General features: G+C 63.8%; 55 protein-coding genes, 2 tRNA genes and 3 pseudogenes (1 of these 60 running past the window's edge). 31 read left to right on the top strand and 29 right to left on the bottom strand.

The genetic code is table 11. The features are described 5' to 3' along the window. The 10 genes and pseudogenes from prmA to XALGPE39_RS01470 all read left to right on the top strand — a co-directional run. A protein-coding gene (gene prmA / locus XALGPE39_RS01515) for a 50S ribosomal protein L11 methyltransferase (protein WP_045726698.1) crosses the window boundary here: on the top strand, positions 1–785 show its 3' portion. 136 nt of this gene lie to the left of the window's left edge; the window shows 785 of its 921 coding nt (coding positions 137–921); the start codon falls outside the window, past its left edge; the stop codon is at positions 783–785. A 474-nt stretch (positions 786–1259) separates the two neighbouring features. Then, entirely contained in the window at positions 1260–1814 is a 555-nt protein-coding gene (locus tag XALGPE39_RS01510; RefSeq protein ID WP_045728873.1) for a DUF3426 domain-containing protein, read from the top strand. A gap of 117 nt (positions 1815–1931) precedes the next feature. Further along, entirely contained in the window at positions 1932–2204 is a 273-nt protein-coding gene (fis, locus tag XALGPE39_RS01505) for a DNA-binding transcriptional regulator Fis (RefSeq protein WP_045726697.1), read from the top strand. 350 nt (positions 2205–2554) lie between these two features. Next, entirely contained in the window at positions 2555–3499 is a 945-nt protein-coding gene (locus tag XALGPE39_RS01500) for a hypothetical protein (RefSeq protein ID WP_045728872.1), read from the top strand. A gap of 274 nt (positions 3500–3773) precedes the next feature. Beyond that, positions 3774–5360, top strand: coding sequence for a bifunctional phosphoribosylaminoimidazolecarboxamide formyltransferase/IMP cyclohydrolase (gene purH, locus XALGPE39_RS01495; protein WP_045726696.1), 1587 nt, complete (start codon positions 3774–3776; stop codon positions 5358–5360). A 275-nt stretch (positions 5361–5635) separates the two neighbouring features. Next, positions 5636–6925: a phosphoribosylamine--glycine ligase gene (purD, locus tag XALGPE39_RS01490; RefSeq protein WP_045726695.1), complete on the top strand. Its 1290-nt coding sequence runs from the start codon at positions 5636–5638 to the stop codon at positions 6923–6925. A 516-nt stretch (positions 6926–7441) separates the two neighbouring features. Continuing rightward, positions 7442–9625, top strand: a pseudogene (yccS, locus tag XALGPE39_RS01485) (YccS family putative transporter); the annotation flags it as partial. Between the two features lie 169 nt (positions 9626–9794). Then, the gene (locus tag XALGPE39_RS01480; protein WP_045726694.1) at positions 9795–11717 is read left to right on the top strand and encodes an MFS transporter; all 1923 of its coding nucleotides are present in this window, start codon (positions 9795–9797) and stop codon (positions 11715–11717) included. Positions 11718–11910: 193 nt separating this feature from the next. Further along, a complete protein-coding gene (locus XALGPE39_RS01475; protein WP_235429851.1) occupies positions 11911–12138 on the top strand; it encodes a CD225/dispanin family protein in 228 nt (75 codons plus the stop codon). Positions 12139–12231: 93 nt separating this feature from the next. Further along, the gene (locus tag XALGPE39_RS01470) at positions 12232–12663 is read left to right on the top strand and encodes a DUF2752 domain-containing protein (protein ID WP_045726693.1); all 432 of its coding nucleotides are present in this window, start codon (positions 12232–12234) and stop codon (positions 12661–12663) included. Between the two features lie 12 nt (positions 12664–12675). Here the strand turns inward: XALGPE39_RS01470 and XALGPE39_RS01465 are convergent, their stop codons facing one another. The 5 genes from XALGPE39_RS01465 to XALGPE39_RS01445 are packed head-to-tail and all read right to left on the bottom strand — an operon-like array spanning position 12676 to position 16223. Next, positions 12676–13572: a membrane protein gene (locus XALGPE39_RS01465; protein ID WP_045726692.1), complete on the bottom strand. Its 897-nt coding sequence runs from the start codon at positions 13570–13572 to the stop codon at positions 12676–12678. 54 nt (positions 13573–13626) lie between these two features. Further along, positions 13627–14553, bottom strand: coding sequence for an NAD(+) diphosphatase (gene nudC / locus XALGPE39_RS01460; RefSeq protein ID WP_045726691.1), 927 nt, complete (start codon positions 14551–14553; stop codon positions 13627–13629). A 48-nt stretch (positions 14554–14601) separates the two neighbouring features. Next, entirely contained in the window at positions 14602–14988 is a 387-nt protein-coding gene (gene erpA, locus XALGPE39_RS01455; protein ID WP_045726690.1) for an iron-sulfur cluster insertion protein ErpA, read from the bottom strand. A gap of 31 nt (positions 14989–15019) precedes the next feature. Then, a complete protein-coding gene (locus tag XALGPE39_RS01450) occupies positions 15020–15478 on the bottom strand; it encodes a polymer-forming cytoskeletal protein (RefSeq protein WP_045726689.1) in 459 nt (152 codons plus the stop codon). Next, entirely contained in the window at positions 15450–16223 is a 774-nt protein-coding gene (locus tag XALGPE39_RS01445; RefSeq protein ID WP_045726688.1) for a DUF6776 family protein, read from the bottom strand. The genes XALGPE39_RS01450 and XALGPE39_RS01445 overlap by 29 nt, the downstream gene beginning before the upstream one ends. Positions 16224–16741: 518 nt before the next feature. On the opposite strand from XALGPE39_RS01445, the gene XALGPE39_RS01435 reads away from it, so the two are divergent. Together XALGPE39_RS01435 and XALGPE39_RS01430 are read left to right on the top strand one after the other, a co-directional pair. Next, complete coding sequence (locus tag XALGPE39_RS01435; RefSeq protein WP_045726686.1) at positions 16742–18652, top strand: EAL domain-containing response regulator; 1911 nt, start codon at positions 16742–16744, stop codon at positions 18650–18652. 3 nt (positions 18653–18655) lie between these two features. After that, the gene (locus tag XALGPE39_RS01430) at positions 18656–21163 is read left to right on the top strand and encodes a hybrid sensor histidine kinase/response regulator (protein WP_082061796.1); all 2508 of its coding nucleotides are present in this window, start codon (positions 18656–18658) and stop codon (positions 21161–21163) included. A gap of 169 nt (positions 21164–21332) precedes the next feature. Here the strand turns inward: XALGPE39_RS01430 and bfr are convergent, their stop codons facing one another. The 3 genes from bfr to XALGPE39_RS01415 all read right to left on the bottom strand — a co-directional run bounded on the left by bfr (position 21333) and on the right by XALGPE39_RS01415 (position 22804). Continuing rightward, positions 21333–21803: a bacterioferritin gene (gene bfr, locus XALGPE39_RS01425; protein ID WP_012914855.1), complete on the bottom strand. Its 471-nt coding sequence runs from the start codon at positions 21801–21803 to the stop codon at positions 21333–21335. A gap of 100 nt (positions 21804–21903) precedes the next feature. Beyond that, positions 21904–22113, bottom strand: a complete 210-nt coding sequence (locus tag XALGPE39_RS01420) for a (2Fe-2S)-binding protein (RefSeq protein ID WP_045726685.1) — start codon at positions 22111–22113, stop codon at positions 21904–21906. 79 nt (positions 22114–22192) lie between these two features. Then, positions 22193–22804, bottom strand: a complete 612-nt coding sequence (locus XALGPE39_RS01415) for an RNA pyrophosphohydrolase (RefSeq protein WP_045726684.1) — start codon at positions 22802–22804, stop codon at positions 22193–22195. Between the two features lie 120 nt (positions 22805–22924). Here XALGPE39_RS01415 and XALGPE39_RS01410 point away from each other — a divergent pair. Next, positions 22925–23001, top strand: a tRNA-Met gene (locus XALGPE39_RS01410). A gap of 41 nt (positions 23002–23042) precedes the next feature. Continuing rightward, a tRNA-Gln gene (locus XALGPE39_RS01405) sits at positions 23043–23117 on the top strand. Positions 23118–23511: 394 nt separating this feature from the next. On the opposite strand, the gene rpsI is transcribed toward XALGPE39_RS01405, so the two are convergent. Next, positions 23512–23904 carry a 30S ribosomal protein S9 gene (gene rpsI, locus XALGPE39_RS01400; RefSeq protein ID WP_012914852.1) on the bottom strand — a complete coding sequence of 131 codons (393 nt, stop codon included), beginning with the start codon at positions 23902–23904 and terminating at the stop codon, positions 23512–23514. Between the two features lie 3 nt (positions 23905–23907). Further along, positions 23908–24336 carry a 50S ribosomal protein L13 gene (gene rplM / locus XALGPE39_RS01395; protein ID WP_045726683.1) on the bottom strand — a complete coding sequence of 143 codons (429 nt, stop codon included), beginning with the start codon at positions 24334–24336 and terminating at the stop codon, positions 23908–23910. A gap of 214 nt (positions 24337–24550) precedes the next feature. Between rplM and coq7 the strand changes: the two genes are divergently transcribed. Then, positions 24551–25192, top strand: a complete 642-nt coding sequence (gene coq7 / locus XALGPE39_RS01390) for a 2-polyprenyl-3-methyl-6-methoxy-1,4-benzoquinone monooxygenase (protein WP_045726682.1) — start codon at positions 24551–24553, stop codon at positions 25190–25192. Between the two features lie 283 nt (positions 25193–25475). Next, positions 25476–25895 carry a hypothetical protein gene (locus XALGPE39_RS01385; RefSeq protein WP_235429726.1) on the top strand — a complete coding sequence of 140 codons (420 nt, stop codon included), beginning with the start codon at positions 25476–25478 and terminating at the stop codon, positions 25893–25895. 436 nt (positions 25896–26331) lie between these two features. Here XALGPE39_RS01385 and speD read toward each other — a convergent pair whose 3' ends face one another. After that, the gene (gene speD / locus XALGPE39_RS01380) at positions 26332–27126 is read right to left on the bottom strand and encodes an adenosylmethionine decarboxylase (RefSeq protein ID WP_045726680.1); all 795 of its coding nucleotides are present in this window, start codon (positions 27124–27126) and stop codon (positions 26332–26334) included. Positions 27127–27268: 142 nt separating this feature from the next. Between speD and crp the strand changes: the two genes are divergently transcribed. After that, complete coding sequence (gene crp, locus XALGPE39_RS01375; RefSeq protein WP_045726679.1) at positions 27269–27958, top strand: cAMP-activated global transcriptional regulator CRP; 690 nt, start codon at positions 27269–27271, stop codon at positions 27956–27958. A gap of 334 nt (positions 27959–28292) precedes the next feature. Continuing rightward, entirely contained in the window at positions 28293–29312 is a 1020-nt protein-coding gene (locus XALGPE39_RS01370) for a cellulase family glycosylhydrolase (RefSeq protein ID WP_082061795.1), read from the top strand. Between the two features lie 38 nt (positions 29313–29350). Here the strand turns inward: XALGPE39_RS01370 and XALGPE39_RS01365 are convergent, their stop codons facing one another. From XALGPE39_RS01365 to XALGPE39_RS01325, 9 genes are all read right to left on the bottom strand, one after another. Beyond that, on the bottom strand, positions 29351–30073 hold the full coding sequence (locus XALGPE39_RS01365) for a haloacid dehalogenase-like hydrolase (RefSeq protein ID WP_045726678.1): 723 nt from the start codon (positions 30071–30073) through the stop codon (positions 29351–29353). Then, complete coding sequence (gene trpC / locus XALGPE39_RS01360; RefSeq protein WP_045726677.1) at positions 30070–30864, bottom strand: indole-3-glycerol phosphate synthase TrpC; 795 nt, start codon at positions 30862–30864, stop codon at positions 30070–30072. The genes XALGPE39_RS01365 and trpC overlap by 4 nt, the downstream gene beginning before the upstream one ends. 171 nt (positions 30865–31035) lie before the next feature. Then, positions 31036–32079 carry an anthranilate phosphoribosyltransferase gene (gene trpD / locus XALGPE39_RS01355; RefSeq protein ID WP_045726676.1) on the bottom strand — a complete coding sequence of 348 codons (1044 nt, stop codon included), beginning with the start codon at positions 32077–32079 and terminating at the stop codon, positions 31036–31038. A 51-nt stretch (positions 32080–32130) separates the two neighbouring features. Further along, complete coding sequence (locus XALGPE39_RS01350; RefSeq protein WP_045726675.1) at positions 32131–32769, bottom strand: flavin reductase family protein; 639 nt, start codon at positions 32767–32769, stop codon at positions 32131–32133. Between the two features lie 50 nt (positions 32770–32819). Beyond that, entirely contained in the window at positions 32820–33398 is a 579-nt protein-coding gene (locus XALGPE39_RS01345; protein ID WP_045726674.1) for an aminodeoxychorismate/anthranilate synthase component II, read from the bottom strand. Between the two features lie 209 nt (positions 33399–33607). Beyond that, entirely contained in the window at positions 33608–35083 is a 1476-nt protein-coding gene (gene trpE, locus XALGPE39_RS01340) for an anthranilate synthase component I (RefSeq protein WP_045726673.1), read from the bottom strand. 567 nt (positions 35084–35650) lie between these two features. After that, entirely contained in the window at positions 35651–36133 is a 483-nt protein-coding gene (locus XALGPE39_RS01335) for a GNAT family N-acetyltransferase (RefSeq protein WP_045726672.1), read from the bottom strand. A gap of 1 nt (position 36134) precedes the next feature. Further along, on the bottom strand, positions 36135–36803 hold the full coding sequence (rpe, locus tag XALGPE39_RS01330) for a ribulose-phosphate 3-epimerase (protein ID WP_045726671.1): 669 nt from the start codon (positions 36801–36803) through the stop codon (positions 36135–36137). 9 nt (positions 36804–36812) lie between these two features. Further along, positions 36813–37151, bottom strand: a complete 339-nt coding sequence (locus tag XALGPE39_RS01325; RefSeq protein WP_045726670.1) for a DnaJ domain-containing protein — start codon at positions 37149–37151, stop codon at positions 36813–36815. 137 nt (positions 37152–37288) lie between these two features. On the opposite strand from XALGPE39_RS01325, the gene XALGPE39_RS01320 reads away from it, so the two are divergent. Continuing rightward, positions 37289–38215, top strand: a complete 927-nt coding sequence (locus XALGPE39_RS01320) for a phosphoribosylaminoimidazolesuccinocarboxamide synthase (protein ID WP_045726669.1) — start codon at positions 37289–37291, stop codon at positions 38213–38215. A gap of 332 nt (positions 38216–38547) precedes the next feature. Continuing rightward, entirely contained in the window at positions 38548–39030 is a 483-nt protein-coding gene (locus tag XALGPE39_RS01315) for an Mpo1-like protein (protein WP_045726668.1), read from the top strand. Here the strand turns inward: XALGPE39_RS01315 and XALGPE39_RS01310 are convergent. Continuing rightward, entirely contained in the window at positions 39024–39926 is a 903-nt protein-coding gene (locus XALGPE39_RS01310; protein WP_045728868.1) for an NAD-dependent epimerase/dehydratase family protein, read from the bottom strand. The two genes, XALGPE39_RS01315 and XALGPE39_RS01310, sit on opposite strands and share 7 nt — an antisense overlap. A gap of 215 nt (positions 39927–40141) precedes the next feature. Between XALGPE39_RS01310 and XALGPE39_RS01305 the strand changes: the two genes are divergently transcribed. From XALGPE39_RS01305 to XALGPE39_RS01270, 8 genes are all read left to right on the top strand, one after another. Continuing rightward, positions 40142–42970 (top strand): monovalent cation/H+ antiporter subunit A, encoded by a 2829-nt coding sequence (locus XALGPE39_RS01305; protein WP_045728867.1) that lies wholly within the window; start codon positions 40142–40144, stop codon positions 42968–42970. Continuing rightward, positions 42970–43329: a Na+/H+ antiporter subunit C gene (locus XALGPE39_RS01300; RefSeq protein WP_045726667.1), complete on the top strand. Its 360-nt coding sequence runs from the start codon at positions 42970–42972 to the stop codon at positions 43327–43329. Before XALGPE39_RS01305 ends, XALGPE39_RS01300 begins: the two co-directional genes overlap by 1 nt. Then, positions 43326–44888: a monovalent cation/H+ antiporter subunit D gene (locus tag XALGPE39_RS01295; RefSeq protein WP_045726666.1), complete on the top strand. Its 1563-nt coding sequence runs from the start codon at positions 43326–43328 to the stop codon at positions 44886–44888. The genes XALGPE39_RS01300 and XALGPE39_RS01295 overlap by 4 nt, the downstream gene beginning before the upstream one ends. Position 44889: 1 nt before the next feature. After that, positions 44890–45393 (top strand): Na+/H+ antiporter subunit E, encoded by a 504-nt coding sequence (locus XALGPE39_RS01290; protein WP_045726665.1) that lies wholly within the window; start codon positions 44890–44892, stop codon positions 45391–45393. Beyond that, entirely contained in the window at positions 45390–45674 is a 285-nt protein-coding gene (locus XALGPE39_RS01285; RefSeq protein WP_045726664.1) for a K+/H+ antiporter subunit F, read from the top strand. The genes XALGPE39_RS01290 and XALGPE39_RS01285 overlap by 4 nt, the downstream gene beginning before the upstream one ends. Further along, complete coding sequence (locus XALGPE39_RS01280) at positions 45671–46054, top strand: Na+/H+ antiporter subunit G (RefSeq protein WP_045726663.1); 384 nt, start codon at positions 45671–45673, stop codon at positions 46052–46054. Before XALGPE39_RS01285 ends, XALGPE39_RS01280 begins: the two co-directional genes overlap by 4 nt. Positions 46055–46393: 339 nt before the next feature. Continuing rightward, positions 46394–47488 carry a catalase family peroxidase gene (locus tag XALGPE39_RS01275; protein WP_045726662.1) on the top strand — a complete coding sequence of 365 codons (1095 nt, stop codon included), beginning with the start codon at positions 46394–46396 and terminating at the stop codon, positions 47486–47488. Continuing rightward, positions 47485–48060 (top strand): cytochrome b, encoded by a 576-nt coding sequence (locus XALGPE39_RS01270; protein WP_045726661.1) that lies wholly within the window; start codon positions 47485–47487, stop codon positions 48058–48060. The genes XALGPE39_RS01275 and XALGPE39_RS01270 overlap by 4 nt, the downstream gene beginning before the upstream one ends. A gap of 32 nt (positions 48061–48092) precedes the next feature. On the opposite strand, the gene XALGPE39_RS01265 is transcribed toward XALGPE39_RS01270, so the two are convergent. Continuing rightward, on the bottom strand, positions 48093–49814 hold the full coding sequence (locus XALGPE39_RS01265) for a GGDEF domain-containing protein (RefSeq protein ID WP_045728866.1): 1722 nt from the start codon (positions 49812–49814) through the stop codon (positions 48093–48095). Positions 49815–50538: 724 nt separating this feature from the next. On the opposite strand from XALGPE39_RS01265, the gene XALGPE39_RS01255 reads away from it, so the two are divergent. Further along, positions 50539–51681 (top strand): alpha/beta fold hydrolase, encoded by a 1143-nt coding sequence (locus XALGPE39_RS01255; RefSeq protein ID WP_045726660.1) that lies wholly within the window; start codon positions 50539–50541, stop codon positions 51679–51681. Between the two features lie 16 nt (positions 51682–51697). Here XALGPE39_RS01255 and rarD read toward each other — a convergent pair whose 3' ends face one another. Then, a complete protein-coding gene (rarD, locus tag XALGPE39_RS01250; RefSeq protein ID WP_045726659.1) occupies positions 51698–52609 on the bottom strand; it encodes an EamA family transporter RarD in 912 nt (303 codons plus the stop codon). 576 nt (positions 52610–53185) lie between these two features. Here rarD and XALGPE39_RS01245 point away from each other — a divergent pair. Beyond that, entirely contained in the window at positions 53186–53680 is a 495-nt protein-coding gene (locus XALGPE39_RS01245; protein WP_045726658.1) for a hypothetical protein, read from the top strand. A gap of 204 nt (positions 53681–53884) precedes the next feature. On the opposite strand, the pseudogene XALGPE39_RS16635 reads toward XALGPE39_RS01245, so the two are convergent. The 6 genes and pseudogenes from XALGPE39_RS16635 to XALGPE39_RS16330 form a co-directional block, all read right to left on the bottom strand. Beyond that, positions 53885–53983: pseudogene (locus tag XALGPE39_RS16635) on the bottom strand (peptidase); the annotation flags it as partial. Positions 53984–54094: 111 nt separating this feature from the next. After that, the gene (locus XALGPE39_RS01240) at positions 54095–55027 is read right to left on the bottom strand and encodes an MBL fold metallo-hydrolase (RefSeq protein WP_045726657.1); all 933 of its coding nucleotides are present in this window, start codon (positions 55025–55027) and stop codon (positions 54095–54097) included. A 157-nt stretch (positions 55028–55184) separates the two neighbouring features. After that, the gene (locus XALGPE39_RS01235; RefSeq protein WP_045726656.1) at positions 55185–56474 is read right to left on the bottom strand and encodes a tryptophan--tRNA ligase; all 1290 of its coding nucleotides are present in this window, start codon (positions 56472–56474) and stop codon (positions 55185–55187) included. A gap of 194 nt (positions 56475–56668) precedes the next feature. Then, the gene (locus tag XALGPE39_RS01230; RefSeq protein WP_045726655.1) at positions 56669–56809 is read right to left on the bottom strand and encodes an entericidin A/B family lipoprotein; all 141 of its coding nucleotides are present in this window, start codon (positions 56807–56809) and stop codon (positions 56669–56671) included. A gap of 102 nt (positions 56810–56911) precedes the next feature. Next, positions 56912–57064 carry an entericidin A/B family lipoprotein gene (locus XALGPE39_RS01225; protein ID WP_012914816.1) on the bottom strand — a complete coding sequence of 51 codons (153 nt, stop codon included), beginning with the start codon at positions 57062–57064 and terminating at the stop codon, positions 56912–56914. 147 nt (positions 57065–57211) lie between these two features. Then, positions 57212–57331, bottom strand: a pseudogene (locus tag XALGPE39_RS16330) (arginase); the annotation flags it as partial. 52 nt (positions 57332–57383) lie between these two features. Here XALGPE39_RS16330 and XALGPE39_RS16325 point away from each other — a divergent pair. Next, on the top strand, positions 57384–57533 hold the full coding sequence (locus tag XALGPE39_RS16325) for a hypothetical protein (protein ID WP_235429725.1): 150 nt from the start codon (positions 57384–57386) through the stop codon (positions 57531–57533). The last annotated feature ends 138 nt before the right edge of the window (positions 57534–57671 follow it).

Here is a 57671-nt window from a genome sequence, read left to right as displayed (position 1 = left end):
TGGAACCAGGCGTGGGCGAAACACCACTGTGGGGCACATTGGTTCTCAGTGCGCTATTCCCTGAGGAGCAGGACGCGTTGTTGTTGCTGGCCGCGCTGGATGCGTTCGACCCCGGGCTGGACTGGAGCCAGGCCACTTTCCGCAAAGTCGACGACCAGGACTGGGAACGCGCCTGGCTGGATCAGTTCCAGCCGATGCGCTTCGGCGCACGCACCTTCATCGTGCCGTGGAACCACGCGCTACCGGAGGAGGCCAGCGGCAGCGACGCCGCCGTAGTGCGTCTGGACCCCGGTCTGGCATTCGGTTCTGGCACCCACCCGACCACCGCGCTGTGCCTGCGCTGGCTGGACGCACTCGCCGCCGACGGCGCGTTGACCCAAGCGCGGGTGCTGGATTTCGGCTGCGGCTCGGGGATCCTGGCGCTGGCCGCGCTGAAGCTGGGCGCAGCGGCAGCCGTCGGCGTGGACAACGACCCACAAGCACTACTGGCGAGCCACGACAACGCCGAGCGCAACGCCGTCGGTGCGCGCCTGGCGGTGTATCTGCCGCATGACGAACCCACCGCGACCTATCCAGTGGTGGTCGCCAACATCCTCGCCTCGGCGCTGGACACGCTGGCACCGACCCTGGCCGCCCGCGTCGCCCCAGGCGGACGCATCGCGCTCTCTGGCATCCTGCACGGGCAGGAACAGGACCTGTTGCAGCGTTATGCCGCGTGGTTCGACCAATTGCGCACCGAGCAGGACGGCGACTGGATGCGCATCGACGGCGTGCGCCGCACCTGAATCCGGTGCCATCGCCTCCGAGATGGACGGAGTGGCCGACGATGACCCCATCGCGCGCACGGCACAACCGCCCCATCGTCGGCAGGTCACTCCAACCCGAGCGATGACATCAGCAGTACCGATAGCGCAACGCACCATCCGCGCTAGCCGGTAACCCGATGCCTCGTCTTGTTTGCAAATGAACGTGAGCAACCCACTACACTCGCCACCGCGCCAAGCGCGCGGTGGCAGTGTCTGGCGCAGCACAGCCTCTGCGCCCATGCTTGAATAGCGTCCTTGCCGTCGTCACGTTTGCGCATGCCCGATCCCACGCCACCACGTCCCAGCTTCGCGACTCTGTTACGTCAACCGGATCGGTCCCACACAGGTACCGATACCGCCGCCACGTCCGAGGCCGGCGCTATAGCGCACGTACCCGCACATGGCGCACCCACCCACCAGACCGAACCCGATACGGCCGACACCACAGCGGACATGCCGGAGGCAATCACCGACGCGGTGGCGCACACGCCAGAGACAGCACCCAGCGCCGCGCCGAATTTCCTGAAGCGACCGGTGTTGCGCTCCAGACCCTGGCAATGGATCGCCCTGCTCGGGTTGAGCGCCCTGCTGGCGCTACAGATCCTGATCGCCGACCGCCAACAACTCAGTGCGGACGCGCACTGGCGGCCATGGGTGAGCGGAATCTGCGACGTGCTGCATTGCAGTGTGCCGGCGTGGCGCGAGCCACGCGCATTCACCATGCTCAGCCGCGAGGTGCGGCCGCTGCCTGGCAAGGACGGCGTACTGCTGGTACGCGCCACATTTCGCAACGACGCACGCTGGGCGCAAGCATGGCCGCTATTGCAACTATCGCTGGCCGACGCCGATGGACGCACCATCGGCAGCCGTGTCTTGAAGCCGCAGGACTACCTGGGCAATCACCGTCCAGACAACGCGACACTTGCGCCGGGACAGAGCGCACAGATCACCTTCCAAGTACGCGAGTCGGCAGTAGACACCGCAGCATTCAGCTTTGACTTCCACTGAAACCGCACTAATTTCTACTTGTCGCCATGACAGCGGCGCGGGCCACGCGCTAGACTCCTCTCCCCACGCCGACCCTTCAGTCTCCCGGCGTGGTCGTCTTACCGGGATCCATCGAATTTGAACGCCGCCACCACACGTCCTGATTCCAGTCGCGGCGCACCGAAGCCACCGCTGCGCGAACACGTGGCACAGGCCGTGCGCCGCTACCTGCGCGACCTCGATGGTTGCGACGCAGACGACGTATACGAGATCGTACTGCGCGAGATGGAGATTCCATTGTTCGTGGAAGTACTCAACTACTGCGAAGGCAACCAGAGCCGCGCGGCGGCGCTGCTAGGCATTCATCGCGCCACGCTGCGAAAGAAACTGAAAGAATACGGGCTAGCCTGAAGGACAAGACGCACGCAACTGCGCTGCGAAGGCACGCCCTCCTCGCCCGATGCGATGCGCGCCATTGCCCCCAAACACCGCCATATCGGCTCCGGTGGCAATCGGTTTTGCCACCGCGTTATTAGGCAACGTCCGGGCAATTCATCAAGCCGATGAAGTCTCGATCGCAGGCATCTCGACGTGTTGTAAAGTCGATTCGTAGAGTGATAGTTTTTCGATTGGCCGACGGCCTGGATTGCCGCAAGCCAGCCACATCGTCTGGCCGGCCGCCATAAACGACGCAGCATCCATCGATTGGACAACACACACGCAGCGCCTGCGCTGTGTTCTTGACCATGCAATGCCTACAAATGAACAAGACCATGTTGCTTTGCCTATTGGCTCTTGCACTTCCTGCATCGGCGAAAAAAGCCAGAACTGCAGATGACTACATCTATCTTTCCACCGGAGATTTCGCCAAGGCCAAGCCGCTTTTAGCGCGCAACGACATCAAGGGCGCTCAGGTTCTTTATCCCTGGCGCATGCTGGAAAAGTCGAAGGGCGTCTACGATTTTACCGCGATCGAACATGACCTGGCCTATCTGCAATCGGCGCACAAACAGCTCTTCGTGCAACTGCAGGACCGCTTCTTCTCGGCCGACGCCCGCCGCATCCCCGAGTATCTACTGAAAGATCCCATCTACGGCGGAGGGCTAGCGAAGCAGGGCGATAGCACCAGCGGCGAAGGCTGGGTGGCCATGCAATGGAATCCCCATGTACGTGAACGCTATCAGGCGCTACTCAAGGCACTGGCCGAACGCTTCGACGGACGCATTCGCGGCATCAACTTGCCCGAATCGGCGATTGATCTGGACAAGCCCAAAGACTCCGCTGGAGGTTTTAGCTGCGACGGATACTTTCAAGCCACCCTGGAGAATGCCGCCTATGCGCGCGCGGTCTTCAAGCACAGCGCTGTCGTCCAATACATCAACTTCTGGCCCTGCGAATGGAACAACGACCATCGCTACATGCAGCGTGCTTTCGATTTCGCTGTAGCGCATCACATCGGCGTCGGCGGACCAGACGTGCTGCCCTACAAGAAAGCCCAGATGCATAACGCCTATCCATTCTTCCACACATACAAGGGAGGGCTGGATCTGGTCGCGATGGCCGTTCAAGAACCCGATCTCGACTATCGTGATCCGCGTACCGGTAAAGTCGTGGGCAAGGTTGAACAGTCGACTTTCGCGACGGACTACCTGGGAGCGGACATCATTTTTTGGTCCCTGTCCTCGCCGTGGCTTCAATCCCATTGATCCGTGACACCGACGGGCTCGACATCAATGGCCCGGCGCTGACCTCAGTTGCGGACGCAGGGGGTTTTCATGGCCCAGACAGACCCGGGAAACCCTGCGCAATGCAGGCCCGATGGCGTTGGCACCGGGACAAGATCCACTTCGCCAAGCGCAAACGGTCCTGGCAACGACCAATGATCGCGTAGATCCACACCCTGGCGCGGTGCCGAGGTCCATGCCGGCGACGGCGCAGCCTACAATATCGCTCCCTCGCTTCGATGTGTGCCTTACCCTCATGTCCTCCGATTTCCTGCCCGTGCGCCGGGCACTGCTGTCCGTTTCCGACAAGACCGGCTTGATCGATCTGGCCCATGCGCTGGCCGCACGCAAGGTGGAACTGCTGTCCACCGGCGGCACCGCCAAGGCGCTGCGCGAGGCCGGGCTGACGGTGCAGGACGTCTCCGAACTGACCGGCTTTCCAGAAATGATGGACGGACGGGTCAAGACCCTGCACCCACGGGTGCACGGTGGCCTGCTCGGCCGTGCCGGCACCGACGATGCGGTGATGGCCGAACATGGCATCGCGCCGATCGACCTGCTGGTGCTGAATCTGTATCCGTTCGAGCAAGTGACCGCCGATGCGGCCTGCACCCTGGATGTGGCGGTGGAGAACATCGACATCGGCGGCCCGGCGATGCTGCGCTCGGCGGCAAAGAACTTCGCCCGCGTGGCCGTGGCCACCGATCCAGCGCAATACGCCGACCTGTTGGCCGAGCTGGAAGCCCACGATGGCCAGTTGTCGGCCGCCAAGCGCTTCGCCCTGGCAGTGGCCGCGTTCAACCGCGTCGCCCAGTACGACGCGGCGATCAGCAATTATCTGTCAGCGGTGGTCGAACACACCGAGGCCGGCGTGTGCCGCAGCGCGTTCCCCGCGCAGAGCAACAGCAGCTTCGTCAAGGTGATGGACCTGCGCTACGGCGAGAACCCGCACCAGCAGGCCGCGTTCTATCGCGACCTGCACCCGGCCCCAGGCTCGCTGGCGACCTTCGCGCAATTGCAGGGCAAGGAACTGAGCTACAACAACATCGCCGACAGCGACGCGGCCTGGGAATGCGTGCGCCAGTTCGACGCGCCGGCCTGCGTCATCGTCAAGCACGCCAATCCGTGCGGGGTGGCGGTGGGCACGGGCTGCGGCGACACCTACGAACTGGCCTATGCGACCGATCCGACCAGCGCCTTCGGCGGCATCCTCGCCTTCAATCGCACGCTGGATGCGGCCACGGCCAAGGTCATCCTGGACCGCCAGTTCGTCGAGGTGCTGATCGCCCCGGACTACGAAGACGCCGCGCTGGAATACGCCAAGAAGAAGGCCAACGTGCGTGTGCTGCGCATCCCGCTGGCACCGGCCTCCCCTGGCTTCATCGACACCAAACGCATCGGCTCGGGCCTGCTGATGCAGACCGCCGACGACCGCGTGGTGACCCGCGATGCGCTCAAGGTCGTCACCCGACTGGCGCCGAGCCAGGCGCAGTTCGCCGACCTGCTGTTCGCGTGGAAAGTGGCCAAATATGTCAAATCCAACGCCATCGTCTACGCCAGGGATCACCGCACCATCGGCGTAGGCGCCGGGCAGATGAGCCGGGTGTATTCGGCACGCATCGCCGGCATCAAGGCCACCGATGCGGACCTGAGGGTGGAAGGCTCGGTGATGGCCTCCGATGCGTTCTTCCCGTTCCGCGATGGCATCGATGCCGCCGCCGCCGCCGGCATCAAGGCGGTGATCCAGCCCGGCGGTTCGATGCGCGACGCCGAGGTCATCGCCGCCGCCGACGAACACGGCATCGCCATGGTGTTCACCGGCGTGCGGCATTTCCGCCATTGAGGCGGACTGAGGCACGTGGATCCTGGCACGGTCGCTGCGGGTGGAATTTTGCAATGTCCGCCCGTTGATCGCGCATGGAAGCTGTTTCGTTTGTCATGGTCATCACTATTGCAGGAACTGACCATGACAACAAATCGCACGCTGCGTTGTACTGACCATCGTGGCAACCGTACTGAAACGACCGAGCAGATCCACAGACGCAAAATCTGGCTCGGCTTTATCAGATGGCGGCTCCGTTTGGCGTTCCCCCTGATTCGTATGGATAACTCGACCCCATGAAATTGCTCGTCATCGGCGCCGGCGGCCGCGAACACGCCTTGGCCTGGAAACTGGCCCAATCCTCCCGTGTCAGCGAAGTGCTGGTCGCGCCCGGTAACGCCGGCACCGCCAGCGAAGCCAAATGCCGCAACGTGGCAATCAAGGTCACCGACCTCGACGGGCTGCTGACCCTGGCGCAGACCGAAGGCGTGGCGCTGACCGTGGTCGGCCCGGAAGTGCCACTGGTGCTGGGCGTGGTGGACCGCTTCCGCGCCGCCGGCCTGCGCATCTTCGGCCCCACCGCCGCGGCCGCGCAGTTGGAAGGCAGCAAGGCCTATGCGAAAGACTTCCTGCACCGCCACGGCATCCCGACCGCGTTCTACGCCGTGCACACCGAGGTGGACGCCGCGCTGGCCTACGTGCACGAAAAAGGCGCGCCGATCGTGATCAAGGCCGACGGCCTGGCCGCCGGCAAGGGCGTGATCGTGGCCATGACCATGGCCGAGGCCGAGGCCGCCGTGCGCGACATGCTCTCCGGCAACGCCTTCGGCGACGCCGGTGCACGCGTGGTGATCGAGGAATTCCTCGACGGCGAGGAAGCCAGCTTCATCTCCATGGTCGATGGCGTCAGCGCATTGCCGATGGCCACCAGCCAGGACCACAAGCGCGTCGGCGACGGCGACACCGGCCCCAATACCGGCGGCATGGGCGCCTACTCGCCAGCGCCGGTGGTCACCGCCGAAGTGCATGCGCGGGTGATGCGCGAAGTGGTGGAACCGACCGTGCGCGGCATGCAGGCCGATGGCGTGCCGTTCACCGGCTTTCTCTACGCGGGCCTGATGATCGACGCCAACGGCGCGCCGAAGGTGATCGAATTCAACGTGCGCTTCGGCGACCCGGAAACGCAGCCGGTGATGCTGCGGCTGCAATCGGACCTGCTCGATCTGGTCGAAGCGGCACTGGATGAACGGCTGCATGCGACCCAAGCGCAGTGGGACCCACGCCCATCGCTCGGCGTGGTGCTGGCCGCCGCGCCGTATCCGGACACGCCGGTCACTGGCGAGCCGATCACCGGCCTGGAGACGGTGCCCGCCGACGCCAAAGTGTTCCATGCCGGCACCGCACTCGATGCGCAAGGGCGCGTGGTCAGCGCCGGCGGCCGCGTGCTGTGCGTGGCCGCGTTAGGCGATAGCGTGGCCGATGCGCAGCGCCGCGCCTATGCCGGCATGACCGGGATTCATTGGGCCAGTGCTTTCCACCGCCACGATATCGGCTGGCGCGCAATCGCGCGCGAACGCGACGCGTAGCGCGTGTAAGCACGGCATCCCCTCGCGACGGCATCATCGCTAACGCCCGTTGCGAGAGGATGTCGCTGTGCGCGCAAGCGGCAGCGGCTGGCTGTGCTGGAAAGCTGCAACAGGTGTGAATTGCGCATCCACGCATCCATCCGATGTCAGCAACCTGCCGTGTAGGCAGCTCAGAAAGTATGCGTGCATCTTTGATCTGAGTTGCGTTTGTTCACTGCCGTGTAGGCAGCTCAGAAAAGAATGGCGATCAAGACGAAGTAACCGGCGTAGTTAACTGCCGTGTAGGCAGCTCAGAAATGCGGAAGACGCAATCAAGGTCAGCGCCACACGTTCACTGCCGTGTAGGCAGCCCAAAAAGATCCGAGCCAGCGTCGTGATGTTGGGCAGGGCGTTCACTGCCGCACAAGCAGCTCAAAAAATCCGCCGCTGGATCGCCACACCAATGCCTCCCATTCTCTGACACACCCGGTGACGCTGATCGCGTCGCACCGACAACGGGTACGCTATCGTGTCGCCGTGTCCACGACCTCGCTCGAATCCCGTCTCAGCCGCCTCTGGGCCCACGAAAAGGCCAGCTACGGCCTGCGTGTGTTCATCGCACTGGCCGCGGCCATGGGCCTGTGCTGGCATCGCCAGCAGTTGGATGCGCTACCGGCGATCTTCCTCGGCACCATCGCCAGCGCCATCGCCGAAACCGACGACAATTGGCTGGGCCGGATCAAATCGGTGCTGCTGTCGCTTCTGTGCTTCGCCGCCGCTGCCGCCGCGGTGGTGGTGCTGTTCCCGTATCCGCTCGCGTTCGTGGCCGGCCTGGCGCTGTCCACCTTCGCCCTGACCCTGCTCGGCGCGCTCGGCGAACGCTATGCGTCCATCGCCCAGGGCACGGTGGCGCTGGCGATCTACACCATGATCGGCATCGACCATGTCAGCCAGAGCGGCCATCTGGACAGCAGCGCTTGGCACGGCGTGGCACTGTTGCTACTCGGCGCTGGTTGGTACGGCGTGCTGTCGGTGCTGTGGACGGTGCTGTTCGCCAACCGCCCGGTACGCGAAGGGCTGTCGCGGCTGTTCGTCGAACTTGGCCGCTACCTGCAACTCAAAGCCGCGCTGTTCGAGCCGATCCGGCAAAGCGACCTGCAGGCGCGGCGGCTGGCACTGGCCGAACAGAACGCACAAGTGGTGGCAGCGCTCAATGCGGCCAAGACCGCAATCATGAGCCGCTTCGGTCGTTCCGGCCGGCCCGGCGTGCAGTCCGGCCTGTACTTCCGCCTGTACTACATGGCGCAGGACTTCCACGAGCGCGCCAGCTCCTCGCACTATCCATACGAGGCGTTGACCGACGCCTTCTTCCACAGCGACGTGCTGTACCGCTGCCAGCGTCTGCTGGCGCTACAGGGCAAGGCCTGCGCGGCACTGGGCGAGGCGATCCGGCTACGCCAGCCATTCGACTATGGCGAGCAGACCCAGCAGGCCACCACCGACCTGCGTCAGTCGCTGGATTTTCTGCACACCCACGCCGATCCGCAGCAGGCGCGCCTGCTCGGCTCGCTGGAGTTACTGGTGACCAACCTGCAGAGCATCGAACGGCGCCTGGCCGAGGCGGCACGATCAGATACCAACAGCGACACCATGGATACTCGCCTGCGCGACGCTTCGCCGCATACCTTGCGCGAAATGTTGCTGCGCCTCGGCCAACAATTCACCCCCGGCTCGGTGCTGTTCCGGCACGGACTGCGCATGGCGATTGCGCTGGCAGCCGGTTACACCATCATCCAAGCCATGCATACACGCAACGGCTACTGGGTGCTGCTGACCACCGCGTTTGTCTGCCGGCCCAACTACGGCGCCACCCGGCTGCGCCTGGCGCAACGCATCGCCGGCACGCTGATCGGCCTGGGCGCGGCTTGGGCGCTGATGCAACTGTTCACCGGCACCGAGGTGCAGTTACTGTTTGCCTTGCTCGCCACGCTGCTGTTCTTCGTGACCCGTACTGACCGCTACATGCTCGCCACTGCGGGAATCACAGTGATGGCGCTGTTCTGTTTCAACCTGCTCGGCGACGGCTTCGTGCTGATCTGGCCGCGTCTGCTCGATACGCTGATCGGCTGCGCAATTGCCGCCGCCGCCGCGTTCTTGATCCTGCCGGACTGGCAGGGTCGCCGTATCAACCAGGTCATGGCGACGGTGCTGACCAGTTGCGCACGCTACCTGACGCAAGTGCTGGAGCAATATCGCAGCGGCATGCGTGACGATCTGCCTTACCGCATCGCCCGGCGCGACATGCACAACGCCGACGCGGGCCTGTCGGTGGCGTTATCCAACATGCTGCGCGAACCGGGCCGCTATCGCCGCAATCTGGATGCGGGTTTCCGCTTTCTGGCGCTGTCTAACACCCTGCTCGGTTATCTGTCAGCGCTGGGCGCGCACCGCGCCGCTCTGGCCGGCGAAGCCGATCCGGACATCGACCATGCAGGCACCTACCTGCAAGAGACACTGAGCGCGCTAGCCGACGCACTGAACCAGCGACACGCGTTACCCATGACCGACACGGCGGTGGAGATCGCGCTGGCGGACGCACTGGAACGCGAGGATGGCATCGACGACAGCAAGCGCCGGCTGGTGCGCAACCAACTCGCACTGACCCTGCGCTTATTGCCCAAACTCCGCGAAGCGGCGCGGGCGGCTGCTGATATGGGGACATCAACACAACGTCCGCGCTTGCCGTGCCAAACACACGCTGAGATGTGTTGTCAGCACGATCCATCTGCTTCACCGCCCGCGACAAGCTCGCCGCGCACGAACAGATGCTCACCGCAACCTTGATCCGCATCGAAGCTGCTAGGCTGCCCACGTCCGCAAAGGAGTCTGCATGTCTGCCCACAACCAGTTCGCCCTGCTGCGGCAACGCCGCTTTCTGCCGTTTTTCGTGGTCCAGGCGCTCGGCGCGTTCAACGACAACGTGTACCGACAAGCGATCATCGGGCTGTTGTTCTATCTCGGTGTGACCCCACAACAGCGCACGCTGTACACCAACCTAGCTCCCGCACTGTTCATCCTGCCGTTCTTCCTGTTTTCCTCGCTCGCCGGGCAAATCGCAGAGAAGCTGGAGAAATCGCGTCTGGTGGTCATCACCACCACGATGGAGATCGCGATCATGTCGCTGGCGGCGGTCGGCTTCCTGACCGAGCACATGACGCTGCTGCTGCTGGCGCTATTCTGCAGCGGCCTGCAAGCCACGTTGTTCGGTCCGGTGAAGTATTCGATCCTGCCATCGGTGCTCAAGCCGGAAGAGCTGACCGGCGGCAATGGCCTGATCGAGATGGGCACGTCGCTGGCAATCCTGTGCGGCATGATCGTGGGCGGGTTGATCTTTCAGATCGCCGGCCACCACGGTCCAGTCGCCGCCGCCACTGCGGTGATCGCACTGTCGGTGACCGGCAATCTGGTCGCGCGCCGCATTCCCAAGGTCGATGCCGGCGCACCGCAACTGAACATCCAGTGGAACCCACTGCCGCAGTCGCTGGCGATCATGCGCCTGACCCGTCGCCAACTGGCGGTACGCAACGCGGTGCTGGGCGTGTCGTGGTTCTGGTTCTTCGGCACCGTGCTCACCGCACAGTTGCCGACTTATGCCGAGGTCAATCTCGGTGGTGCGCCGCAACTGTACATCTTCGCGCTAGCGCTGTTCTCGGTCGGCACCTGCACCGGCGCGCTGCTATGCGAGAGGCTATCCGGACACACCGTGGAAATCGGCCTGGTGCCGCTGGGCGCGTTCGGCATCAGCGGCTTCATGCTCGACCTGTACTTCGCCCGGCCTAGCTCGGCGCTGCACACCGGCCTGGAAATCGGCGCGTTCGTCCACCAGGCTGGAAGCTGGCGGCTCATGCTCGACTTGGTCGGCATCGGCCTGTGTGCCGGCCTGTTCGTGGTGCCGCTATTCGCTCTGATCCAGAGCCGCACGCCGAAGGCGGAAATATCGCGGGTCATCGCCGGGCTCAATATCCAGAACGCGCTGTTCATTGTCCTGGCCGCAGCGATAGGCATCGCATTACAGTTGCCGCAACTGAGCTTGTTCGGCCTGCGCATCCCGATGCCTGGACTGAGCATCCCGCAGGTCTTCCTGGCGCTGGCCATCGCCAATGCGCTGGTCGCGCTGTGGATCTTCAGTATCGTCCCCGAATTCCTGATGCGCTTCCTGAGCTGGGTGATGGTGCGCGCACTGTACCGACTGCGCACGCACGGCATCGAACAACACGTGCCCGACGCGGGCCCGGCGCTGATCGTGTGCAACCACGTCAGCTACCTGGATGCGCTGGTGCTGGCCGCCTCGCTCCCGCGACCGGTGCGCTTCGTCATGTACTACCGCATCTTCAATCTCCCGGTGATGCGTTGGATCTTCCGCACCGCCAGGGCGATTCCGATCGCTGGCGCGCGCGAGGACCCGATACTGTTGGAGCGCGCGTTCGACGCCATCGATGCGGCGCTGGCCGAGGGCGAGCTGGTGTGCATCTTCCCCGAGGGCACGCTGACCAAGGACGGGCAAATCGGTGCGTTCAAGTCCGGAGTGGAGAAAATCCTCGCCCGCCGCGCGGTGCCGGTGGTACCGATGGCCCTGCGCAACATGTGGAGCAGCATGTGGAGCAGGCGCGATTCACGGCTGGGACGCATGCGTGTACCGCGACGCTTCCGCGCCTCGATCGAGGTGATCGCCGACACACCGATTGCCGGTACCCAGGCCAGCGCCGCGCTGCTGGAAGCACAGGTGCGAGGACTACGCGGCGACGCCGCATGAACAGGATAGGTGCGAGGCATGTATGCTTCGGCCTAACTTATGTAGGCAAAGACGCTGGGCGCACCTCCCCCGCTCTGTCCGCATCGGCACCATGGCATCCACGGATGAAGGATCAAAGACAGTGAGCCACGCATCACCGCCACCCGCACCCAACGAGACGGGCCTCTATATTCCCAACCATCTGGTCTAGGCGATCCTGACCACGCTGTTCTGCTGTCTGCCGCTGGGCATCGTGTCGATCGTATACGCCGCCCAGGTCGACGGGCGTCGCAATGCGGGCGACATCGACGGCGCGCGCGCGGCCTCACGCAAGGCATGCATGTGGGCACTCTTGTCCGCGCTCGCCGTGCCCATCCTGATCGCCCTATTGTTCGTACTGGGCGGCAGCAGCATCGTATTCGGCAGCCTCCTCGGCCACTGAATAGCTTGCCGCATGAAGGCCTCTTCGTAATCACCGGTCCGGTCCGCCGCCGTCTGTAGCAGCGGTCGCTCCCCAACGCCAAAAGGTGTCGCGGTGGTGCTAACACGCGTCCATTCCCTGCCCCGCTGGTTGCCACTGCTCGCACTGAGCAGTGCCGCCACGGTCGCCACGCTGGTGTTGCGCCACGTCGACCCCAACGCACCGGGTCATCCGCTGCCGGCATGTCCCTTCCATCGCCTCACCGGCCTGTACTGTCCCGGCTGTGGCAGTACCCGCTGCCTGCATGCGTTAGTGCATCTGGATCTGGCCCACGCCTGGGCAAGCAATCCACTGTTGGTGGTGGCGCTGCCGCTAGTGGCGCTCATGGCACTCAACGCCGCCGGCTTGCGCCTACGTCCATTGGCACCACTGATGAAAATTCTGGCCGATCCACGAGGATGGCTGTGGGTGCTGCTCGGTTACGCACTGCTGCGCAACCTCCCGTGGTTCCCATTCACCTTGCTCGCGCCACACACACTTGCGTAGCGGCGCGCCAGCTCAACCGACCCAGCCAGCAATCACTAGCAAGGCCAGCAGCACCAACCACAACAGCAAGATCCGCCACACCTGGCTCATTGCATCGCGCAATTCGGGCAGCGGTCGCAAGGCCGGCACCAACATGCCTGCGTCGCTGTAGTCGTGCGCCTCGGCATCGAGTTCGCCTCGCACGCTGGCGCAAGCCACTGGCCCGATGAAGCTGCTGTCCAGACGCCAACGGCCAGCACCGAGCGCACGCCAGACGCCAAACACCGCCTCGAAATTGCCGACCAACGCCAACGAAAACGTCATCAGATGGGCCACCGGCCATTCCAGCGCGCCCAGCAACACGCGCGCACCAGCCGCGGTGGCAGGCGGTAGCCGCGCCGCATAAGGACCAGCCACCGCCAGCGCGAGCAAACGGTAACCCAATGCGCCGAATGGCCCGAGCAGCAGGAACCAAAACAGCACCGCGAACCAACGCCGCAGCGCCGCGACCGCCACCGCCTCGACCAGACCGGCCGGATCCTCGCGCAGCGGCTCGCCAGCAGCCCGTAATTGCGCCACCGCCACGCGTCGCGCCGCTGCGTCGTCGGCCTCGATCACCGCTTCCACATCGCGGTCCAGGTCACGCGGGCCCCAACTGAAGACCAACACTGCGATCCCGAACAGCAGCGCGAACAAGCCAAGATACGGCACCGCCAACAGCCACTGCACCAAGCCCACCAGCAACAAGATCGGCAGCAACGCCAGCAACATGCCGTCGCGGCCGCGCCACACACTGCCATCGCCAGCGCGCGCATCCAACCATGACAACCAATCGCCGAACGCATCGAAGCGACGCAAAGACGCCACCATGCTAGGCGCGACATGGCCCAGCACCAGGGTAACGATCACAGCGACGAGGGTCGTAAACATGCAGGTCCTCCGGGACCGTTCTGAAGCGGATGCGCTTGACCGGCAGCGCTGCGGCTAGCCGCGCCGGTACCAGTCCTCGATCAACGCACGCGCAATGGAAATGCGCGGTGGCAAGCGCAGTCCATGACCGTCGTCGGCGCTGTCGCCCTGTGCCGTTGCGCGCTCCAAAGCAGCGCCGATGTCCTCGCGGTCGAACCAGCGCGCGTCCTCCAGTTCACCATCCACCTGCGGCGCGTCCGGCCCCGCCAGCGCGGTGAAACCGAGCATCAGCGCGCCAGGAAAGGGCCATGGCTGCGCGGCATAGTAACGGCAACTGTCCGGCTGCACCCGTACCCGGGTTTCCTCGACCACTTCGCGGACCACGGTCTGCTCCAGCGACTCGCCTGGTTCGACGAACCCGGCGATCAACGAATAGCGGCGCGCCGGCCAACTGGCCTGACGCCCAAGCAGCAGACGCCGGCCATCGCTGACCGCGACGATCACCGCTGGGTCCACGCGTGGGTAATGTTCGATGCCGCATTGGGTGCATTGGCCGAGAAAACCACCGCGCAAGAATGCAATCGCGCCACCACATACGCCGCAGAAGCGGTTCCGCGACTGCCAATGGAGCATGGCGCGGGCATAGGCGAACATGCCAGCGGCGGGCGCTGACCACTCGGCAGCGGCACGGCGCAAATCCAGGCGCTGCGCTGGCACGAGATCGCCCGGCAGCGCAGCGGCGATCAGCGCGAACCACGCCTGCCCATCGTCCAAGCCGAGAAACACCGCACGCTCCAGCGCATCGCCCAACGTCGCGCTGTCATAGACGCACAAATGCCCTTGAACGTCCGCATACGCATGGCCATCGGCATCCAGGACCAACACCCGTGCCTGCTCCCAGGCTCGACGCAGCGCAACCGGATCGTTGCGCAGAGCATCGGCACGGTCGAGTACGCTTGTGGCGAAAGCGAAAGAAACGGGCATGGGCATCGGTTCGGACATGCGCCGCAGGGTGCAGGCAAACCGGGCGTGCCGCAAGCCGCAGCGTGTCTACACGCTGAAACTGCTGCCGCAGCCGCAGGTCGTCTTGGCGTTCGGGTTGCGGATCACGAACTGCGCACCGTGCAACCCTTCGCTGTAGTCCACTTCGGCACCCATCAAGTACTGCAGGCTGAGTGGATCGACCAGCAAGGTGACCGCGTCGGTCTGCACCGCCAGATCGTCCTCGGCACGGTTTTCGTCGAACTCGAAGCCGTACTGAAAGCCTGAGCAACCACCACCCTGGATGTAGACGCGCAATGCCAGCGCGTCATTGCCTTCCTCGCGGATCAACTCGCGCACCTTGGCCGCGGCGGCCGAGGTGAAGTTCAGCGGCCGCTCCAGCGACTGGTAATCGGGCGTCGGCGCAGCGCCGGGCAGGGAGACGATGGTGCTCATGTAGACAGCATGGGGATGGCCAGGCGCCGAATCAAGCCTGGTCCGCAGTCAGCGCAGGCGGCGGCGACTCGGGAGCACCCAAGGCAGCGGCGTTGGGCATCTGCGGCAGCGCCAGCGTGGCGATACTGCCGGCATGGATCAAACACCCGGTGAGTTGTGCGCCGGCGTTCATCTCCACCACCTGGTAATGCACGTTGCCCTGCACCCGCGCCTTCGGCGCTAGCTCCACCCGCTCGGTGGCGTATACGTCGCCAATCATTTGACCATTGATGACCACCACCGGGGCCCGTATTTCGCCTTCGATGCTGCCGTGTTCGGACAGGGTGAGCATCGCCGGTACTCCCTCCTCGGCGATCACCTTGCCAAGAATGCGCCCTTCCACGTAGAGCCCACCGCTGAACATCAGATCGCCACGGATCACCACCTGGGCGCCGATCAGAGTGTCCACCACGGTCTGACCGCTACTGCGGCCGCTCTTGTTTCCGAACATCGCTCTGCTCCACTTTGCCGTTGCTGTTACCGGCCAACACCCAATCGAAGGTCTGGTTGACCGGTGCCCCACCACCGCTCAACCACACGCGCACCCGCTGTGGGGTGAATCCCTTGGGCAGTATTACGCTGCCATCGAGCTGTTGGAAGTATCGGAACGAATAGTCCTGTCCAGGCATGCCCGTCTTCTGATGCAATTCGTCCCAACCCACGCTGGCGAGTTTGCCTGCGCGCACCCCTTCCACGGTCAGGAGCATCTGTCCCTGGCTGATCGCGCCACGGTTGAGGTTCTGGGTCAGCACCACGTTGTAGTGCCAGGTGCCGCCGACCTCGGCCGAGAACTCCGCCGAATGCACACTCAAGCCCTTGCGCTGGCTGGTCGCCCCGACCAAACGCTCGTAGAACGCGACATCCGCGCGCAGGCTGGCGATCTCTTCCTCGCGCTCGGCAAGCGAACTCTGCACTTCATTGTTGGCGGCGCGGCTGATCTGGTCGGAACGGGCCAGGGTGGCCTGATGCTGATGCAGGGCCTGGATCTGCTGCTGCTGTGCCAGCAACTGGTGTTGGGCTTGGCGCAATTGCGCGCTGACCACGCCCAGCCGAGGCGCTGCCTGACGGCTGGCGAACCACCAAGTCAGGCCCATCGACAGCGGCCATAGCAGCGCGAACAACAACCAGACTGCACGGGCACGGCGTGGCGCAACGCCATTAAGCACGATCTGGAAACGGGGAACGGGTCGGTTCATGCATACAACGGCGCCACCGGAACGGCGCCAACATCGATCCTGGCGAGTCGGCCTGCTTGGTTTTGCAAATTGTAATCCAGAGCCAACCCATGATCGACGGCGAATTGCCGCCGGTATCGCCCACGCCCGACTGACCATGGCCACAGGCGTAGACGATGGGATTGACCGAGCCGCCGCTGTTGCAGATACGCCAATCCCGGGCCAGACTCGGCAACGCCAGCGCATCGGCCTTGGCCGAGCGCCTCGCCGACAGACTGGCGGCCGGACCTGGATTCGGCCTGGGACCGCGCCCCAGCACCCGGATAGCCGCGCCGGGCCCCTCCTGGAAGCCAGCCTTTATCGCCAGTCCTGGCCGCGAACGTGGTCGGTACACTGCGGATGTGGCGCTTGCGACGAGGCCGCATGCGCTGGCTCCAGCCAGCCCCAGCACGCAGCCTCGTCGCTGAGCCAAATGAGACCGTTTCCCTGCCATCGCTCACTTCAACGCATAATGGGGAGCGCACCAGGAACAAGACGCGATGGCAACCAGAGACACCACTCCACTTCCAGATCACGAGCAACCGGGCACGCACAATGTCCGTGCCGAGACCCCGCCGCCCGATCATTGGCAGCGCTGGGCCACCGCTGCCGTGACCGAATCGCCAGCGGCGGACGCAGCGTCCGGGCCGCTCGCCAGCCACAGCACTGCAGACAGCCTGAGCCGGTCGGCAGCCAACACGCCCGAAGCCCAGGCCGTGGAGGCCGATGCGGTAAATGACAACTCACCACAACTGCAAGAAAACGCCTACCGTGTCCTGATCGTCGAGGACGACCGCTCGCAGGCGCTGTTCGCGCAGAGCATTCTCCACGGTGCTGGCATGGACGCACAGGTGCAGTTGCAGGCAGAAGAAGTGCAACAGACGATCGCCGAGTACCAACCAGACCTGATCCTGATGGACCTGCACATGCCCGGACTCGACGGCATGCGCCTGACCACGCTGATCCGTCAGCAACCGCAACATCAGTTACTGCCGATTGTGTTCTTGTCCGGCGATGCAAATCCGGAATTACCCTACGAAGTACTCGACAGTGGCGCCGACGATTTCCTGACCAAACCGATCCGGCCGCGGCATCTAATCGCCGCCGTGTCCAACCGCATCCGCCGCGCGCGTCAGCAAGCCCAACAGAGTCAACAGGGCAGCGCCGAGCAGGTACCGTTGAACAATCCCGAGACCGGCTTACCGACCAGCGCGCACCTGCTGCAACTGCTGGAAACCGCGTTACAAGCACGCCGCCCCGGCAGCCTGTTTTTCATCGAGATCGCCAGCGCGCTTGGCTTGCGCGAGCGCTACGGCTACGCCGCGTTCGAACGTCTGGTCACCCAAGCCGGACAACGTCTGGCAGCGGCCAACGTACCACTGCCACTGGCACGACTGAACGACAACAGCTTCCTGCTGTTGAGCGAGGACAGCGACGCCGAGACACAACTACAGCGCGCGCAAGCGCTGCGCGACACCCTGACAGGCCACGGCTTCCCGTTGCGCGATGACGAAACCTTGCATCTGCGTTGCGCAGTCGGATATGCCGATCTGGTGCAGGGCTTCGAAGACGCCGGCGCCGCACTGGAAGCGGTGGAGCGCACTGCGCTGCAAGCGCGACTGCATCCGCAAAGCATCGTCGCCTACACCCCACCGCGCACGGAGGAGGACCTGGCTCGCATTGCGATGCTGGAAGGCCAACTGGAACCCTCCTACCAGCCGATCGTCGCCGTCGCCGGCGGCGATATCGCGCAGTACCAGGTACTGCTGCGCGTGCGCCAACGCGACGGCACCCTGATCTCCGCCGGCCAGCTATTGCCGGCGGCCGAAGCCGGTGGACTCATCGCCGATCTCGACCAGCAGGTGTTGGACCACGCACTTGGCCTGCTGCAGCTTCACCAGAACGCCACGCCGCCGCTGCGCCTATTCGTCTCGCAGTCCAGCCGCACCCTGGCCCGCACCGCCTTCACCGACTGGCTGATCGACGCCATCGAGCGACGTGGTGTCACCGGCACCTCGCTGGTGATCGACCTGCGTCTGGACGATGCGCTGATTCACACTGCGACGCTACAGCAGTTCTGCGCACGCCTGATGCCGGTGGGCGTGCAGTTCTGCATCAGCCAGTTCGAACCAGGCCCCGAAGCCGAAGCACTGATCGCCCAGTTACCGCTGGGGTATCTGCGACTATCCGCGCGCTTCGCCAACGCCCACGGCAACCCTCAATTGCGCGACCAACTACGCATCGCAATCGACTTGGCGCACCGCGCCGGGCTGCTCATCATCGGCCAGCAAATCGAGCAGGCACAGGCGGCTGCGGCAATGTGGATGGGCGGAGTCGACTTCATCCAGGGCAATCTGGTGCAATCAGCCGGCGACCAACTGAACTTCGACTTCCAGAACGCGGTGCTGTAGCCCATGTCCGCACAAAAACGCCAGCCCCTACCATGGCTGGCCGTGCTGGGCACCGGCAGCGCCATCGGCGGTGCGATCCTTGCGCTCCCCCCGATGGCCCTGCAAGCACCATGGTCCTGGCTGGCGCCAGCGTGCATGATCGCCGCGGCCATACTGGCTGCAACCGTCGGCTGGCGCGCACAGCAACAGGTCAGCGATCTCGACACGGCCCTGACCCGCGCCAACCTAGCCGAATCCGAACGTAACGCACTGCAGCACGATGTACACCTGCGCGAGCGGCTGGAATGCGAGCTGGTCCAGGCCAAGCAAGCGGCAGAGGCCGCTGTGCTGGCCAAGGGCGAGTTCCTGGCCACGATGAGCCACGAGATCCGCACGCCACTCAACGGCATCATCCCGATGCTGGAACTGATCGCGCAAGGTCCGCTGGACCTGGATCAGAGCGAGATGCTGCGTGCGGCCAACAACTCATCGCTGCAATTGCTGCGAATCGTCGACGACATCCTGGACTACTCCAAGCTCGAAGCGAACCGACTGGAGTTGGAAACCACCGCCTTCAACCTGCGCGAACTGCTCGACGACGTATTGCAACTGATGCAACGTGCGGCGGAAGCCAAAGGCCTGCGCATGACACTGCAACTGGACCGCGCGGTGCGTTTGCCAGTACGCGGCGATCCGGTGCGACTACGCCAGGTGCTGAGCAACCTGCTGGGCAACGCGATCAAATTCACCGCACGCGGGGGCATCGACCTGCACGTGCGCCGCCTCGGCGAGAGTCCGGCGCAACACGTGCTGCGCTTCGAAGTGCGCGATACCGGGATCGGCATCAGCGCCGAACGCCAGGAACGGCTGTTCCAAGCCTTCACCCAGGCCGACGCATCCACAACCCGCCTCTACGGCGGCACCGGCTTGGGCCTGGCGATCTGCAAGCGTATCGTCGAGCTGATGGGCGGACGCATCGGCCTGGAATCCCAGCCCGATCATGGCGCTACTTTCTGGTTCGAGATTGCACTGCTCAAGGTGATCGGTGACATATCGCATGCAGACAGTCACATGCCGCGTCTACATGCCCTGCTGGTCAGTCCGGACCAGCGCTTGTACCAACGGCTGAATCGGCTGCTGACGAACTGGGGAGTGCAGGTCAGCAAGGTCGATTCCACCCAGGAAGCGCTGGAGCGGCTACGCACTGGCAACAGCAAGCGTTCGACCTACGATTTGGTGATCGGCGATCTTGACGGCATGCGGCACAGCGCCCGCGCGCTGCAGCGTGCGGTCGCGCGGTTGCCAGCGCCGCAGACCACACGCCTGATCTGGCTCTACGGTGACACGGAGATTCCGGAAGAAATCCGCGCGCACGGCGCACTGCTATCGCGGCAGGCGGCTGACCTGGACCTGCGCAGCATGCTCGCCCTTGACCCACCTGCGGTGGAGGCCAGCGCGGAAAGGCCGAAAGAAGACACCTACGTCAATACACTGAAAGCCCTGGACACAAACGCGCAGATCGAAAGCGAGCGCACCAAGGAGCGCAGCACACCGCCCCCCACGCACACCATGGCCAACGACTCGAACGCCAAGACCACGCCCAGCCAATACCGTCTGCTGCTGGTTGAAGACAACCCGGTCAATATGATGGTGGCGCAACGATTGCTCGAAGCCCTGGGGTATCGTGCCGACACTGTCGAAAACGGGGCATTGGCGTTGACGCAATTGGCTCAACAGCCTTACGACCTGGTATTGATGGATTGCCAGATGCCGGTACTGGATGGCTACGCCGCCACCCGCCAATGGCGTCAGTCAGAAGCCAACGGGACGCGAGCGCGTCTGCCGATCGTGGCGATGACCGCCAATGCCATGGCCGGCGACCGCCAACGCTGCCTGGATGCCGGCATGGACGATTACCTCTCCAAGCCAATCGATCAAACTCGGCTAGCAGCCTGCCTACAACGCTGGCTACCAAGCCGTCCTGCCATGCGCACGCAGACGCATGTGCCTGCATCAGCGGTCACTGGCATGGACGCGGGCATGGCGAATGCGAGTGCCGTTCACGACACCGGCAGCAGCAGGCCGTCTCTTCCCACGAAAGACGCGGCCGCCGCCATCGCAGCCACGCCGACGCCAGCATCGGCAGCGATCGAGAGCACAGGACCGGTGGTGGTGGCAAAGCAAGTGTTGGAAATCGAAGTGCTGGACGAACTGCGCGAGGTCATCGGCAACGCCAACACTGCGCAGATCGTCGACACCTTTCTGGGCGATGCGCCACTGTTGATCCAGCGCATGGAACAAGCCGTCGCGACCGCCGAGCAGGCGCTGCTACGCGATGCCGCACATACCCTTAAATCATCGGCCGCCAACGTCGGTGCGCAGCCTCTGTCGGCCGCAGCGCTGCGCATCGAAGCCGGCGCGCGCGCGGGAACGCTGGAACATCCCGCTGTCGAGGTCAGCCAGGTCATCGCCGAGTTCGCACAAGCGCGATTGGCCTTGAATGGTTACCTCACCATGTTGCGCAACGCTTAAAGCTCCGCACTCTGAGCTGGTGGATGCTTCGTCCCAGTGGGCAGGCTGACCGTTGTGCGACAGGTCAGCGCCCCCGGCAATGCCGATCACTACAGATCAGCGGATGTCACGAAAGGAAAACCGCGCGCTTGCTCGGAGCATCGAACGCCGCGCAGGCGCAGGACGCGACTCAGTCTTCGAGCTTGGTCAACAGGTAGTTCGGCTCGCCGATCCGCGCGATCAGATCCAACTGGGTTTCCAGCCAGTCGATGTGCTCTTCCTCCGACTCAAGGATATCGGCCAGCAACTGACGGCTGACATAGTCCTGGATCGACTCGGCGTAGGCGATGCCCTCGCGCAAGGTGGCGGTGCCGTCCTGCTCTAGAGCCAGATCGCATTCGAGAATTTCCTTCGGGTTTTCGCCGATGCGCAGCTTCCCCAACGCCTGGAAGTTGGGCAGACCCTCAAGGAACAGAATCCGGTCGGCAAGCTTGTCGGCGTGCTTCATCTCGTCGATGGATTCCTTGTACTCGTGCTCGGCCAGTTCCTTCAGGCCCCAGTTCTTCAGCATCTTGGCATGCAGAAAATACTGATTGATCGCGGTCAGTTCGTTGTACAGGACCTTGTTGAGGAACTCGATGACCTTGCTGTCGCCCTTCATCGCATCGCTCGCGGAAGATGGAAAGCGCAGACTCTAGCGAATCGAGCGCTAACGTGAGGGAACGCGAATCGTGATCATCCAGCCGCGCGGCGGCATGCACTCAGGCAGCACAGGCCAGACCGACCAACACCGGGAGCGGCAGTTCACGCGTGAGCGCGCTTTGCAGCAGATCGGCGGCCATGTCCAGACAGGAGCCGCAGGTAGCACCGCAGCCCGTGCGCATGGTCAATTCGGACACGCTACGACAGCCGGCCTCGGCCGCTTCGCGGATCTGGCGATCAGTGACCCCGTTGCAGATGCAGACGTACACGGCGAGCTTGGTAGTGAACAGCGCGGACTGCGCCCTGGACCATTCAACCCGAAGTGAGAATGGTTGTCAATTCCACCCGTTAATCATGATTCACCCGCACCCCCAATGACCCGCCGCGCTTGCGCGGCCGCTTACGTGGGCGCTCGTGGCCAGCGTTATTGCCCGGCAACCAGGCCTCCTGCGCCAGCGCCGGCATGGCGCGGATGCCGCTGCCGGCGATGTTCTGCGCCAACGGTGCCAGATGCCGCAGTGCGCGGGCGTACACACCGCGCTTGAACAGCACCACATGCTCCACTGGATACCAAAAATCGACCCAGCGCCAGTGGTCGAACTCCGGCGTCTCGGTCAACTCCAGATTCAACTGGCTTTCGTCGCATTGCATGCGTAGCAGGAACCAGACCTGTTTCTGGCCGATACAGACCTGCCGCTCATTGCGGCGAATGGCTCGGCTGGGCAAGCGATAGCGCAGCCAGCCGGGCGTGGCGCCGAGCACTTCCACATGCTCGGGCATCAAGCCGGTTTCTTCGCGCAACTCGCGGTACATGGCTTCGACCGGGGTTTCGTCGGTATTCATGCCGCCTTGCGGGAACTGCCAGCCATCCCGGCGCACACGACGTGCCCAGAACACCTGACCATCCGGCCGCATCAGCACGATGCCTACGTTCGGTCGATAGCCGTCCGGATCGATCACGATGCGGACTCCTGAAAAATCTACTGGCTCCGACTCTGCCATGGTGGCGCTCAAGCCACAAGCAGGGCAGAAATGCGTTGACAGCCGCCCGATTCTCCATAAGAATTGACGGTTCACCGAGGCTATGTAGCTCAGCCGGTTAGAGCACAGCACTCATAATGCTGGGGTCGGTGGTTCGAGTCCACCCATAGCCACCATGGTATCCACGCTGAAGGCGTGCAATAATTTTGTTACACATTGCCCCGTCGCCAAGCGGTAAGGCACCTGACTCTGACTCAGGCATTCGGTGGTTCGAATCCATCCGGGGCAGCCAAATAAATAAAGCCGATCGACAGATCGGCTTTTTATTTGACTCGCTTTTGGTTCGCGCAAGTCCATCGCACCCGCGCTGCACGCCGCGCACAAGGCGGCAGACCCAACACCTGCTCTCTCCAGCCAAACCCCTTGTGAACTCATAGGGACTTTTCAGCAGAGCTGGAGACAAAGCGTTACAGCGCTTCGCCTCGGAGCCACAGGCACAAGCCACGCGCGGCACTGTGCCAAACGTGCGCGACGCCAAAAACCGCCGGGATCACGCATTGCCAACCCTCCATCGTTATCGGTCGGCAAACACAGAACAAAGCCTCAAAACGACAAAAGCCCGGCCGAAGCCAGGCTTTTGTACACCCCAGTGGAATCCCGCAGGATTCCACACCAGGCGCGATGAATCAGCGCTTGGAGAACTGGGTGGCGCGACGCGCCTTGTGTAGACCAACCTTCTTACGCTCGACTTCACGGGCGTCGCGGGTCATGAAACCGGCCTTGCGCAGCTCGGACTTCAACGTTTCGTCGTACTCGACCAGCGCACGCGCAATCCCCAAGCGGATCGCGCCAGCCTGACCAGTGGTGCCGCCGCCAGAGGCGGTGACCACGATGTCGAAGCTCTCGGTGTTCTTGGTCAGTTCCAACGGCTGACGCACGATCATGCGTGCGGTCTCGCGGCCAAAGAACTCGTCCAGCGGACGGCCATTGACAGAGATATTGCCGGTACCCTTGCGCAGGAACACGCGAGCGGTGGAGGACTTGCGGCGGCCAGTGCCGTAGTTTTGCGTGATAGCCATGATTTAGATATCCAGAACCTGCGGCTGCTGAGCGGCGTGCGGATGTTGCGCACCGGAATAGACCTTGAGCTTGCGATACATCGCGCGACCCAGCGGCCCCTTGGGCAACATGCCCTTGACCGCGATCTCGATCACTCGCTCAGGATGGCGCTCCAACGCCTGCTCCAGGCTCTCGGTCTTCAGATTACCGATGTAGCCGGTGAAGCGGTGATACTTCTTGTCCTTGAGCTTGTTGCCGGTGACGACGATCTTCTCGGCGTTGATCACCACCAGATAATCGCCAGTATCCACGTGGGGGGTGTAGACCGGCTTGTGCTTGCCGCGCAGACGGCGAGCAAGTTCGGTAGAAAGCCGACCCAGCGTTTTGCCGGCGGCGTCGACGAGATACCAGTCGCGCTGGACTGTCTCGGACTTAGCAGTGAAGGTGCTCATTGAAAGACTCGGTTGGTCGGGCGGATTCCCGCAGCAAACTGCCGGAACTTTGCCACGCGTTGTGAATTGCAAAAACGCAAGAGGCGAAATTCTACGCGCGATGACGGTTGCGTGCAAGTTCTTCCTGGCACAAACGTCAGAATGCCCCTTCACGCTTGGCAGTGCGCCAGCCCGGAGGGAGAATCGACACTCCCACCGCTTCCGGGCCTCCCGCATGACGGACAGCCGCCAGTATTCTCCACTTGATCGCATCCTGGTCGAGGCCCAACGCGCCCTGGAGACCGTGTTCGGCGATCCGCCAGCGCAACGGGCCTATCCCGCCGCCAGCGCCGATGTGGTGCTGGCACCGGACGAGCGCCGCCACGCGGCCGGGCTGATGCGTATCAACCATGTGGGCGAAGTCTGCGCACAAGGGCTGTACTTCGGCCAGGCTGCGGTCGCCCGCGACCCGGCCACCCGCGCGCAGCTGCTGGAGGCGGCACAGGAAGAGACCGATCACCTGGCCTGGTGCGCGAAGCGGCTACACGAACTGGACAGCCGTCCGAGCCTGTTCAATCCGCTCTGGTACGCGGGCAGCTACGCGATCGGCACGCTCGCCGGGCTGCGTGGCGATGGCTGGAACCTGGGCTTCGTCGTGGAGACCGAACGCCAGGTCGAGGCGCATCTGGACGAACACCTGCAGACGCTGCCACCAGCCGACCTGCGCAGCCGCGACATTTTGACAGTGATGAAAGTCGACGAGGCACGCCATGCCGAGCACGCCGAACACGCCGGCGCGCGACACCTGCCCGCACCAATCCCTACCGTGATGGCCGCCGCGTCGCGCGTAATGAAAGCGGTCGCCTATCGACTGTGACCATGGCTGGTGGCGGCGAGCAGCCGGGCCGACTGGCATTGCCAGCGGATTCGGGCTAAAGTGAACAAATGCTGACTGATTCCACGCACACGCACGACATTCCCGCGATGGGCAATCTGCTGTGTCGTGTTTCATCTGCGGCATTGTTCGCTTCTAGCACCTTCGGCGCGGGTTGCGCACGTCGACCACCATGCCCGCAGCCACGCTCCACTCACCGTCACCGCTGATCCACAGGCTCTCACGCCTGCTGTTCGCGGCCCTGTTCGCGCTTTGCAGTGGCGTCGTGCTTTATCACTTGCTCGGCGACTACGCCCACGCCAGCGCAATCCTGCGCGACCACTCGGTGACCACGGTCCCGGTGATCCCTGATGGCACCTTCAGCATGCAGACCCGGCCATTGGCGCGCTATCGCTTTCATTATGCGTTCCAGAGCAAGGGGCTGCTGCACAGCGGCGCGTTCGAAGCCAGTGGCGCCGAAGCGGCACCGTTGCTGCTGGACGGCGCCACCGTGGTGATCGCCTATGCCAACGCAGATCCATCGCAGTTCGGCCGACTCGACCAACTGGAGCACGCCGGCAATCTGGGCGGCATGTTTACCCGCGTCATCATCGCGCTGTCGATCACTGCGCTGCTGGCGATGGTCGCGCACCGCTTGCTGATCGGCCGCCTACTCGCCCGACGCAAACGGATGGCCATCACCTGAGGCCGGCACCCGGCACCCGGCACCCGGCACCCGGCACCCGGCACCCGGCACCGCACCGTAGGCTGATTCCGCAAGCCGCGCATCCGGCGGACGCAACCCAGCGCACCGCCGACAAGGCGCTGTCACCAAGTACGCCCCACAGCAACGCACCTCCTGCCGCCAGAGACTGCCCGACTGGATCGCACGGCCGCCCCAAGACCGGAGGCGCCAAGCGCCCCGGCCTCACGTACCGGGTCAACAGCTAAAGCAAAACCGCCGCAGCCCTTCGGTCGGAGGGCTGCGCCGATCCAGCACGTGCCGGCAAAAAGAATTGCCGCATCGTCTCCGCATGTAGACAAAATGCAGCGGAATCGCACACTTTTTTAGCGCCTCCGCGCCCTGTCGGGAGCGCGTAGCGCGCGGCGGCGACCTTGCCGCGCACCCCTGACGGAGAGACTTATTCGACCAAATTGCGGCCGTGGAACAACTCCTCGATCTCGCGCTTGAGCAGCGCTTCGATACGCATGCGCTCCTTGAACGACAGGTTCTTGGCTTTTTCCTCGAACAAGTACTGATCTAGATCGAAGTCCTTCAGGTGCATCTTGGTATGGAAGATGTTTTCCTGATACACGTTGACATCGAACATCTCGTAGCGCGATTTGATGTTCTTCGCCAGGAAATTCTGGATCGAATTGATCTTGTGATCGATATAGTGCTTCTTGCCCTTCACGTCGCGGGTGAAGCCGCGCACGCGGTAATCCATGATCACGATGTCCGATTCAAGACTCTCGATGAGATAGTTGAGCGCCTTCAGCGGCGAAATCACTCCGCAGGTCGCGACATCGATGTCAGCACGGAACGTAGCAATACCGTGCTGCGAATAGGTTTCGGGGTAGGTATGGACGGTGATGTGGCTCTTGTCCATGTGCGCAACCACGGCATCGGAGATGATTTCCTTGCCCGCGGCCTTCTTATCGATAACCGGCTCTTCGGAGATCAGCATCGTCACCGACGCGCCCTGCGGATCGTAATCCTGGCGCGCAATGTTCAGAATGTTGGCGCCGATGATCTCGGCCACATCGGTAAGAATCTGGGTCAGACGATCGGCGTCGTACTGCTCGTCGATATATTCGATGTAACGCTGACGCTCATCTTCGGAGATCGCGTAACAGACGTCGTAAATGTTGAAGCTCAACGCCTTGGTGAGGTTGTTGAAACCTTGCAGCCTCAAGCGAGGCAACGGCTTGACCACGGTTTGGGTCCTCTGCGGACGTGGGAATACACAAGATTATGAGCTAAACGCGCGCAACGCGAAATGTGTCGTCCGTCCTAATGTTTGCCGCCACGAACGCGTCCCGTTAAGCTTCACGAATCACGCCGTAGCTGAAACCAACATGAGTCCCGGAAACGCCACCACCGCAGCCCCCGTGCGTATCGCCCCAAGTCCTCTGACGTTGGACGCCGCCACCATTGACCGCTTTCTAGCGCATAGCCATCGCCGTCGTTATCCGGCGCGGACCGACGTGTTCAGACCTGGCGACCCTGCCGGGACCCTGTACTACGTGGTCAGCGGCTCGGTCAGCATTATCGCCGAGGAAGATGACGACCGTGAGCTGGTTCTCGGCTATTTCGGCAACGGCGAGTTCGTCGGCGAGATGGGGCTGTTCATCGAATCGGACCAGCGCGAGGTGATCCTGCGCACGCGCACGCCGTGCGAACTGGCCGAGATCAGCTACGAACGTTTGCACCAGTTGTTCTTAGGTTCGCTGTCGGCCGATGCGCCGCGGGTGCTGTACGCAATCGGCGTGCAGCTATCCAAGCGCCTGCTCGATACCTCGCGCAAAGCCAGCCGCCTTGCCTTCCTGGATGTCAGCGACCGCATTGTGCGCACCCTGCACGACCTAGCCCAGGAGCCGGAGGCGATGAGCCACCCGCAGGGTATGCAGTTGCGGGTGTCGCGGCAGGAGTTGGCACGACTGGTCGGCTGCTCGCGCGAGATGGCCGGCCGGGTGCTGAAGAAGCTCCAGGTCGACGGCCTTCTGCACGCACGCGGCAAGACCGTGGTGCTGTACGGCGCACGCTGATCGGCATGCCGCGATAGCGCTGAACAAGACCTGCTCGCCACCGCGCGCGGTGGTCGGTGTGCCGGCGCTGGGCACCCACCTGTCTCAGATGGACAGCCGCGCTGCGTTGTGTGAGACAACCGCCAGTCCACACGGCGGAGGCTGCGGCAGCGAGTACGTCTGCGATGCCATGGTCCCGCTTGGCCCGGTCAGTTAGCCTGCATTCGCTTTTCCCAGACCATGGGGCACGATGATAGAGCGCGAGATACTGGCGCAGTGAGTGCAGTGGCGGCTCCGCTGCCAACTGACTACTCCTCGGCGCGTCTCGCCTCCTGCCCCCGCCTAGGAGCCAGCAATGCACCGCAACCGTGGTATCCCCATCGTTCTGGCGCTGCTATGTCTGGCCCTACCAATGCGCTGGGCACAGGCCGACGCCTCTGCCCAGCTCGGCCGTGGGGTCAACATCCTGAGCGAGGACCCAATGTGGACGGACCCGGCCAAGGCGCGTTTCCGCCCGCCACTGTTCCGCACCATCCGCGATGGCGGCTTCCACACCGTTCGGGTGAACCTGCAAGCCTTCGCGCACATGGACGCAGCCAACCGGCTCGACCCGGTCTGGCTCAACACACTGGACACGGTGGTCAGCCAGGCTACGGCAGCCGGATTGAACGTGATCCTGGACGAACACGACTTCCATGCCTGCGCCAACGACGCCTCTGTTTGCCGCACGAAACTGTTGGCATTCTGGAGTCAGATCGCCCCACGCTACCGCAACGCACCGCCTTCGGTACTGTTCGAAATCCTCAACGAGCCCGGCGGCGAAGTGACCAGTCCGGTGTGGAATAGCCTGCTCGGGGACGCACTGCACGTCATCCGCCACGACAACCCGATCCGGACCGTGGTCGTCGGCCCGGCCAACGGCAATAACTTCAACGCCCTCGACGAGCTGCGCCTGCCCGAGAACGACCCCCATCTTCTGGTCACGGTGCATTACTACAATCCGTTCCGCTTCACCCATCAGGGCGCACCCTGGGTCCGGCGCGACATCCGCGACAACACAGGCGTGCACTGGGGCAGCGACGTAGACCGGGCCAAGCTTTATCGCGAGTTCGACACGATCGCGGCCTGGGCCGCAGCGTATCACCGGCACGTGCTGCTAGGTGAATTCGGCACCTACGACAAGGCGCCACCAGCCGACCGCATCGCCTGGACGGTCGCCGTGGTCAACGCTGCAGAGAAACGCCATTTCGCCTGGGCCTACTGGGAATTCGAAGGCGGCTTCGGCACCTACGACATCGGCCAGGGGCAATGGATCGCGCCGATCCACCGAGCCCTGGTCGCGAGCGACAGCGCCTATTCGGCACCTGGGCGTTGAGCAACAGCGTCGAGCGCTGGGCTGCCGTTTCGCGGCAATCACGCGCCAACCGCGTCGCCAGCGCGATCACGGCATCCCCAGTTCAGGATAGGCGTACCGGACGGCAGGGCCTGCCGAAACACCGCCACCGCCGACGCCTTGGGATTGACCACGACTGGCGCTGCTGCCGCTTGCAGCAGCGGCAGGTCGGCGATGCTGTCCGAATAGGCCTTGGCGATGGCGCCATAGCCGAGCTCGCGCAGCATGCGCATCTTTTCCTGATTGTGGCAGTGGCGGGTCGCCGTGACCGCGCCCAGGCGCGGACCGATCAGGCTGCCGATCACCGGCACGTCCTGGTGCGCGACAAAACCGAGAATCGCCCGTGCCAACTCCGGCGGCGCGCCGGTGGCCACCACCACCCGGTCGCCTGCGGCACGGTGCCGGGCGAACACCTCCAGCGCCTGCGGCAGCAGCCGCTGCCGAATCTGCGCCTGATGATGCAGGACGTATTGATCGATGATCCCGTTGAACTCGCGTGCGCGATGCAAACCGAAGCTGGCGATCCACACATAGCCAGAGATGCCGGTGCGTCGTGTCGACAGCATCGCCACCAGCGGCCCTAACAACGGCGTCGCCAACAACGCGGCGATCAAGCGCAACGGATTGCGCCGGATCAACCAAGCGAACAGGTGGCTGCCGGAGTCGCCGTCGTACAGCGTGTGGTCGAAATCGAATACCACCACCGGCGCATCGGCGTGCGGAACTGGATACGTTACGCTCATGCAGAAAAGAACAACTGCCGCAGTGCTTCTCCAGGCTCCTCGGCACGCATGAACGCCTCGCCGACCAGGAAGGCATGCACGCCGGCAGTCCGCATCATCGCCACGTCGGCCTGACTGAGGATGCCACTCTCGGTCACCAACAGGCGATCGCGCGGCACCGCCTCCTTCATCGACAAGGTGGTCTGCAGCGACACCTCGAAGGTACGCAGGTTGCGGTTGTTGATGCCGATCAGTGGCGCTGGCACTTGCAGGGCGCGTTCCAATTCATCGATGTCGTGCACTTCCACCAGGACGTCCATGCCCAGATGCAGCGCCAACGACGACAATTCGGCCAGTTGCAGGTCGTCCAGGGCGGCGACGATCAGCAGAATGCAGTCGGCACCGAGCACGCGGGCCTCGTAGACCTGATACGGGTCGATGGTGAAGTCTTTTCGCAACACCGGCAGGGTGCATGCCTCGCGCGCCTGCTGCAGATAGCGATCGTGCCCCTGGAAGAAATCCTGATCGGTCAGCACCGACAAGCAGGCGGCACCACCAAATTGGTAGCTGACTGCGATATCGGCCGGATGGAAGTCAGGCCGGATCACGCCCTTGGACGGGCTGGCCTTTTTGACTTCAGCGATCACCGCCGGGTCGCCGTTGGCGATGGCGGCCTGCAGCGCGCGCGCGAACCCACGCGTGGACGGCATCGCCTCCGCGCGCGCGACCAGCTCGGTCAACGGCACGCGCGCGCTGCGTTCGGCGATCTCTTCGGTCTTGCGCGCGAGGATGGTACGGAGAATGTCGCTCATGCGTTGGGATCCTGTGGAGGGGGCATTATCGGCAATGCTGAAGGTAACGGTAGGTCAATGAACGCGTATCAGACATCGCCCAGGCAGGCGGGCACTGGCTATCGTGCGTGCTGTAAGAATCCCAAACGGTTGCGAACGCCGTGCATATCGACGTAAGCCGCGCGCATCCGGTCACGGCTCGCAGATCGCCAAGATTGTGCGCGTGCACGCCACATACGCCTGCAGCTTGGCCCGCGCACGACCATCGGCGATGGCGGCACGGGCCAGCGCGATACCGCTGGCGATATCGGCGGCCACACCAGCCACGTACAACGCCGCCCCGGCATTGAAGACGACGATGTCCAACGCCGGGCCGGGCACGTTATCGAGCACGCCACGCAGCATCGCCATCGATTCGGCGGCATCGGCCACTTTGAGGTTACGGCTGGCCGACATAGCGATACCGAAATCCTCCGGATGCAGTTCGTATTCGCACACCTGACCATCGCGCAACTCGCCGACCAGCGTGCCGGCTCCCAACGATAGTTCGTCCATGCCATCTCGGCCCCACACCACCAGCGCGCGCTCGGCCCCCAGTTCGTGCAGCACACGCGCCTGGATGCCGACCAGATCCGGATGAAACACCCCCATCAGGATGTTCGGCGCACCGGCCGGATTGGTCAGTGGGCCGAGGATGTTGAAGATGGTACGCACGCCCATCTCGCGGCGTACCGGCGCTACCACCTTCATCGCCGGATGATGCACCGGCGCATACATGAAACCGATGCCGGTGGCCTGCAACGCCTGCGCCACCTGCTCCGGTTGCAACTCGATCGCCGCTCCCAGCGCTTCCAGCACATCGGCACTGCCGGATTTGGAAGAGACGCTGCGATTGCCGTGCTTAGCCACTTTGGCCCCGGCTGCGGCGGCGACGAACATCGCGCAGGTGGAGATGTTGAAGGTGTGCGAACCGTCGCCGCCCGTGCCGACAATGTCGACCATGTGGCGGCGTTCGGCGACGTCCACCGTGCGCGAGAACTCGCGCATCACCTGCGCCGCACCGGCAATCTCGCCAACCGTCTCCTTCTTCACCCGCAGCCCGGTCAGGATGGCCGCCGTGATCGCCGGCGACACCTCGCCCCGCATGATCTGCCGCATCAGCCCGACCATCTCGTCATGGAAGATTTCGCGATGCTCGATGGTCCGTTGCAACGCTTGTTGAGGGGTGATGGTCATAGAAGAAAGATCTGTCGCTGTCCTAAAGAGGGAAAAGGGCCACCAATGGGGTCAAGCCGGGCGAGCGGGTCGCTCCAGGCGTAACCGCCCTTGCGCGAGCACCTCGAAATAATCGGCCGGTCCACCTGCACGCAGCAGGGTCGCCACTGCGGCCGGATCGTAAAGCCCATCGTGCAATGCGCTGCGTGCGATGTGCACGCCGACCACTTCGCCGAGCACCAGCCACGTTTGAATCGGTTCGCCACGCGCAGTCTGCAGCGGCAGCAACTGGCTAAGCCGGCATTCGAAACTCACCGGACTTGCAGCGACCCGTGGCGCGCCGACCAAGCGCGACGGCGCGACGGCCAACCCCGCCAGAGCGAATTCATCGACCTCCGGCGCGACCGCCGCAGAACTGGCGTTCATCGCCTCGGCCAACGGGCGCGTGACCAGATTCCAGGTGAATTCCCCGCTGGCCTCGATGTTGCGGACACTGTCCTTCCAGCCGATGCTGGCGAAGCCGACAATCGGCGGAACGTAGTTGAAGGCATTGAAAAAACTGTAAGGCGCCAGATTGGCGACGCCGTCAGCGCTGCGCGAACCGATCCAACCGATCGGCCGTGGTCCGACAATCGCGTTGAACGGATCGTGCGGCAACCCATGGCCATGGGCCGGTTCGTAGAAATGGAAGGTTTCGGCGGGATCTTGCATCGTTAGGCATCCGGCGGTGACGAAAAGGAACGCGATGCCGGCGCGGCGACTCAACGCTCCAGGAAATTCTTCAACAAGGCGTGACCATGCTCGGTGAGGATGGACTCGGGATGGAACTGCACACCCTCGACCGGGAACTGACGATGACGCAGGCCCATGATTTCTTCCATGCTGCCATCGGCGTGTTCGGTCCAGGCGGTGATTTCCAGGCACTGCGGCAGCGTGGTCTTCTCCACCACCAGCGAGTGGTAGCGGGTGGCCTCGTAGCCATCGGGCAGACCGGCGAACACGCCCAGCCCCTGGTGGCGGATGCGCGAGGTCTTGCCGTGCATGATGGTGCCGGCGCGCACCACCTGCCCGCCATAGACCTGACCGATGCTCTGGTGCCCCAGGCACACGCCCAGGATCGGCGTGTGCTGGCCGAGCCGTTCGATCAATTGCAGCGACACCCCGGCCTCGTTCGGCGTGCATGGACCGGGCGAGATGACGATGCGCTCGGGCACCAAGCGCTCGATCTCGTCCACGCTGAGCGCATCGTTGCGCACCACCTTGACCTCGGCACCGAGCGCCTGCAAGTACTGCACGAGGTTGTAGGTGAAGCTGTCGTAGTTGTCGAGCATCAACAGCATCAGCTGGCCTTCTTTGTCTTAAGTAAATTCACGAATGCACTGCATGTCATCAGAAAATAGCGGGCGTCAGCTTGCGTGATGTTGGATTCACCCATCAAGGCATGCCGAATGCCGTCGGCATCGCTCGTATATCCGTCGAGCTGCCAATTCGACCTGAGCCACCGTTCTCGGCGCCTTAAAACCCAGTCGCTCACTGAATGTCCTTTGCATTAGAGCCCCTTCGCCGCCTCGGCCACCGCGCGGAACAGCGCGCGGCCCTTGCTCATCGTCTCGTCCCATTCGGCCTGCGGATCGGAGTCGTAGACGATGCCGGCGCCGGCCTGCACATGCAGGCGGCCATGCTTGATCACCGCCGTGCGGATGGCGATGGCGGTGTCGGCATCGCCATGCCAACCGAGGTAGCCGATGCTGCCGGCGTACACGTTGCGCTTGATCGGCTCCAACTCGCGGATGACCTCCAGCGCACGGATCTTCGGCGCGCCGCTGACGGTGCCGGCGGGGAAGGTCGCGCGTAACACGTCGGCGTAACTGAGCCCCGGCAACAGCGTGCCGGTGACTTCGCTGACGATGTGCATGACGTGGCTGTAGCGCTCGATCACGAAACGCTCGCCGACCGCCACGCTCCCCGCCTGCGAGACGCGACCGGCGTCGTTGCGGCCCAGGTCGATCAACATCAAATGCTCGGCGCGCTCCTTGGGATCGGCGAGCAGTTCCGCTTCCAGCGCGAGGTCTTCTTCCACGGTCTTGCCGCGCCGACGCGTGCCGGCAATCGGGCGCACGGTGACCTGCCCAGCCTCCAGACGCACCAAAATCTCCGGCGAGGAACCGACCACCTGGGTGTCGCCAACATCAATGAAATACATGTAGGGCGACGGGTTCAACGCGCGCAGCGCGCGGTACACGTCCAACGGACGCGTCTTGAACGGCACGCTCAGGCGCTGGCTCAGCACGACCTGGAAGATGTCGCCGGCACGAATGTAGTCCTTGGACTTCTCCACCGCGGCGATGAAGCCTTCGCGGGTGAAGCCGGAGACAAAATCGCTCTCGTCGAGCACGTCGCGCGCCAACGGCGCGGGATAGCCCGCACCTGGCTGACGCAGCGTGGCGGTGAGCGTGTCCAGCCGCGCCTGTGCCATCTCCCAGGCATCGGCAGCGGATGGATCAACGTGCACGATCAGGTACAGGCGGCCCTTGAGGTTGTCGAAAACCGCGACCTCTTCGGACAGCATGAGCAGAATATCCGGTGTGTCCAATTCGTCGTGAGCAACGTCACCCGCCAAGCGCGGCTCGATATAGCCAATGCACTCGAATCCGAACCACCCCACCAGGCCGCCGGTGAAGCCCGGCACGCCGTCGATCCTGGGCACCATGTGTTGGGCGCGCAGCGCCTCGACTTCGGCGAGCGGATCGGCGACCTCGCGTTGCTCGACCAGGCTGCCGTGGTCGCGCACCTCCAACGTGTGGCCACGGAAGGTGTAGACGCGGCGCGCCGGCAGGCCGATGATCGAATAACGGCCAAAACGCTCGCCACCTTCGACCGATTCGAACAGATAGGTATGCGGGGCGTCGGCGAGCTTGAGGTAGACCGACAATGGCGTGTCCAGATCGGACAGCACTTCGCGGACGACGGGGATACGGGTGTGGCCTTCAGCGGCGTAGTGCTGGAACTGCTCGCGGGTGATCAAGACGGCTTTCCTTCCGGGACGCGATAACGGGACGGACGACGGCTGCAGGCCACCATCGCCACGCACGGCGAGCCGAAGTGAAGGAACGCGGGGTCGTCAGGCTGAACACGGTCACTACTTTACCGCAACTGCGGCGACTGGCAACGGTTGCAGACGGCACAGTCGATTGTGCGACGGCAGGCACATCTGGCGGTTTAGCCACAGCGACGCAGGCGGATCGGGTGAAGGGAACCGCGTCCGCAGTACGTTCGCGGACATCGGCGCGGTGCGCAAAGCTGGCTTCGCCGCCTGAAAACCAGGACCGATGCGCTGCCGCCATGCACAGCCTGCGCGGACCATCGCGCGTGCTTCGCCGACACGGCATGACACGGATCGCGAATCGATACGACACCGCCCGCGCACTGTCATACCCGCGTCACCGACGATCCGGAACATAGAAGGCCATAGCAGGGACGACGGATGGAGGCAGGATCAGCCTCCAAATATTTCCAGAGGAACCGCACAGGCAACTGTGCGGTTCCTGCTTTTGTACGTCGCTGCTTTTTGCAGCTCGCACCGCAACGGCGCTTAACCGGCTGCGAACTTGCTCAGTGCCTCGCCCTGCAAGCGGTACACCGTCCATTCGTCCTGCGCCTGCGCGCCTGCTGCTGCGTAGAAGTCGATTGCCGGTTGGTTCCAGTCCAGCACCGACCACTCGAAACGACCGCAACCTTCGGCCACCGCCTGCCGCGCCAAATGCCGCAACAACGCCTTGCCGGCACCTAGACCACGATGCGCGGGATCCACGTACAGGTCTTCCAGGTACAGGCCGTTGCGTCCGAGCCAGGTGGAATAATTGTAGAAATACACCGCATAACCGACCGGCTGCGTATCGATTTCGCAGATCAACGCATGCGCACGCGCACCGGGACCGAACAAACTGGCGCGCAGGCCGGCCTCGTCGGTTTGCACCGCGTCCTCGGCCCGCTCGTAGCGGGCCAGGTCGCGAATCATCCGCAGGATCAGCGCGGCATCGGCGGCCAGCGCCGGGCGGATCTGCATCACCGCCATTTCAGCGCGCCGCCACCGCCGCGCGCATGTGCGCGATGACCTCGGCGTAATCCGGCGCGTTGAAGATCGCCGACCCTGCGACGAAGGTATCGGCGCCGGCGGCCGCAGCCGCAGCGATGTTGTCCGGCTTGATCCCACCATCGACTTGCAGCCGGATCGGCTTGCGACTGGCGTCGATGCAGGTGCGGATGGAGCGCAGCTTGTCCAGCGCCGAGGGAATGAACGCCTGCCCGCCAAAGCCCGGGTTGACCGACATCACCAGCACCAGATCCACATCGTCCAACACCCAGTCGAGAATCTCCAACGGAGTGGCGGGGTTGAGTGCCAACCCGACTTGGCAGCCGTGCGACTTGATCAGTTGGATGCTGCGATGGACATGACGGCTGGCCTCGGGATGGAAACTGATGAGGCTGGCACCGGCCTCGGCGAAATCGGGAATCAACCGATCCACCGGCTCCACCATCAGATGCACGTCGATCGGCGCGGTGACACCATGCTTGCGCAGCGCCCGGCATACCATCGGGCCGATGGTCAGATTCGGCACGTAGTGGTTATCCATCACATCGAAATGGATCCAGTCGGCGCCGCCGCGCAGCACCGCATCCACTTCCTCGCCAAGACGGGCGAAATCGGCGGACAGGATGGACGGGGCAATGATGCAATCGGACATGGCGGGATCTCAGCGTTTGCGCAGGAGGCGAATACGGTCGTAAGCCGTGTTGAGCTGGCTGGCCTTTTTCTCGGCGCGCGCGCGCAACTCTGGACTGGCGTTAGCGACTTTGTCGGGATGGTATTGGGACATCAGCCGGCGATAGGCAAGTTCGATTTCAGCGTCGGTCGCATCGCGTGTGAGGCCCAGCTCGCGATACGGATCTTCGCGCTGGGATAGCTTGAACCAGTCCGCGTCGAAAGCATGTCCGATCAGCAGCCCGATGAACGCGCCAAGCACGGGCGTTGGCCGCAGCAGCAAGGCGGCGGCGATGGCGCCGAGCAGTTTTCCGTACCAGGGCTTGGACAAGGGCGGGCTCGGCGGATAGGGACGTATATTTTACGGCACAGCAGGGCTTTCCAGCCGTACACTACGCGGCCCGCCGTCCGCCGCGGGCCCGCCGGGTCCCTGGGACGGTCGCCATTGCGAAGTCCGTAGGAGCGCCTGTGTCCACCACGCTGTTGCAATCCGATCTGCCTGGCCTGCCGTTGCGTCACCGCGGCAAGGTCCGCGACGTGTTCGATCTGCCGCGCGAACGCCTGCCCGCCAACGTCCCCGCCGGCGATTACCTGCTGATGGTCGCCACCGACCGCTTGTCCGCCTTCGACGTGGTGCTGCCCGACCCGATTCCCGGCAAGGGCGAGATGCTCTGCCAGGTGTCCAACTTCTGGTTCAAGAAGACCGAACACCTGATGCCCAACCATCTCACCGGCATCGATGTCGCCGCGGTGCTGCCCGAGGGCGTGGACACCGCGCTGTACGCCAAACGCGCGGTGGTGACTCGCAAGCTCAAGCCGGTGCCGGTGGAAGCCATCGCCCGCGGCTATCTGATCGGCAGCGGCTGGAAGGACTACCAGCGCACCGGCAAGGTTAGCGGGATCGAGCTACCCGATGGCCTGCGCCAGGCCGAGAAACTGGCCGAACCGATCTTCACCCCCTCGACCAAGGCCGCCGTCGGCGACCACGACGAAAACATCGACTTCGATGCCATGGTCAAGACCGTGGGCGCCGAGCTGGCCGAGCGCGTGCGCGACGCCACCTTGCGCATCTACCGCTTCGCCGCCGACTTCGCCGCCGAGCGCGGCATCCTGCTGGCGGACACCAAGTTCGAATTCGGCACCGACCTCGATGGCCGCCTGTACATCATGGACGAGATGCTGACCCCGGACTCCTCGCGTTATTGGCCGGCCGACGAATACGCAATCGGCAGCAGCCCGCCGAGCTACGACAAACAGTTCGTGCGCGATTACCTGGAAACGCTGGACTGGGGCAAGACCGCGCCCGGCCCGCGCCTGCCGCAGGAAGTGATCGAACGCACCCGAAGCAAATACGCCGAGGCACTGCAGCGGCTGGCCGGTATTTCGGTCGATTGAAGCGCATCGCCCTGCGCCAGATTGCCGGCGCTTGGACGAGGCGGCATGCGCATGCGCATGCGGATGCGGTAATGCGGCGTACCCTCCACCGCATGAGCGGATCGACCCGGAACCGACGATGCTTTCGCTATCGCCTGCGCTTCTGCGTTCCCGAGCTTGCAACCACCGGATCGGCGCTGGCTCCAACACACTTGTGCGGTCAACACGCCGCTCTGCGACACCTCGCCAACCCAGGCAGCGTTCTCATCGCTCGCACGCGTTCACGCCACAGGGGGCTGTCTGCGCATCGCGGCGTCGATGACGCTATGCTGATTTGGTGACTCGGAGGAAAGATGGAAACCACCGTCTACGCGCGCCCGATCGACCGATACTTCGCCCACTATTCCGACGCTCACCGCAACACCGTCAACCAGCGTATCCACGTGATCGCGGTGCCGGCGATCCTGTGGTCGGTCGTGGCGCTGCTGTGGTGCATCCCGGTCGGCGCTAGCTGGTTCCAAAGCGGCGTGTGGGCGGCGCTGGGCATGTTCGCCGCGTGGATGTACTACAACCGGCTGTCGCGACCACTGGGCTACGGCATGCTCGCCGTCTTCTTTTTCTGTGGCTGTCTGTGCCGGCTGCTGGAAGCACACCTGGGGCTGCAGGGATTGCGCTGGGTGGCACTGGCGGTCTTCGTGCTCGCGTGGAGCGCGCAGTACCTCGGCCACACACTGGAAGGCCAGCGGCCCAGTTTTTTCACCGATGTCGTGTATCTGCTGATCGGCCCGGCCTGGGTGCTGGCCAAGCTGTACCGGCACATGCACTGGCGCTACTGACGCACGGTGGCTGCGGGCGTCACGCCGAGCATGGCCGCATCCGGGGCGAACACGCGCGGCGCGTAGCCGAAATCGCGCAGCGCCGGCGCCAGATCGAAGACCAGATCCTCGCGCATGCGCTGCAAGGCCGCGCGATTCATGCCACGCAAGCGACCGCAGGCATGCGCCAACGCCAACAGCAGCGCGAACACGGTATGCGGCAACAGCAGCAACCGTGCCGGCGGCTGCAACACGGCCAGCACGCGGCGCACCATGTCGCGATAACGCAGTGTCTCGCCGCCGCCCAGCGCATAGCTTTTGCCATGCGTGGCCGCAGACGCCAGTACCGCCAGCGCCGCATCGGCCAGATCCTGCACATGCACCGGCTGCCGCAGGCCACAGGCACTGCGCGGTAGCACGAAGCAACCGCTGCGCCGCGCCAGCGCGGCAATCGCGCTCAAGGTACGGTCGCGACCAGCACCGTAGACCAGGGTCGGTCGTAACACCGTCGCAGCGGCGCCGCGTTCGGCGGCCACCGCAAACAGCGTCGCTTCGGCCTCGCGCAAGCGTCGGGCAACATCGCGCTCGGCGGTATCCAGCGAATCGCGCTTGACCTCCAGGCTGGTGGAGCCGAACGCAACCACGCGCGGTGCCTGCATCGGCACGCGCCGATACCAATCCGCGAACGCATCCAGCGGCCCGCAACTGAAGACGACATCGACCGGCAACGGCGGCATCGACAACGTCCCCAGCTCGCCAGAATGCCAATGCAGGCCGGTCCGGGCCGGCTGGGCGGTGCGCGAGTAGGCATGCACCTGCCAACCGGCGGCGAGCAACCCTTGCAACAGCCGTTCGCCGATTTGCCCACTCCCGCCGAACAGCAGCGCGATACCCGGCGACGTGGGAGGGTGTTGCATGGGGACAGCGGAAACGGGCGCATCGATCATCGCCACAGCATAACCAGCGCACGCCACCATGCCCAATTTCCTGTAGCGCCGCACGCTCAGACGTATGGCCTGCTGCGGTTCAGCGCGTCGATGTGCGTGCATGCGCGCCACGTCAACCTCGGCCAGCGCCACAACCTGCCTGTTACACTCGGATCTCTGCACGCGAATCGCGTATTCCCTGCATGATGCCCATCCTCATCCCCCTGTTGGCCTTGCCGTTCCTGATGGCGGTCAGCGTGGTCGCCCTGCGCCATCGGACACGCGCTGTGCTGGCCTGGGTCGCGGCGATCGCGCCACTGGCCGGCCTGGTGCTGCTGGGCACGTTGAGCGCGACCGTCCTGCAAGGCGGCATCGTCCGCAGCGATCACGCCTGGCTGCCGCAGATCGGGCTGCAGTTTTCACTGCGGCTCGATGGCTTGGCCTGGATGTTCGCTGGCTTGGTGCTGGCGATCGGCGCACTGGTGGTGATGTATGCGCACTACTACCTGAGCGCGCGCGAGAACGCGGCGCGCTTCTATGCCTGCCTGCTGCTGTTCATGGGCGCGATGCTGGGCATGGTGCTGGCCGGCAATCTGTTGCTGCTGATGGTGTTCTGGGAACTGACCAGCATCAGTTCGTTCCTGCTGATCGGCTTCTGGTCGCAGCGCAAGGACGCGCGCGACGGCGCGCGCATGGCCCTGGTCATCACCGGCGGCGGTGGCCTGGCGTTGCTCGGCGGCGTGCTGTTGCTCGGTCGCATCGTCGGCAGTTATCAGCTCGACGCGGTACTCGCCGCCGGTCAGACGATCCGCGCCAGCGTGCTGTATCCGTGGGCGCTGGGGTTGATCCTGCTCGGCATCTTCAGCAAGAGCGCGCAGTTCCCGCTGCATTTCTGGCTGCCGCAGGCGATGGCGGCGCCAACGCCAGTGTCGGCGTATCTGCATTCGGCGACGATGGTCAAGGCCGGCGTCTTCCTGCTGGCGCGACTGCATCCGGCGCTGGCCGGCAGCCCGTTGTTCTTCTATACGGTCAGCGGCATCGGCGCGATCACCCTGCTGACCGGCGCCTGGTTGGCGATTTTCCAGCACGATCTGAAAGGCGTGCTGGCGTATTCGACGATCTCGCATCTGGGCTTGATCACCATGTTGTTCGGGCTGTCCACGCCGATGGCGGTGGTCGCTGGCGTCTTCCACATCCTCAATCACGCCGTCTTCAAAGCCTCGTTGTTCATGGCCTCCGGCATCATCGACCACGAGACCCACACCCGCGACATGCGCAGGCTCGGCGGGCTGCGCCGTTGGATGCCGATCACCAGCACGCTGGCGATCATCGCCGCGCTGGCGATGGCCGGTATCCCGCTACTCAACGGGTTTTTGTCCAAGGAAATGTTCTTCGCCGAGGCGCTGGGCGCCAACGGACCGACGCAGATGCGCGTGTTCATCGCCAGCACAGCGTTGCTGGCCGGCGTGTTCGGCGTGGCCTACAGCCTGCGCTTCGTCTACGAGACGTTCTTCGGCGAAGGGCCACGCGGCTTGCCGACGATGCCGCACGAGCCGCCACGCTGGATGAAGATTCCGGTGGAAATCCTGGTGTTGGTCTGCGTGGCGGTCGGCACCGTGCCGACGCTGACCGTGGCACCGGTGTTGCGCAGCGCCGCCAGCGCGATCCTCGGCGACGCCCTGCCCGACTACAGCCTGACGCTGTGGCACGGCTGGAACGCGCCGCTGGCGATGAGCCTGACCGGCGTGATCGGCGGGGTGGCACTGTACTTCAGCCTGCGCCGGCTGACGGCGCTATACACCGAGGTGCGCCGTTCGCTAGGCAAACGGCTGTTCCACTGGCATGTGCAGACATTGTTCGGCCTGGCCGCGCGGGCGACCCGGCTGCTCGTCAATGGCCGCCTGCAACGCAGCCTGCGTTGCTTGCTGTTGGCCGCCGTGGTGGTCGCGGCGGCACCGTTCGTCACGGCTGCACCGTCGTGGCCGTCGTGGCCGCCACCGCAGCCGATGCCGCCGCTGGGCTGGGCGCTATGGTTGTTGATCGTCGGCAGCGCATTCACCACGCTGCGCCTGTACCGCCAGCGCCTGCTGGCCGTGGTGGCCATCGGTGGCAGCGGACTGGGCGTGAGTCTGGTCTTCGTGTTCCTGTCCGCACCGGATCTGGCGCTGACCCAATTGCTGGTGGAAATGGTCACGCTGGTGTTGATGCTGCTGGGGCTGCACTACTTGCCTACTGTGTCGCCTGCGGAACCACGGCGCTGGCCGCGGCGACGCGATGCGACATTGGCAATCGCCGCCGGTGTCGGCATGGCCTTGCTGGCGTATGCGGCGATGACCCGCCCGACGTCGAGCATGGCCGGCGAACTACTGCAACGCGCGCTGCCACAGGCGTATGGACGCAACGTGGTCAACGTGATTCTGGTGGATTTCCGCGGTTTGGATACCTTCGGCGAAATCAGTGTGTTCGCGATTGCCGCGCTGGTGGTGCACGCGCTGTTGCGCGGTGTGCCGATGCCGCCCGAAACGCGCATGCCCGGCCCGCCGATCATGCTGCCGGTGCCGGCCGATCTGACCCAATTGCTGTTCCCGCTCACCCTCACCGTGTCGATCTTTTTGTTTCTGCGCGGACACAACGCGCCCGGTGGTGGCTTTATCGCCGGGCTGGTGCTAGCGGTGCCGCTGCTGATGCAATACGTGATTCAGGGTGCCGCCTCGGTGGAATCGCGCTTCGGCCTGGACTACATCCGCTGCATCGCGCTGGGTTTGTTGCTGGCCGCGCTCAGCGGCATGGGCGCACTGTTGTTCGGCGCGCCATTGCTGACCAGCGGCCACCTCAATCTGACGCTGCCATTGATCGGCGAGGTATCGTTGACCAGTGCGCTGGGGTTCGACACTGGCGTCTTCCTGGTGGTGTTCGGCGGCACAATGTTGACCCTGTCGATGCTGGGCACAATCATGCCCTCACGCACGCGCGAGGCGCGGCGCGGGCGCATCGACCCGACCCGACGCTCGGCCATCAGCGGGGAAATGCACTGATGGAACTGGCCTTGGCGAGCGCGATCGGCGTGCTGACAGCGGTAGGCGTGTATTTGCTACTGCGCGCGCGCAGCTTCGATGTGATCCTGGGCATGACCGTGCTGTCCTACGCCACCAACCTGCTGATCTTCGCTGGTGGACGGCTGGTGCAGGGCAAAGCGCCGCTGCTGCGCGACGGCATCGCGCCGACCCTGGCCGAGCATGCCGACCCACTGCCGCAAGCGTTGGTGTTGACCGCGATCGTGATCGCCTTCGCGATGACGGCCGTGAGCATCGTGCTGGCACTGCGCAATCGCAGCGACAACCACAGCGACCATGTCGATGCACGCGCGGCTCATGACGCGGAGGATGCGCCATGAGCCATGTGCTGATCCTGCCGATCCTGATTCCATTGCTCGGTGCCGGGTTGTCGTTGTTGCTGGAACAACGTCGCGCAGCGCGCAGGTTGCAGCGCCTGCTGGCGTGGACGGCAATGGCGGCACTGGCCGCAGCCGTGACCGCGCTATGCGCGCAGGTGGGCGATGGTCACGTCCACGCCTATCTGCTGGGCGACTGGCCCGCGCGGTTGGGCATCGTGCTGATGGCCGACCGGCTATCGGCATGGATGCTGGCGACCACCACCTTGCTCGCCGCCGCTTGCCTGCTACACGCCTGCGCGGGTTGGGATCGGCGTGCGCCGCATTTCCATGCGCTGTTCCAGTTCCAGTTGGTCGGCCTCAATGGCGCGTTCCTGACCGGCGATGTCTTCAATCTGTTCGTATTCTTCGAGGTGATGTTGATCGCCTCCTACGGCCTGCTGCTCAGTGGCGGTCGCGGTCTGCGTCTGCGTGCGGGGTTTCATTACGTGGTGTTCAACGTCACCTGCTCCACCGTGTTCCTGATCGCACTGGGTTTGCTGTACGCACTGCTCGGCTCGCTGAACATGGCCGAGTTGTCGCAGCGCGTGGCGCAGGCGCCACCGCAGAACCTGGCGCTGATCAAGGCCGCAATGGGCCTGTTGCTGCTGGTGTTCTGCGCCAAGGCCGCGTTGCTACCGTTATATCTGTGGTTGCCGGAAACCTATGCACGAGCGCCGACCGCCGTCGCGGCGCTATGCGTGATCATGACTAAGGTCGGCCTGTATGCGATGTTGCGAGTCAGTACGCTGATGCTCGGCAGCCAGTCGCCGACGCTGCATGGCTACGGTGGCGACTGGCTACTGTGGCTGGGCCTGACCACGCTGCTGCTGGGTGCTCTCGGCGTGCTGGCGGCGGTGCGCCTGCCGGTGCTGATCGGCTACTTGGTGATCGTGTCGGCAGCGACGCTGTTTATCGCCTTCGCGCTGCAGCAACCCGGCATGCTCAGTGCCGGCCTGTATTACCTGGCACACAGCAGTTTCGTGGCCGCCGCACTGTTCATGATCGCCGAACTGATCCGCGGCCGACGCGGCGGTGCAGGCGAGCGCAACAACCGCATCGCCCCGCTGCCGCAGAAAACGCTGTCAGGACTGCTGTTCCTGATCGCGGCGATCTCGGTGGCTGGGCTGCCCCCACTGTCCGGTTTCCTGGCCAAGATCGCGCTGCTCAGCGCCACGCCAGCGGCACTCACTGGCCCGGTGTGGAGCACGGTGCTCCTCAGCAGCCTGATGGTCATCATCGGGCTGACCCGCAGCGGCGTGCGACTGTTCTGGCACGTGCCCGGCAACCACAACACCGTCAATCACAACACTGCAGCATTGCCACCGCCGGTCACGCGCACGGTACCGGCACGGCGGCTGGAAATCGCCGCCACCCTGTTGCTGCTCGGCTACGGCATGACCATGACGTTGGCAGCCGAACCACTGCTGCGCTACACCGACGCCATCGCCGCGCAGGTGTTGCGTCCATTCGCTTACGTCGCCCAATTGCGCGCCACCGCGCCCGTGCTACGGGAGCCCTGAGATGATCCGTTCCTCCTGGTCGCGCCGGCTGTTTCCATCCTGGCCGCTGAGTCTCACCATCACCGCGTTCTGGCTGCTGATGAGCGACAGTCTCAGCCCCGGCCAACTCTTGCTTGGCGGTGGACTCGGCGTGGCGGTGCCGCTGTTCGCCGCGCGCCTGGACCGCGAATTCGCCCGCATCGGCACGCTGCGTCCGCTGCCGAAGATGCTATGCGTGGCGGCCTGGGACATCGTGCGCTCGAACGTGACGGTCGCGCTGCAAGTGCTAGGACCGCAGACACGGATCCGCCCCGGCTTTGTCTGGGTGCCGCTGGATATCGCCAACATCCACGGCATCGCCGCACTGACCAGCATGATTACCCTGACCCCAGGTACGGTCTCGGCAGCGTTGTCGCAGGACCGCAAATATTTGCTGGTGCATGTGCTGCACTTGGACGATGCCGAGCGCCTGATCCAGCAAATCAAGACACGTTACGAAGCGCCATTGATGGAGATCTTCCCATGACCCACGACATGTTCATCGACACCACCATCGTGGTGTGCATGCACATGGTCGCCCTGGCAATGCTGCTGGCGTTGTGGCGGCTGCTGCGCGGCCCGACCCTGCCCGACCGCATCCTGGCGCTGGATACGCTCTCGATCACCGCAATCGCCGAAGTGATGTTATGGGGCATGTACCTGGATTCGCCGGTGTATTTCGAGGCGGCGTTGATCATCGCCATGCTCGGCTTCGGCAGTACCGTGGTGCTGAGCAAATACGTGCTGCGTCGGGACATCGTCGAATGAACGCATTGCTGCATCTCACCCTGGCGTTGCTGCTGATCGTCGGCTGCTCTTTCATCTTGCTCGGTGCGCTGGGACTGGTGAGACTATCGGACTTCTTCAAGCGCCTGCACGCGCCGACCATGGCCAGCACGCTGGGCGTGGGCTGCATTCTGCTAGCCTCGGTGGGCTATCACCTGTTCCTGGGGCAAGACCCGCAGCCACGCGAATTGTTGATTACCGCGTTCTTGTTCATCACCGCACCGATCAGCGCGCACATGATGGCAAAGGCCGCGCTCTCGCTAATGCTGGCAGAACAGCCACCGACGCCCGACAGTAGAGACATCGACCAGAAACAGCGACCGATACCGACCCGAACGAAGCAACCGCCACCGTTGCCCTAGCCTGCTGCTGACGATGACATCCAACCCGACGCCGCGCTGATGCCGATCCGCACAACGGCGTGAACCGGCCGCCACGTCACCAGCAAGGCCATGACCCGGGCGATATGCGCCAACCGCGTTGTGTCGACGTATCGCAACACGATGGCACGCAATCCACCATGCGGCGGATACAGGCCTCGGCATGGATGCGGCAATTGTCGCCATGCATCCGTTCGAATCGGTGTAAAACGGAGTGCGAATGCCGCCTCGTCGCTGGTATGGCCTTGTCACCGGCACCACTGCGACACAACCTCTTTGCGCCATCCAGCCACGTCACCCCCATCGCCATAGGAGCTGCAGATGTCCCAGCCCGATCCGACCTCGTCACCACCACGTCCCTGGCTGGCGCTGGCTGGCATCGCCGCAATCGCTGTTGCTCTGGCCGCCGCCTTCGCCTGGAGCGCGGGCTGGCTCGGCGGGCCGCAACGGCTGACCGCCCAGCACATGACTGACGCCCTACAAGCCGGTGGTCCAGCGCATCCCGGCTTCCGCCGCGCGCACAGCAAGGGGGTCTGCGTCAGCGGCCACTTCGAGAGTAACGGCCAAGGTCAGGCATTGTCCGAAGCTCGGGTGTTCGCCCAGGCCTCGGTGCCGGTGCTGGGCCGCCTGTCGATCGGCGGCGGCGATCCACACGGCGCCGACGGCCAGGCACGCGTGCGCAGCATGGCCCTGCAGTTGCGCAGCGACGACGGCCAGGAATGGCGCATGGCGATGAACAACTTTCCGTTCTTCGTGGTCGCCACGCCAGAAGGCTTCATGGCGCAGATCCAGGCGTCAACGCCAGATCCGGCGACCGGCAAACCGGACCCAGCGAAGATGGCCGCGTTCCTGCAACGCTATCCGGAAGCACATATGTTCCAGGAATGGGCGATGACCGCGCCATGGTCGAACAGTTGGGCCAATACCGAGTACAACGGCGTCAACGCGTTCCGTTTCACCGCCGCCGATGGCAGCAGCCGCTACGTGCGCTGGTCGATGCGCCCGCACACGCCGTTCATGCCATTGTCGGCGGCGCAGCGCGCGCAGGCCGATGCGAATTTCCTCAGCGAGGATCTACAGACGCGGCTGAAGCGCGGCCCGCTACGCTGGGACTTGGTACTGACCATGGCCGCGCCCGGCGATCCAATCGAGGATCCGTCCCGCTCCTGGCCACCGACGCGGCAACATGTGGTCGCTGGCACCCTGGTGCTCGACCATGCCGAACCACAGGCCAGCGGCCCATGCCGCGACCTCAACTACGACCCGCTGATCCTGCCGCACGGCATCGCCGGCTCCAACGACCCGATTCTAGCCGCACGCTCGGCGGTCTATGCACAATCGTTCAACCGCCGCGAGCGCGAGATCGCACGCGGCCAGGCGCCGGATGCCATCGGCCAACAAGGAACTGCACAATGAATCCGAGCAACCGATCTGGGCACTTCAACCTGACCGCGCGCGTGCTGCATTGGCTGATGGCGGCGATGATCCTGACCATGCTGTTTGTCGGCGTCGGCATGGTTGCCTCGGTGTCGCAACGCCCCTGGCTGCTGGACCTGCACCGTCCACTGGGCATCGCCATCGGGCTGCTGGCGCTGGTGCGCCTGGGCAACCGTCTGCGGCACCGCCCGCCGCCGCTACCGGCCGACCTGCCGCACTGGCAAAAAATCGCCGCGCATGCCTCGCACGGCTTGCTGTATGCGCTGATGCTGGCGATGCCGCTGTTGGGCTGGGCGATGCTCTCGGCTGGCGGCTATCCAATCGTGCTGTGGGCGGGCGTACACCTGCCCGCGATCACCTCGCACAACCCGGTGCTGTACGCGCAGCTACGTTGCGCGCATGGCTGGCTGGGTTATCTGTTGTTCGCCACGGTGTTGGGACATCTGTGCGCGGCACTGTTCCATGCCTGGATACGCCGGGACGATGTATTGGCGAGCATGGTGCGCGGCGCGGCAGCGGCCAAGCCAACGGCAACACCCGAGCGGACATAGCCGGACATAGCCGGACAACGCGGGATAACGCCTTACGATGACGCGAGTTGGCAATCGTCGTTCACGCTCAGCTCGGTCACAGCCGAGGCGACTCGATTGCGGCCATTACGCTTGCCAGCGTAAAGCGCAGCGTCGGCGCAGCGCAGCAATTCCTCACCGGTACTGCCATGGTCCGGATAAGCCGCTACGCCAATCGACACCGTGATCGGTGGCAGCGTTTGCCCCTGATGCTGTACCTGCAGCTGCTCGACCGCCACGCGAATTTGCTCGGCGCGGCGTTGCGCAACGTCTGCCGAGGCACCCGGGAGAATCACCGTGAACTCCTCGCCACCATAACGGCAGGCGATATCTTCCGGTCGCACCATTCCCCCCAGCAACTGGCCGAAAGCAGCCAGCAACGCGTCGCCGCCAGCATGGCCCAAGCAGTCGTTGAGCGCCTTGAAATGGTCCAGATCCAACATCATCAGCGCCAACGGCAAATCGCGGCGCGCACAGCGCGATAGTTCGCGCAGCAGCGACTCCTCCAGATAGCGTCGGTTATACAGCCCGGTCAGCGGATCACGAATCGACTGCGTGCGCAGGCGCTGACGCAAATGCAGATTGTGCAGCGCCATCGCCAGTTGCTCGGCCACCACCTCGACCAGGTTGAGCCGCTCCAGCACGGCAAGGTCGGGACTGGAGAGATGGATCATCCCCAGCCGTTCGTCCTGCACGATCATCGGCACACAGGCACCGTAAAGCGCTTGTGCCGGGTCGCAAATGGCATCGCTGGTTTGTGCGCACAGCGACGCTGCACCGGGCTGCATCACCTGGGTCGCGTGCCGACATAGACTCTCGCAACGCTCCAGCGACATCGATGGCGCACATGCCGTCTCCATCCCCCAGTGGGCGACGCACACCACCTGCTCGCCAGCAGCATCGGTGCAGTACACGCCGCACCCAGCCGAACCGAGCAGGCGCTCAAGCGCCTGGCGTGCGACCTCGACCGCTTCATCTTGCTGCACGCAACTCTGTAGCCCGCGACTGCAGCGGTTGAGCGTGCGCAGGTCCTGTTCTGTACGCTGCATTTGCTGGACTGTGCCCACCAGCAGCGCATTGGCATGATGCCCAAGGCGCTCGGCCTGAGTCCGGCGACCGATTTCGCGACGCAGCAGCATATACAAGCAGAGCGTAAGCACGCACACGCCTGGGATACCACCGAAGGCCAAAAGACGCAGGATGCCGGCGCTATCGGCAGTGGCGCGCATGCGTTTGGCGAGCAAGTCGCGCTCGCTGTGCAGCATTGCATCGGCATTGCGACCTGCGGCCTGGGACAGCGCGTAGGCCTGGCGAATGCGCTCCATCTCCGGCCGCATCGTCGCGTCATGGAGCTGAAGGCGCGCGATGGCGTGCTCACTGATCTGCATGCGTTCGCGGATCTGCGCCTGAATCAAACGCAGTCGCGACGATTGCGCCGGATTATCCCGCAGCAAGGTGGAGAGTTGTTGTAGACGCGACGGCAGGGACTGCTCGCAACGCTGAAAATCGACCACGTCCTTCTTGTCACCCGGCAGCAGGAGAGCGCGCAACTTGGCGTCGCAATCGCTGAGATTGAATTGCAGCACATTGATCCCGGCAACGACTTGGTTGCTGTGCTCTACAGAAGCGGCATCGCCAAGCAAGCACTGACTCCCAAACAGCAGCGCGGCACTGATCCCGATCAACAACAGCAGCGCCAGCGGCACGCCATAGCGATTGATGGTCGCGAAGGACATGATGTCAAAGCGCGCAGAGACAGAAGTACCGTCGTCCTCAGGACCAAAACCAAGATGCGGAATCATGCGCAAACCACCAGACGAGCTCCAAGAGCAAACCCACATGGGATCGTAGTATCCCCTTCAGAAGCGCCAGCCGCGCCGCTTCCATGCAAGGCAGTGACCATGGACACACGTACCGGTAACTGCTGACGCTGAATGCGACCAGCCATTTTCAGGGAGCTGAACTGAGGGGTGTCGATGACCGGCAGCTCAGCCGGCAGCCCACAGCAGGCGGCCTCGCCATCGGCCACTCTGGCGACGACGTCGATATCCGCCTCCAGGTCCAGTAGGGTTCCCAATGCGCTACGCACCATTAGCTGGTCCTCCGCTAACACCAATCGAACACGGCCCCACGCCCCTGTGGGGGTATTGTAGGGCCGTCGTGACATCAGCGCTCAGCCAAACGTAGCAATCCGATCAACGGCCATGCTGCTACGGACCAACCTGAATCGGCACTAGGCATTGACCTGGTCGGCGCCCGTTTCCCGGCCCTGTGCGCCGCGCGGCTGCCGATCAGCACTTCCCTGGGGGTGCTGCGACCGGGCCCAGTTTCCAAGATCGCGCTCCCAGCCTGGCCCAATGGGGACTGACGCGTCATCTTTTGGTCATGAAAACACGGTAGAGCGGCGCCCCTCCCAGGGAGTAGCCTGCGCGACCATTTGTTTCCATCTCCGTTACCGCCATGTCCTCGCGCCTGTGCCTGTTGCTTGTCCTGTGCGCCAGCGTGTGCCTGGGCGCCTGTTCCTCCACCTCGTTGAGCGACCGCCTGGTCGCACCCGGTGGCGTATCACCGTTGATGGACGAGGAGCGGATCCAAAGCCTGCTGGCGACCCTGCCCAACCGCAGTGGACACGTGGTGGTGCCGGGCGGTATCCCGATCTTCTGGCGCGCGATCGACCCAGGCGATTACCGTATGCGCTACCGCTACGAACACGCCGCTCGCGACGCCAACGGCCACGAACACGCCGACTTCGCGATGGACGTCGCCACACCGCCGCCCGGGATTCATCCGGTACCGCGCGGCACCGTGGTGCTGTTGCACGGCTGGATGATGGACGGCGATTCGCTACTGCCGTGGTCGCTGGACCTGGCTCAGGCCGGCTATCGCAGCATCAGCATCGACCTGCGCAACCACGGTCGTTCCGGCGGCGGGCCGGCGGGCTACGGCACCCGCGAATCCGATGACGTGGTCGCGGTGATCCGCGCACTACGCATGCGCGGCGAAGTGCAGGGGCCGGTCTACCTGTTCGGCGTGTCCTATGGCGCGGCCACCGCATTGTTCACCGCGCAAAAGCTCGGCAACGCGGTCGACGGCGTGGTGGCGCTGGAATCCTTCGCCAATGCCGGACGCGGTATCCGCGACATGATCCCGCACATGCTCGCCAGCCACCCGCGCGGCTGGATGGCGAGCGCGGCGATGGATCTGGCGCGGTGGCGCTATGGCGATCAAAACTTGGATGCGGTGATCGCCAGCGCCAATCAACGCCTGGCGCTGAACCTGGACCAAGTCGATGTCACCACCGCAGCACGCAGCACAAGCGCTTGCGTACTGCTGCTGCACGGCAGCGCCGACCAACATATCCCGGTGGCGCACGGCCGATTGCTGGCGCTGGACGCGCCACGCGCGCACTACCTGGAGATGCACGGGGAAAATCACCTGAGCCTGCCGATGCGGCTGGATTTGCTGGCACCCACCGTAGAAGACTGGTTCGCCGAACTACCGGCGCCACGCCACGACGGTCACTGCCCGCAGCCGCTGCCGCCACGCCTGGACGCTACCCAACAATTCACCCTCACCTCGACCGCGAACACCACCCGAGGCTGAGTGCCGTATCGCCCCGCTATACCACGCCGCGGCGGCGCCCGATCCCCGAACGCCACACGCTCTCGCCAGCGAACAGCAGCAGCCCGATCCAGATCGCGGCAAAACCCAGCGCCCTGCCGGTATCGAACGGCTCACCGAAGAAGCAAACACCCAGCAGCAACTGCAAACTTGGCGAGATGTACTGCAGCAATCCAACCAACGACAACGGAACCCGCCGCACCCCGTAAGCGAAACCGATCAACGGCGCCGCCGTGACCGCGCCACCGCACATCAGCAGCACGTCGTCACGCCAGCCCCAGGCGCCAAAAAACCCGCCGCCGTGACCCGCCTCGCCCCAGAGCAGGAAGCCCAGCGCTGGCAGGAACAGATACACGCTTTCCACGCCCAATCCAGCCACCGCATCCACGTGCACCAACTTGCGCAGCAGGCCGTACAGTGCGAACGAGCTGGCCAAACCCAGCGCGACCCACGGCGGCGCGCCTGCATCGATCGTGAGCCAGACCACACCGAGCGCTGCACACGCGACCGCGAGCCATTGCAGCCGACGCAAGCGTTCATGCAGCACCACCACGCCGAGTAGCACGTTGAACAGCGGATTGATGAAATATCCCAGGCTGGCCTCGATCACATACCCGGCATTGATCGCCCAGATGTACAAGCCCCAATTAAAGGCGATCGCCACACTGCTCAACGCCAGCGTGACCAACGCATGCGGCTGCGCGGCGATGCGCCGCCACCACTGCAGGCGTGTGCTGTACATCAACCAGGCCACCACCAGCACGGCGCTCCACACGATGCGGTGAGCGATGATGTGCGCAGACGGCACTGCCTTGAGCAGATGCCAGTACAACGGCGCGACGCCCCATAGCGCAAAAGCCGCCGCAGTCATCCATAAACCGCGCCGCAGGTCGTGCTCGGCAACGCTCATCGGCCAGTCCCCGCCACCGCGATCACCACCGCAGCGGCCAGAACGTGCACCACAGACCAACAGCCACGCAACACCGCGCGTGGGCAGGGGCAATCGAAACGAACAAAGATGACATACGCGCACGACATGGACGAAGAGAATGACCTCGGATTCTAGAGCGTGTGCCGACGCATGTTGAAACGAGATGCGTTGGTCACCGGCAATGGCTGGGACGATGTTGCGTGATGCTGTCCTGGCCATCGCCAAGTCAAGCCACACGACACATCTGACGTAGCGCTGACGGTCAACCCGACCCCGACGGCACGCCATATTGGCGCGCGCCGAACTTGCGTGACTGACCTTGTCTCAACACACTTCGGATAATTTCGCAGTCGACCTCTTGAAGTCCATCACACACTGCAGGCCAGCGGCACAAGAGTGCTGGAGCGGGCTGACGACGATGTCAGACCGGCACCTTCCTCACCCCAGCCCTCGCCCTCGCCCTCGCCGGGTCGACCGAGCCACCGGACTTAAATTAATAATCCATTCATTATCATAGGCGTATTCCAGCACTACACCCTTCATTTCGGAACTACCATGACCAGCATTGATGCTTCACTGCAGTCGATCGGTAGCGCACCAAACCCATTCGCCATCCCGACAACGAACCCGCTCGGCAACACTGTCCAAGCAAGCAATGACACTTCTGCAGTGCAACAGGCTGTCTCGCTGTCATCGGATGCGGCGTTGATCCTTAGCCTCGGCACTTCCTCGCCTGCCGACCAGGGCCTCACCTATACGGCGGCCGGTCTGTTCAATACCATCGTCCGTGCTGGTTCGGCCGACGGCACCTCGCCCAACATCGATCAAAATCAGGCGAATCAGTCCTATTCTCAGGGCATTTTGGATGGTATCGGCACCCCCCCGTCGACACCCGGCATCTATAACGCATCCGGCGTCTTCACCGCCGACAACACGTTGACGCCGGCACTGTCGTCCGCGCTCAAAGAAAATCCCAACCTGACCGGTCCCATCGTCGGCGATCTGCTCAACCAGGGCATCGTGGGCAGTCTGATTTCCACCACCGCCTGAGCCGGTGACGCAGCTCTGCGGCGAGGGCGAGGATCCTAGTCAGTCCGTTCCTCGCCAGGGGTGAAGTAATGCCGTGCCGAGCGGCAAGCAGCAGGGCAGCCACCTACAACGAAGATCGCCAGAGGCGATGGCTCTCTAACCTAGCGGGACGGGTCCGTCGCACTTCTCCGACTCATAAGCCAATGGCACTCCATACCATTCCGAAGCATCTGTTTCACTGCCACCCTCTCCAACAGATGCATCGTTGGCTGCCTGTGCGGCACCTCCCATGAACAGAGCGGCGGACAGCAGCAACATGCGCATCGGGTTCACGATCACGACCTGACGACGAGTAGGCAGCACAGTGTAAAACGTGACGGCGCCAACAGACAGAGCGCGGTGAAATCATCGTCCGCACAGCACGCATGGCGCCACTCAACCTGCGGAACGATCCAACCAACAAGCCAAGCCCTGCGCATTGAGTTCGATGTCCATGTGCAGCACGCGCTCCACCCCGGCATCGTCCAGCGCGCAACCGTGCAAGCGTGCGCGCTCCAGGTACAACGCGGTCAACGCGGCAACCAGACAACGATGACGATCGGAACGGCCATCGCAGACGCGCGCAATCGCGACCATCGCATCGAGTTGCTCGAACAACTCCGCCGCCAACCTCGCCGCACCTTCCACCGGGCCGTAGTGCGTCAGATACAGGGTCTGCGGCGCGTAGTCGAGCATGCGCTGGATCGAGGCGCGCATGGCGTCCGGCTCGAACTGTACCGGCGAGGACGTCGGAATCGCGAACGCGCCGCGCGCACTGTCCAGCTCTCGGTAGGACAGCCCGAAGGTATCGCCGGTGAACCAACTGCGGCTGCGCGCATCCCACACACACAGATGATGGCGCGCATGGCCAGGAGTATCGATACACAGCAATTCGCGCGCACCCAACCTCAACCGATGGCCCTCTTCGGCGACGACCACGCGCTCGGCTGGCACCGGCACGATGCGGCCATAACTGCGTGCCATCTCCTCTTCGCCATACACCGCCGTGGCGCCCGCGATCAGCCGCTCCGGATTGATCATGTGCGAGGCGCCGCGCGGATGTACCAACAGGCGCGCATTGGGCAGTTGCTGCAGCAACGCGCCGGCGCCACCGGCATGATCCAGATGCACATGGGTGAGAATCAGCCAGTCAACCTTGTCCGGCGCCAGACCCGCGCACTCCAGCGCGTGCAGCAACACCGGCACGGCATGACTGGTGCCGCAATCGACGAAAGCCCCACGCCCCTGCTCCACCATCAAATAAGCCGCATCGAACTGCGCGCGCTGAAAACCGGTATCGATGAGATGAATGCTGGGATCGCTTGGCATGGCGTCAGGCAGCGGCTGTGCGAAAGGCGCATTTTAGGCCGTATGGAAGGCATTGGCAGCTCAAGCCAACGCAGCACAAACACGCCTGAAGGCGCAGCTTCAGCCCCGATCCGATTTGCGCATCGGGACCGACTCCGCTAGCAGACAGGCGCTGCGCTCAGTCCGCCTCACGCAGACGCTGCAACGCACTCATGACCGTTTCTGCCGGTGCCACCAGGACCAGCGGCATCGCCTGCAACGCATCGGCCTGGGTGACCTGCTTGAGTGCTGCGATGGTCTGCCCAGCATCGCGCGGCGAAGCAAAGCCGGTACTGTGCAACAACAACGTGCCTTCGCCATCGAGCAACTTGAAATAGAACTGGCCGTCGCCTTCGCGGTACTGCTTGAAACTCGGTAGCGCCTGTTTTGTGGCAGTCGCGTTCGATACGGCGTCGCGCTGGGATAAATCGCGCAATCCCACCGCATGCCGCAATTCGGCCAGGAACGGCGTGGCGTAACGCTCGCGCAAGCGCTGCGCATTGTCGCGCAAGGTCGCTTCGATCACCTCCGGACGCGCCATCAGCGCGTCATAGCGCTCGCGCATCGGTGCGATCTCGCCATCAATGCGCTCGAACAGTTGCTGCTTGGCCTCACCCCAGCCGATACCGTCAGCGAAAGCCTGAGCGAACGCCGCAGTCTCCTCAACCGTGGCAAAAGCCTGATACAACTGGAACAATGCCGAACCCTCGGTGTCTTTCCGCACGCCAGGCGCACGGGAATCGGTCACGATGGCGAACACGCGCTTCTTCAGCTCCTCGCGCGGCGCAAACAACGCGATGGTGTTGTCGTAGCTCTTGCTCATCTTGCGCCCGTCCAGTCCCGGCAGCGTCGCCACCTGCTCGTCGATCAGGGCCTCGGGCAAGATGAAATGGTCGCGACCATAAACATGGTTGAAGCGCTGGGCAAAATCGCGCGCCATCTCGATATGCTGGATCTGGTCGCGGCCCACCGGGACTTGCTGCGCCTTGAACAGCAGGATGTCGGCGGCCATCAACACCGGATACATGAACAAGCCCGCCGTCACGCCGGCATCCTCGTCCTCGCCATCGGCGCGGTTCTTGTCGACCGCGGCCTTGTAGGCATGCGCACGGTTGAGGATGCCCTTGCCGGCAACGCACGTCAGGAACCAGGTCAGCTCATTGGTCTCCGGCACGTCCGACTGGCGATAGAACCATACCTGGGCCGGATCCAGGCCCGCGGCCAGCCAGGTGGCGGCGATCTCCAGCGTCGAACGCTGGGTACGCATCGGGTCCTGCGCCTTGATGAGGCTATGCAGGTCGGCAAGAAAAAAGAAACTCTCGATGCCAGGACGCCGGCTAGCCTGCAGCGCAGGACGAATCGCGCCCACGTAGTTGCCCAAATGCGGCGTGCCGGAAGTGGTGATGCCGGTGAGAACACGGGTGGTCATGCGGAATGAAAGGCCGAGGAAAACCCGACGAGTTTAACCGCAGCACACGCCTACGTTCCGGCGCGTGGCCGATTCAATCGCAGCGCCATCACGACATGCGCATCGCGTGTGGCCGTGGTCGCCACGCAGGTGGATGGGTCATGACAAAAAAACGGGCCGGCAAGCCGGCCCGTTTTCATGGTTGAGCAAGTCGCTCAGTTCTTCTTGGAAGCAGCGTCTTCGACTTTCTCGCCAGCCTTCTGCACGTCCTTGCCAGCACCGGCAACGGTGTTGCAAGCCGACAGCAGGCCCGCCGAGAAGATCGCCAACATCATCAACGCAAACATACGCTTCATAAAATTCACCCCTTTACTTGATCATGGGAAGCGGCATGGTAACCGCACGGAATCGCATGCCGGTCGTGCGCGACAGTCTGCCGCCGCGCATGACCGAGGCACTCAGCACTTGCCCGCACTGCAATCCTGAGCCTTGTCCTCCACCTTCTCACCCGCCTTCTGCATATCTTTGCCGGCACCGGCGACAGTGTTGCAGCCGCTCAGCAGGCCAGCACAGAACAGGGTCAGCATCATCAAGGTAGTCAGTCGCTTCATCAGGAATTCCTCTGGCAATCTAAAGATGGTCTGGACCATGACGATAGGCACCGCCGCGCTATCGCCTGTGCGTGAATGTGCGGTCACGACTGTGGATTTCACGTGAATGAACCCTCGCGCCATTCAGTTTCGACCTGCTGCACTGCATCAATCGCGCATCGGGGTCGCTTTGCCGAACAGGCTATCGACCCAGTCCTCGGCCAGTTCCGCCGTCAGGTTGCCGCAGTCCAACACTCGGTGCAGTGCGAGGATGTCCAGCGAGGCCAGAGCCTGGATCCGGGGACGACGGCCAACACCGCACTTGCGCGCATGCCAGCCCTTGAGCTGGAAAATCCGCTACACCCTGTTCTTGCTCATCCCAAGCAATCCAGCCACCGTTCGTTCATCGAACGATGGCTCGACCTCGATCAGTGCATGGATCGGCTCGGCCAGTTCCGACCTCACCTGCGCCGAGCTGTCCAACGCTTGATCTGCCTCGGTCCATAGGGAGCGCCTGGGCTTGAGAGGCTCCCAACTGGTTCGGGCAGAAAATCTACCTAGAGCGTGTTATGAACTTTGAAGTAGAGACGTTGCATTTCCAAGCATGAGCATTGAGAAGACGACGAAG

This window comes from Xanthomonas sp. GPE 39 (genome assembly GCF_000963005.1).
GTDB lineage: Bacteria > Pseudomonadota > Gammaproteobacteria > Xanthomonadales > Xanthomonadaceae > Xanthomonas_A.
This window is presented reverse-complemented; position numbering and strand designations above follow the sequence as displayed.

Bases quoted from the DNA above. Each gene is read 5' to 3' on its own strand.
- XALGPE39_RS01335 (WP_045726672.1), bottom strand. From the start codon at position 36,133: ATGGCGGTGATGCAGATCCGCCCGGCGCTGGCCGCCGATGCCGCGCTG.
- XALGPE39_RS01500 (WP_045728872.1), top strand. From the start codon at position 2,555: ATGAACAAGACCATGTTGCTTTGCCTATTGGCTCTTGCACTTCCTGCA.
- XALGPE39_RS01255 (WP_045726660.1), top strand. From the start codon at position 50,539: ATGTCCTCGCGCCTGTGCCTGTTGCTTGTCCTGTGCGCCAGCGTGTGC.
- XALGPE39_RS01295 (WP_045726666.1), top strand. From the start codon at position 43,326: ATGAGCCATGTGCTGATCCTGCCGATCCTGATTCCATTGCTCGGTGCC.
- XALGPE39_RS01245 (WP_045726658.1), top strand. From the start codon at position 53,186: ATGACCAGCATTGATGCTTCACTGCAGTCGATCGGTAGCGCACCAAAC.
- XALGPE39_RS01280 (WP_045726663.1), top strand. From the start codon at position 45,671: ATGAACGCATTGCTGCATCTCACCCTGGCGTTGCTGCTGATCGTCGGC.
- XALGPE39_RS01365 (WP_045726678.1), bottom strand. From the start codon at position 30,073: ATGAGCGTAACGTATCCAGTTCCGCACGCCGATGCGCCGGTGGTGGTA.
- XALGPE39_RS01265 (WP_045728866.1), bottom strand. From the start codon at position 49,814: ATGTCCTTCGCGACCATCAATCGCTATGGCGTGCCGCTGGCGCTGCTG.
- rpe (WP_045726671.1), bottom strand. From the start codon at position 36,803: ATGTCCGATTGCATCATTGCCCCGTCCATCCTGTCCGCCGATTTCGCC.
- bfr (WP_012914855.1), bottom strand. From the start codon at position 21,803: ATGAAGGGCGACAGCAAGGTCATCGAGTTCCTCAACAAGGTCCTGTAC.
- XALGPE39_RS01510 (WP_045728873.1), top strand. From the start codon at position 1,260: ATGCCGGAGGCAATCACCGACGCGGTGGCGCACACGCCAGAGACAGCA.
- XALGPE39_RS01225 (WP_012914816.1), bottom strand. From the start codon at position 57,064: ATGAAGCGACTGACTACCTTGATGATGCTGACCCTGTTCTGTGCTGGC.
- crp (WP_045726679.1), top strand. From the start codon at position 27,269: ATGAGTCCCGGAAACGCCACCACCGCAGCCCCCGTGCGTATCGCCCCA.
- XALGPE39_RS01300 (WP_045726667.1), top strand. From the start codon at position 42,970: ATGGAACTGGCCTTGGCGAGCGCGATCGGCGTGCTGACAGCGGTAGGC.
- purH (WP_045726696.1), top strand. From the start codon at position 3,774: ATGTCCTCCGATTTCCTGCCCGTGCGCCGGGCACTGCTGTCCGTTTCC.
- XALGPE39_RS01445 (WP_045726688.1), bottom strand. From the start codon at position 16,223: ATGAACCGACCCGTTCCCCGTTTCCAGATCGTGCTTAATGGCGTTGCG.
- XALGPE39_RS01350 (WP_045726675.1), bottom strand. From the start codon at position 32,769: ATGCAAGATCCCGCCGAAACCTTCCATTTCTACGAACCGGCCCATGGC.
- XALGPE39_RS01315 (WP_045726668.1), top strand. From the start codon at position 38,548: ATGGAAACCACCGTCTACGCGCGCCCGATCGACCGATACTTCGCCCAC.
- XALGPE39_RS01370 (WP_082061795.1), top strand. From the start codon at position 28,293: ATGCACCGCAACCGTGGTATCCCCATCGTTCTGGCGCTGCTATGTCTG.
- XALGPE39_RS01270 (WP_045726661.1), top strand. From the start codon at position 47,485: ATGAATCCGAGCAACCGATCTGGGCACTTCAACCTGACCGCGCGCGTG.
- XALGPE39_RS01235 (WP_045726656.1), bottom strand. From the start codon at position 56,474: ATGACCACCCGTGTTCTCACCGGCATCACCACTTCCGGCACGCCGCAT.
- XALGPE39_RS01285 (WP_045726664.1), top strand. From the start codon at position 45,390: ATGACCCACGACATGTTCATCGACACCACCATCGTGGTGTGCATGCAC.
- XALGPE39_RS01435 (WP_045726686.1), top strand. From the start codon at position 16,742: ATGGCAACCAGAGACACCACTCCACTTCCAGATCACGAGCAACCGGGC.
- purD (WP_045726695.1), top strand. From the start codon at position 5,636: ATGAAATTGCTCGTCATCGGCGCCGGCGGCCGCGAACACGCCTTGGCC.
- coq7 (WP_045726682.1), top strand. From the start codon at position 24,551: ATGACGGACAGCCGCCAGTATTCTCCACTTGATCGCATCCTGGTCGAG.
- XALGPE39_RS01345 (WP_045726674.1), bottom strand. From the start codon at position 33,398: ATGCTGTTGATGCTCGACAACTACGACAGCTTCACCTACAACCTCGTG.
- trpC (WP_045726677.1), bottom strand. From the start codon at position 30,864: ATGAGCGACATTCTCCGTACCATCCTCGCGCGCAAGACCGAAGAGATC.
- XALGPE39_RS01310 (WP_045728868.1), bottom strand. From the start codon at position 39,926: ATGCAACACCCTCCCACGTCGCCGGGTATCGCGCTGCTGTTCGGCGGG.
- trpD (WP_045726676.1), bottom strand. From the start codon at position 32,079: ATGACCATCACCCCTCAACAAGCGTTGCAACGGACCATCGAGCATCGC.
- XALGPE39_RS01450 (WP_045726689.1), bottom strand. From the start codon at position 15,478: ATGTTCGGAAACAAGAGCGGCCGCAGTAGCGGTCAGACCGTGGTGGAC.
- XALGPE39_RS01240 (WP_045726657.1), bottom strand. From the start codon at position 55,027: ATGCCAAGCGATCCCAGCATTCATCTCATCGATACCGGTTTTCAGCGC.
- XALGPE39_RS01230 (WP_045726655.1), bottom strand. From the start codon at position 56,809: ATGAAGCGTATGTTTGCGTTGATGATGTTGGCGATCTTCTCGGCGGGC.
- erpA (WP_045726690.1), bottom strand. From the start codon at position 14,988: ATGAGCACCATCGTCTCCCTGCCCGGCGCTGCGCCGACGCCCGATTAC.
- XALGPE39_RS01290 (WP_045726665.1), top strand. From the start codon at position 44,890: ATGATCCGTTCCTCCTGGTCGCGCCGGCTGTTTCCATCCTGGCCGCTG.
- XALGPE39_RS01305 (WP_045728867.1), top strand. From the start codon at position 40,142: ATGCCCATCCTCATCCCCCTGTTGGCCTTGCCGTTCCTGATGGCGGTC.
- rarD (WP_045726659.1), bottom strand. From the start codon at position 52,609: ATGAGCGTTGCCGAGCACGACCTGCGGCGCGGTTTATGGATGACTGCG.
- XALGPE39_RS01275 (WP_045726662.1), top strand. From the start codon at position 46,394: ATGTCCCAGCCCGATCCGACCTCGTCACCACCACGTCCCTGGCTGGCG.
- nudC (WP_045726691.1), bottom strand. From the start codon at position 14,553: ATGTCCGAACCGATGCCCATGCCCGTTTCTTTCGCTTTCGCCACAAGC.
- XALGPE39_RS01430 (WP_082061796.1), top strand. From the start codon at position 18,656: ATGTCCGCACAAAAACGCCAGCCCCTACCATGGCTGGCCGTGCTGGGC.
- rpsI (WP_012914852.1), bottom strand. From the start codon at position 23,904: ATGGCTATCACGCAAAACTACGGCACTGGCCGCCGCAAGTCCTCCACC.
- XALGPE39_RS01465 (WP_045726692.1), bottom strand. From the start codon at position 13,572: ATGTTTACGACCCTCGTCGCTGTGATCGTTACCCTGGTGCTGGGCCAT.
- rplM (WP_045726683.1), bottom strand. From the start codon at position 24,336: ATGAGCACCTTCACTGCTAAGTCCGAGACAGTCCAGCGCGACTGGTAT.
- XALGPE39_RS01480 (WP_045726694.1), top strand. From the start codon at position 9,795: ATGTCTGCCCACAACCAGTTCGCCCTGCTGCGGCAACGCCGCTTTCTG.